The organism is Streptomyces niveiscabiei (assembly GCF_033794345.1).
Lineage (GTDB): Bacteria > Actinomycetota > Actinomycetes > Streptomycetales > Streptomycetaceae > Streptomyces > Streptomyces niveiscabiei.
Genome location: NZ_JARAYJ010000022.1, coordinates 1 through 54,430 on the forward strand (window position 1 = coordinate 1; position 54,430 = coordinate 54,430).

General features: G+C 70.2%; 59 protein-coding genes and 1 riboswitch (1 of these 60 cut by a window edge). Of the genes, 26 read left to right on the forward strand and 33 right to left on the reverse strand.

From position 1 onward, the window contains the following. Positions 1-94 precede the first annotated feature (94 nt). Together PV682_RS26845 and PV682_RS26850 are read right to left on the reverse strand one after the other, a co-directional pair. Entirely contained in the window at positions 95-499 is a 405-nt protein-coding gene (locus PV682_RS26845; RefSeq protein ID WP_319734229.1) for a hypothetical protein, read from the reverse strand. A 210-nt stretch (positions 500-709) separates the two neighbouring features. Beyond that, positions 710-2,095 (reverse strand): LCP family protein, encoded by a 1,386-nt coding sequence (locus tag PV682_RS26850; RefSeq protein ID WP_456154977.1) that lies wholly within the window; start codon positions 2,093-2,095, stop codon positions 710-712. Positions 2,096-2,285: 190 nt separating this feature from the next. Here PV682_RS26850 and PV682_RS26855 point away from each other — a divergent pair, with 190 nt between their 5' ends. Further along, a complete protein-coding gene (locus tag PV682_RS26855) occupies positions 2,286-3,566 on the forward strand; it encodes a COG1361 family protein (RefSeq protein ID WP_319734233.1) in 1,281 nt (426 codons plus the stop codon). Positions 3,567-3,633: 67 nt separating this feature from the next. On the opposite strand, the gene PV682_RS26860 is transcribed toward PV682_RS26855, so the two are convergent. Together PV682_RS26860 and PV682_RS26865 are read right to left on the reverse strand one after the other, a co-directional pair. Continuing rightward, positions 3,634-5,301 (reverse strand): lysyl oxidase family protein, encoded by a 1,668-nt coding sequence (locus tag PV682_RS26860; protein ID WP_319734235.1) that lies wholly within the window; start codon positions 5,299-5,301, stop codon positions 3,634-3,636. Positions 5,302-5,563: 262 nt separating this feature from the next. Beyond that, positions 5,564-5,785, reverse strand: coding sequence for a DUF6221 family protein (locus PV682_RS26865; protein WP_319734237.1), 222 nt, complete (start codon positions 5,783-5,785; stop codon positions 5,564-5,566). 75 nt (positions 5,786-5,860) lie between these two features. Here PV682_RS26865 and PV682_RS26870 point away from each other — a divergent pair, with 75 nt between their 5' ends. Continuing rightward, entirely contained in the window at positions 5,861-6,328 is a 468-nt protein-coding gene (locus PV682_RS26870) for an NUDIX hydrolase (protein ID WP_319734239.1), read from the forward strand. Positions 6,329-6,355: 27 nt separating this feature from the next. Here PV682_RS26870 and PV682_RS26875 read toward each other — a convergent pair whose 3' ends face one another. Continuing rightward, positions 6,356-6,706 (reverse strand): hypothetical protein, encoded by a 351-nt coding sequence (locus PV682_RS26875; RefSeq protein ID WP_319734241.1) that lies wholly within the window; start codon positions 6,704-6,706, stop codon positions 6,356-6,358. 186 nt (positions 6,707-6,892) lie between these two features. Between PV682_RS26875 and PV682_RS26880 the strand changes: the two genes are divergently transcribed. Beyond that, positions 6,893-7,864: an aminoglycoside phosphotransferase family protein gene (locus PV682_RS26880; protein WP_319734242.1), complete on the forward strand. Its 972-nt coding sequence runs from the start codon at positions 6,893-6,895 to the stop codon at positions 7,862-7,864. A 140-nt stretch (positions 7,865-8,004) separates the two neighbouring features. On the opposite strand, the gene PV682_RS26885 is transcribed toward PV682_RS26880, so the two are convergent. Then, a complete protein-coding gene (locus tag PV682_RS26885) occupies positions 8,005-8,580 on the reverse strand; it encodes a TerD family protein (protein WP_109363815.1) in 576 nt (191 codons plus the stop codon). 245 nt (positions 8,581-8,825) lie between these two features. Here PV682_RS26885 and arfB point away from each other — a divergent pair, with 245 nt between their 5' ends. Next, on the forward strand, positions 8,826-9,251 hold the full coding sequence (gene arfB / locus PV682_RS26890; protein WP_109363814.1) for an alternative ribosome rescue aminoacyl-tRNA hydrolase ArfB: 426 nt from the start codon (positions 8,826-8,828) through the stop codon (positions 9,249-9,251). Positions 9,252-9,360: 109 nt separating this feature from the next. Here arfB and PV682_RS26895 read toward each other — a convergent pair whose 3' ends face one another. Together PV682_RS26895 and PV682_RS26900 are read right to left on the reverse strand one after the other, a co-directional pair. Continuing rightward, the gene (locus tag PV682_RS26895) at positions 9,361-9,837 is read right to left on the reverse strand and encodes a GNAT family N-acetyltransferase (RefSeq protein ID WP_319734247.1); all 477 of its coding nucleotides are present in this window, start codon (positions 9,835-9,837) and stop codon (positions 9,361-9,363) included. Between the two features lie 62 nt (positions 9,838-9,899). Beyond that, positions 9,900-10,391 (reverse strand): flavin reductase family protein, encoded by a 492-nt coding sequence (locus tag PV682_RS26900; RefSeq protein ID WP_319734490.1) that lies wholly within the window; start codon positions 10,389-10,391, stop codon positions 9,900-9,902. A gap of 421 nt (positions 10,392-10,812) precedes the next feature. On the opposite strand from PV682_RS26900, the gene cdgB reads away from it, so the two are divergent. Continuing rightward, positions 10,813-12,474: a diguanylate cyclase CdgB gene (gene cdgB / locus PV682_RS26905; protein ID WP_319734249.1), complete on the forward strand. Its 1,662-nt coding sequence runs from the start codon at positions 10,813-10,815 to the stop codon at positions 12,472-12,474. A gap of 118 nt (positions 12,475-12,592) precedes the next feature. Next, entirely contained in the window at positions 12,593-13,561 is a 969-nt protein-coding gene (locus PV682_RS26910; RefSeq protein WP_319734251.1) for a carbohydrate-binding protein, read from the forward strand. A gap of 1 nt (position 13,562) precedes the next feature. Here the strand turns inward: PV682_RS26910 and PV682_RS26915 are convergent, their stop codons facing one another. The 3 genes from PV682_RS26915 to PV682_RS26925 all read right to left on the reverse strand — a co-directional run bounded on the left by PV682_RS26915 (position 13,563) and on the right by PV682_RS26925 (position 16,664). Further along, the gene (locus PV682_RS26915) at positions 13,563-14,492 is read right to left on the reverse strand and encodes a 1-phosphofructokinase family hexose kinase (protein WP_319734253.1); all 930 of its coding nucleotides are present in this window, start codon (positions 14,490-14,492) and stop codon (positions 13,563-13,565) included. An 88-nt stretch (positions 14,493-14,580) separates the two neighbouring features. Next, complete coding sequence (nagA, locus tag PV682_RS26920; RefSeq protein WP_319734255.1) at positions 14,581-15,726, reverse strand: N-acetylglucosamine-6-phosphate deacetylase; 1,146 nt, start codon at positions 15,724-15,726, stop codon at positions 14,581-14,583. Further along, a complete protein-coding gene (locus PV682_RS26925) occupies positions 15,723-16,664 on the reverse strand; it encodes an ROK family protein (RefSeq protein ID WP_319734257.1) in 942 nt (313 codons plus the stop codon). Before PV682_RS26925 ends, nagA begins: the two co-directional genes overlap by 4 nt. A gap of 141 nt (positions 16,665-16,805) precedes the next feature. On the opposite strand from PV682_RS26925, the gene PV682_RS26930 reads away from it, so the two are divergent. From PV682_RS26930 to otsB, 3 genes are all read left to right on the forward strand, one after another. Further along, positions 16,806-18,032, forward strand: a complete 1,227-nt coding sequence (locus PV682_RS26930) for an extracellular solute-binding protein (protein ID WP_319734259.1) — start codon at positions 16,806-16,808, stop codon at positions 18,030-18,032. A 20-nt stretch (positions 18,033-18,052) separates the two neighbouring features. Then, a complete protein-coding gene (locus PV682_RS26935; protein ID WP_319734260.1) occupies positions 18,053-18,295 on the forward strand; it encodes a DUF3263 domain-containing protein in 243 nt (80 codons plus the stop codon). 96 nt (positions 18,296-18,391) lie between these two features. Then, entirely contained in the window at positions 18,392-19,219 is an 828-nt protein-coding gene (gene otsB / locus PV682_RS26940; protein ID WP_319734262.1) for a trehalose-phosphatase, read from the forward strand. Here the strand turns inward: otsB and PV682_RS26945 are convergent. Both PV682_RS26945 and PV682_RS26950 read right to left on the reverse strand, forming a co-directional pair. Next, positions 19,195-20,568: an alpha,alpha-trehalose-phosphate synthase (UDP-forming) gene (locus PV682_RS26945; RefSeq protein ID WP_319734264.1), complete on the reverse strand. Its 1,374-nt coding sequence runs from the start codon at positions 20,566-20,568 to the stop codon at positions 19,195-19,197. The two genes, otsB and PV682_RS26945, sit on opposite strands and share 25 nt — an antisense overlap. Positions 20,569-20,635: 67 nt before the next feature. Next, positions 20,636-21,580: a glucosyl-3-phosphoglycerate synthase gene (locus PV682_RS26950; RefSeq protein WP_319734267.1), complete on the reverse strand. Its 945-nt coding sequence runs from the start codon at positions 21,578-21,580 to the stop codon at positions 20,636-20,638. A gap of 165 nt (positions 21,581-21,745) precedes the next feature. Beyond that, positions 21,746-21,893: riboswitch (SAM riboswitch) on the forward strand. A gap of 17 nt (positions 21,894-21,910) precedes the next feature. On the opposite strand from PV682_RS26950, the gene thrC reads away from it, so the two are divergent. The 4 genes from thrC (at position 21,911) to groL (ending at position 26,107) form a co-directional block, all read left to right on the forward strand. Continuing rightward, on the forward strand, positions 21,911-23,215 hold the full coding sequence (gene thrC / locus PV682_RS26955) for a threonine synthase (RefSeq protein WP_319734269.1): 1,305 nt from the start codon (positions 21,911-21,913) through the stop codon (positions 23,213-23,215). Then, positions 23,212-23,487: a MoaD/ThiS family protein gene (locus tag PV682_RS26960; RefSeq protein ID WP_010351196.1), complete on the forward strand. Its 276-nt coding sequence runs from the start codon at positions 23,212-23,214 to the stop codon at positions 23,485-23,487. Before thrC ends, PV682_RS26960 begins: the two co-directional genes overlap by 4 nt. A 511-nt stretch (positions 23,488-23,998) precedes the next feature. Further along, positions 23,999-24,202, forward strand: coding sequence for a cold-shock protein (locus PV682_RS26965; RefSeq protein WP_004986573.1), 204 nt, complete (start codon positions 23,999-24,001; stop codon positions 24,200-24,202). Positions 24,203-24,484: 282 nt separating this feature from the next. Continuing rightward, on the forward strand, positions 24,485-26,107 hold the full coding sequence (gene groL, locus PV682_RS26970) for a chaperonin GroEL (protein ID WP_055722845.1): 1,623 nt from the start codon (positions 24,485-24,487) through the stop codon (positions 26,105-26,107). 96 nt (positions 26,108-26,203) lie between these two features. On the opposite strand, the gene PV682_RS26975 is transcribed toward groL, so the two are convergent. From PV682_RS26975 to PV682_RS27000, 6 genes are all read right to left on the reverse strand, one after another. Further along, positions 26,204-26,872, reverse strand: coding sequence for a Uma2 family endonuclease (locus tag PV682_RS26975; RefSeq protein WP_319734293.1), 669 nt, complete (start codon positions 26,870-26,872; stop codon positions 26,204-26,206). 93 nt (positions 26,873-26,965) lie between these two features. Next, positions 26,966-27,637, reverse strand: a complete 672-nt coding sequence (locus PV682_RS26980; RefSeq protein ID WP_319734295.1) for a Uma2 family endonuclease — start codon at positions 27,635-27,637, stop codon at positions 26,966-26,968. Then, positions 27,634-28,473 carry a hypothetical protein gene (locus PV682_RS26985; protein WP_319734297.1) on the reverse strand — a complete coding sequence of 280 codons (840 nt, stop codon included), beginning with the start codon at positions 28,471-28,473 and terminating at the stop codon, positions 27,634-27,636. The genes PV682_RS26980 and PV682_RS26985 overlap by 4 nt, the downstream gene beginning before the upstream one ends. Before the next feature lie 355 nt (positions 28,474-28,828). After that, positions 28,829-29,104, reverse strand: coding sequence for an MIP/aquaporin family protein (locus tag PV682_RS26990; protein WP_319734299.1), 276 nt, complete (start codon positions 29,102-29,104; stop codon positions 28,829-28,831). Positions 29,105-29,140: 36 nt separating this feature from the next. Continuing rightward, entirely contained in the window at positions 29,141-29,479 is a 339-nt protein-coding gene (locus PV682_RS26995) for a hypothetical protein (protein ID WP_319734301.1), read from the reverse strand. A 24-nt stretch (positions 29,480-29,503) separates the two neighbouring features. Beyond that, positions 29,504-30,043 carry a hypothetical protein gene (locus tag PV682_RS27000; RefSeq protein ID WP_319734303.1) on the reverse strand — a complete coding sequence of 180 codons (540 nt, stop codon included), beginning with the start codon at positions 30,041-30,043 and terminating at the stop codon, positions 29,504-29,506. 228 nt (positions 30,044-30,271) lie between these two features. Between PV682_RS27000 and PV682_RS27005 the strand changes: the two genes are divergently transcribed. Then, the gene (locus PV682_RS27005) at positions 30,272-30,916 is read left to right on the forward strand and encodes a hypothetical protein (RefSeq protein WP_319734305.1); all 645 of its coding nucleotides are present in this window, start codon (positions 30,272-30,274) and stop codon (positions 30,914-30,916) included. 43 nt (positions 30,917-30,959) lie between these two features. On the opposite strand, the gene PV682_RS27010 is transcribed toward PV682_RS27005, so the two are convergent. Both PV682_RS27010 and PV682_RS27015 read right to left on the reverse strand, forming a co-directional pair. Beyond that, the gene (locus PV682_RS27010) at positions 30,960-31,223 is read right to left on the reverse strand and encodes a DUF397 domain-containing protein (RefSeq protein WP_319734307.1); all 264 of its coding nucleotides are present in this window, start codon (positions 31,221-31,223) and stop codon (positions 30,960-30,962) included. Further along, entirely contained in the window at positions 31,207-32,046 is an 840-nt protein-coding gene (locus PV682_RS27015) for a helix-turn-helix domain-containing protein (RefSeq protein ID WP_319734309.1), read from the reverse strand. Before PV682_RS27015 ends, PV682_RS27010 begins: the two co-directional genes overlap by 17 nt. Before the next feature lie 117 nt (positions 32,047-32,163). Between PV682_RS27015 and PV682_RS27020 the strand changes: the two genes are divergently transcribed. Beyond that, positions 32,164-32,397, forward strand: coding sequence for a hypothetical protein (locus tag PV682_RS27020; RefSeq protein ID WP_319734311.1), 234 nt, complete (start codon positions 32,164-32,166; stop codon positions 32,395-32,397). Beyond that, positions 32,394-32,615: a hypothetical protein gene (locus PV682_RS27025; protein WP_319734313.1), complete on the forward strand. Its 222-nt coding sequence runs from the start codon at positions 32,394-32,396 to the stop codon at positions 32,613-32,615. The genes PV682_RS27020 and PV682_RS27025 overlap by 4 nt, the downstream gene beginning before the upstream one ends. A 79-nt stretch (positions 32,616-32,694) precedes the next feature. Here PV682_RS27025 and PV682_RS27030 read toward each other — a convergent pair whose 3' ends face one another. Next, positions 32,695-33,300, reverse strand: a complete 606-nt coding sequence (locus PV682_RS27030; RefSeq protein WP_319734315.1) for an ALF repeat-containing protein — start codon at positions 33,298-33,300, stop codon at positions 32,695-32,697. Between the two features lie 146 nt (positions 33,301-33,446). Then, on the reverse strand, positions 33,447-34,100 hold the full coding sequence (locus tag PV682_RS27035; protein WP_319734316.1) for a class I SAM-dependent methyltransferase: 654 nt from the start codon (positions 34,098-34,100) through the stop codon (positions 33,447-33,449). A 180-nt stretch (positions 34,101-34,280) separates the two neighbouring features. Between PV682_RS27035 and PV682_RS27040 the strand changes: the two genes are divergently transcribed. The 3 genes from PV682_RS27040 to PV682_RS27050 all read left to right on the forward strand — a co-directional run bounded on the left by PV682_RS27040 (position 34,281) and on the right by PV682_RS27050 (position 37,746). Further along, entirely contained in the window at positions 34,281-35,396 is a 1,116-nt protein-coding gene (locus PV682_RS27040) for an NADH:flavin oxidoreductase (protein ID WP_319734318.1), read from the forward strand. Positions 35,397-35,711: 315 nt separating this feature from the next. Further along, complete coding sequence (locus tag PV682_RS27045; protein WP_319734320.1) at positions 35,712-36,071, forward strand: hypothetical protein; 360 nt, start codon at positions 35,712-35,714, stop codon at positions 36,069-36,071. Between the two features lie 166 nt (positions 36,072-36,237). Further along, positions 36,238-37,746 (forward strand): carboxylesterase/lipase family protein, encoded by a 1,509-nt coding sequence (locus PV682_RS27050; RefSeq protein WP_319734322.1) that lies wholly within the window; start codon positions 36,238-36,240, stop codon positions 37,744-37,746. Positions 37,747-37,911: 165 nt separating this feature from the next. Here PV682_RS27050 and cpt read toward each other — a convergent pair whose 3' ends face one another. Further along, entirely contained in the window at positions 37,912-38,448 is a 537-nt protein-coding gene (cpt, locus tag PV682_RS27055) for a chloramphenicol phosphotransferase CPT (protein ID WP_112473412.1), read from the reverse strand. A 121-nt stretch (positions 38,449-38,569) separates the two neighbouring features. Here cpt and PV682_RS27060 point away from each other — a divergent pair, with 121 nt between their 5' ends. Continuing rightward, the gene (locus PV682_RS27060) at positions 38,570-39,139 is read left to right on the forward strand and encodes a hypothetical protein (protein ID WP_319734326.1); all 570 of its coding nucleotides are present in this window, start codon (positions 38,570-38,572) and stop codon (positions 39,137-39,139) included. Between the two features lie 40 nt (positions 39,140-39,179). On the opposite strand, the gene murQ is transcribed toward PV682_RS27060, so the two are convergent. Further along, positions 39,180-40,106, reverse strand: coding sequence for an N-acetylmuramic acid 6-phosphate etherase (gene murQ / locus PV682_RS27065; protein WP_319734328.1), 927 nt, complete (start codon positions 40,104-40,106; stop codon positions 39,180-39,182). Positions 40,107-40,220: 114 nt separating this feature from the next. After that, entirely contained in the window at positions 40,221-41,105 is an 885-nt protein-coding gene (locus PV682_RS27070) for a MurR/RpiR family transcriptional regulator (protein WP_319734330.1), read from the reverse strand. Between the two features lie 56 nt (positions 41,106-41,161). Between PV682_RS27070 and PV682_RS27075 the strand changes: the two genes are divergently transcribed. Next, a complete protein-coding gene (locus PV682_RS27075) occupies positions 41,162-41,560 on the forward strand; it encodes a hypothetical protein (RefSeq protein ID WP_319734332.1) in 399 nt (132 codons plus the stop codon). Beyond that, positions 41,557-41,847, forward strand: coding sequence for a DUF4031 domain-containing protein (locus tag PV682_RS27080; protein WP_319734334.1), 291 nt, complete (start codon positions 41,557-41,559; stop codon positions 41,845-41,847). The genes PV682_RS27075 and PV682_RS27080 overlap by 4 nt, the downstream gene beginning before the upstream one ends. An 18-nt stretch (positions 41,848-41,865) precedes the next feature. Here PV682_RS27080 and PV682_RS27085 read toward each other — a convergent pair whose 3' ends face one another. After that, a complete protein-coding gene (locus PV682_RS27085) occupies positions 41,866-42,954 on the reverse strand; it encodes a GNAT family N-acetyltransferase (protein ID WP_319734336.1) in 1,089 nt (362 codons plus the stop codon). Positions 42,955-42,971: 17 nt separating this feature from the next. After that, the gene (locus tag PV682_RS27090; protein WP_319734338.1) at positions 42,972-43,619 is read right to left on the reverse strand and encodes an HD domain-containing protein; all 648 of its coding nucleotides are present in this window, start codon (positions 43,617-43,619) and stop codon (positions 42,972-42,974) included. A 51-nt stretch (positions 43,620-43,670) separates the two neighbouring features. Between PV682_RS27090 and PV682_RS27095 the strand changes: the two genes are divergently transcribed. Then, positions 43,671-44,342 (forward strand): maleylpyruvate isomerase family mycothiol-dependent enzyme, encoded by a 672-nt coding sequence (locus PV682_RS27095; RefSeq protein ID WP_319734340.1) that lies wholly within the window; start codon positions 43,671-43,673, stop codon positions 44,340-44,342. A gap of 103 nt (positions 44,343-44,445) precedes the next feature. Beyond that, positions 44,446-45,123, forward strand: coding sequence for a copper homeostasis protein CutC (locus tag PV682_RS27100; RefSeq protein ID WP_319734342.1), 678 nt, complete (start codon positions 44,446-44,448; stop codon positions 45,121-45,123). Between the two features lie 13 nt (positions 45,124-45,136). Here the strand turns inward: PV682_RS27100 and PV682_RS27105 are convergent, their stop codons facing one another. The 3 genes from PV682_RS27105 to PV682_RS27115 form a co-directional block, all read right to left on the reverse strand. Beyond that, complete coding sequence (locus PV682_RS27105; RefSeq protein WP_319734344.1) at positions 45,137-47,200, reverse strand: HelD family protein; 2,064 nt, start codon at positions 47,198-47,200, stop codon at positions 45,137-45,139. Between the two features lie 206 nt (positions 47,201-47,406). Then, a complete protein-coding gene (locus tag PV682_RS27110) occupies positions 47,407-48,303 on the reverse strand; it encodes a DUF1648 domain-containing protein (RefSeq protein ID WP_319734346.1) in 897 nt (298 codons plus the stop codon). A gap of 89 nt (positions 48,304-48,392) precedes the next feature. Further along, positions 48,393-48,740 (reverse strand): GntR family transcriptional regulator, encoded by a 348-nt coding sequence (locus PV682_RS27115; RefSeq protein WP_112473403.1) that lies wholly within the window; start codon positions 48,738-48,740, stop codon positions 48,393-48,395. 162 nt (positions 48,741-48,902) lie between these two features. Between PV682_RS27115 and PV682_RS27120 the strand changes: the two genes are divergently transcribed. Further along, complete coding sequence (locus tag PV682_RS27120) at positions 48,903-49,091, forward strand: hypothetical protein (RefSeq protein ID WP_079057087.1); 189 nt, start codon at positions 48,903-48,905, stop codon at positions 49,089-49,091. A 19-nt stretch (positions 49,092-49,110) separates the two neighbouring features. Here PV682_RS27120 and PV682_RS27125 read toward each other — a convergent pair whose 3' ends face one another. Then, positions 49,111-50,775, reverse strand: coding sequence for a DNA repair helicase XPB (locus PV682_RS27125; RefSeq protein WP_319734350.1), 1,665 nt, complete (start codon positions 50,773-50,775; stop codon positions 49,111-49,113). Positions 50,776-50,852: 77 nt separating this feature from the next. After that, positions 50,853-53,531 carry a helicase C-terminal domain-containing protein gene (locus PV682_RS27130; RefSeq protein WP_319734352.1) on the reverse strand — a complete coding sequence of 893 codons (2,679 nt, stop codon included), beginning with the start codon at positions 53,529-53,531 and terminating at the stop codon, positions 50,853-50,855. Positions 53,532-53,654: 123 nt separating this feature from the next. Between PV682_RS27130 and PV682_RS27135 the strand changes: the two genes are divergently transcribed. Beyond that, on the forward strand, positions 53,655-54,430 hold the 5' portion of the coding sequence (locus tag PV682_RS27135; RefSeq protein WP_319734353.1) for a hypothetical protein. 268 nt of this gene lie beyond the right edge of the window; 776 of the gene's 1,044 nt are visible here — the first part of the coding sequence; its start codon is at positions 53,655-53,657; the stop codon falls past the right edge of the window.

Here is a 54,430-nt window from a genome sequence, read left to right on the forward strand (position 1 = left end):
AGCACCAGCTCGGCCTTCGGCCGTCCCGTCCTCGCCATCCGGCCATCATGCCGAACCAGCACTGACTTACGCAGCGAATTCCCGACTCAGGACACTAGCCGGCGGTGGCCTTGAGCAGGACGCGCACGTCGTGGCCCTTGTGCCAGCCCGTGTCGATCAGCGGGCTGTGCTTGCTCTCGTCGCCCCAGCCGTAGTAGCGCTCCCAGCTCTGGCGCCACGAGCCGTTCACGTTGGAACCCGTCGCCGTGTACGCCTGGGCGATCTTGCCGTCGTGCTTGTTGTCCCACAGGTACAGCTGCGCCTTCGTCTGCGTGTTGGAGCCGCTGTAACGGTCGCACTCGCGGTACTTGAGCCCCACGGCGTTGTGCGACACCTGGATGCTCCGCCACTCGGTGCAGGCCCCCTCGGCGGAGGCCGACGGTGCGAGCGCGAGCCCGAGGCCACCGACACTCAGGAGGGCTGCCAGGCCTGCCGTGGTGAGCCGCGTACGTGTGTTCATGATCCGGGTGTTCCCTTCGGTGTGCGTCGAGGGGGCGGCGCGAGGTCGATCGCTCCGCCCGGCGTGCACCACCGAGATTGCTGGCCGTCCCGGACCCGGTCCAGCGAACTCCGTCCACCTGGGACGCCATGGGACGTCCAGGGCTTTGAGCTGCGGGAACATCCGGCAGAACGAGGCACGGCTGGGACGTCCTCGCGGGCCCCCGCCGGGTCAGTACATGTCCTCGACCTTGAGGTCGGGCCCGACGACGAGGTTCACCACCCCGGCCGACGCCTCAGCGGACGCCGTCGCCGTCACCTTCCCGCCGAGCCGCGTGGCGACGGCGCGCGCGCCGGTGTCGTCCGCGCCCTGGGCGTACTGGACGGCCGACGTGGTGACGTTCGAGGGCGCGTTGCCGGTGGAGACGACCGTGAAACCGTTCGCCCGGAGCTTCTCCGCGACGGCGGCGGCCCGCCCGGACACGCCGGTGCCGTTGAGGACGCGGACCTTCACCGACGACGCGTACACGAGGTTCTTCGTCTTCGCGGCCAGCGCGTCCTTCGTCGTCTCCTGGTCCTTGGCCAGCGCGGTGAACAGGTCGGCGGCCTGCGGGTATTGCCAGGCCACGTTGGCCTTGTCGGTCGGAACGTCCGCCTCGCGCGGGTAGTTGGGGACCGTGAGGAAGGCGAGCCGGTCGCTGGGGATGCCCTTCAGCTCGGACGCGAGCGAGTACAGCTGCTTGATGCCGGCCATCCCCGGGTCCGCGGTCAGGGATTTCGTCGCCGAGTTGAGGAAGCCGTACATCGAATCCGGGCTCGTCAGCTTGGACTTGGCCTTCTTCGCGAGCGCGTCCATGAACTCCTGCTGGCGGCCGATGCGTCCGATGTCGGAGTTGTTGCCGATGCCGTAGCGCGCGCGGACGTAGCCGAGGGACGTCTCGCCGTCGATGGTCTGGCAGCCCGCCGGAAGCTTCAACCTGGCCTTGGGGGAGTCGATCGCGGTCTTCGGGCACACCTCGATGCCGTCCAGCGCGTCGACCATGCCCTTGAAGCCGGAGAAGTCGATGGACATGAAGTGGTCGATGCGCAGACCGGTGTTCTCCTCGACGGTCTTTATCGAGCAGGCCGCCGCACTCGCGACCTCACCGCTCGTGCCGCCGAGCGCGAACGCCTCGTTGATCTTGAAGTGGTGTTCCTTCGACTTCGTCCCATCTCCCTTGTCGCAGACGGGAATCCGCACCCACGAGTCGCGCGGGAACGACAGGACCGACGCCCACTTGCGGTCGGCGGGGATGTGCAGGACGAGCAGCGTGTCCGACTGCATCGTCGTCAGGTCCTTGCCGTACCCGGCGTTGGCGCCGTCGCGGCTGTCCGAACCGACGATCATGATGTTCTTCGAACCCGGGCTGAGGTTCTCGGGCCGGTCGCCGCCGAGCTTGTCGTCGACGTCCGCGGAGGTGATGTTGCCGTTCAACTGCTGGTAGATCCAGGTCCCCGCCCCCGCGACCCCCAGCACGCCGACGCACAGGACACCGGCGCTCCAGGCCAGCACCCGCCCGCGCCGGGTCAGGCGGACATCCGCCTTGCGCTTTCCCACGCCGTTCCTCCGCTCCCCCATGCTCGTATCGAGGCTCCGCCTCCACCTGGCACGGACACCCCACACACAACAGACGACCCAGCCATCAGGTTCCGTTGCCCATCGGATGACCAATTCTTTTCCAGTACGTCCGAAACGGCCCGTCCCGTTCATCTCACCGGACTCTTACGATGATCGACTGTCGGCCAACAGTGATCAACAGGGGGACCAGATGAACTCAGAACGTTTCAGACGATTCGGTACGTACGGCGCCGTCGCCGCGTCGCTCGTGCTCGCCGCGTCGGCGGTCGCACCGGCTCAAGCGGACGAGCAGACCGACCAGTTGTGGATCAACGCGCCGACGGACCGGCCGGTGACCGTCGCACCCGCCTCGGGAGAGGCGCAGACCCAGACGATCCCGGTGGGGCTGTACCACGACAACGACAACTTCACCGTGAGCGACGGCAAGTTGACCGTGGACGTCTCCGGACTCGCCGGTGTGGCCGAGGTGTTGTGGCCGTCGAACTGCGTGCCGAGCGGCACGACCGCGGTGTGCGACGCGGGGGACGTACCGATCCTGCGCGCCGGATTCGTACCCCAAGTGACCTTGCGCGTGAGGGCGTTGGCGGGCACCGCGGCCGGTGCCGCCGGGCGGATCACGTACGCCGCCGAGGCGACCGGAGGGCCCGACGGGAAGCTCGTCGCGCCCCTCGACTCCTTCGAGACGAACGTCACCGTCGGCACCGGGCCCGACCTGGTCGCCTCAAACCCCGTCGAACTGGACGGAGTTCAGCCCGGGACGACGCTCGACGTGCCGTTCACCGTCACCAACAACGGCGACCAGGCCGCCGACGGGTTCACCGTCCAGATGTGGACGTCGTACGGGCTCGACCTCGCGACGGCCTACCCGCAGTGCGCCTCCGAGGACATCGACGGCTTCCTCGTCCACTACACCTGCGCGTTCGACACCGTCGTACGGCCCGGGGAGACCGTCGGGCTGCCGCAGCCGCTGAAGGCCACGGTCGCGGCGCACGCCCTGAAGGAGCGGTTCGACTTCTCGGTGGACACGACGGGCGGCCAGACCGATCTCCAGCCCGCCGACAACGGCACGTCGTGGCGGGTCGACGCGGTCAACACGGCCGACTTCTCGGTGTCCGGCAGCTACCCGGGCGGTTCCGTCGGCGAGACGGTCGCGCTGACCGCCGGGCTCACCGACAACGGTCCGGCCTGGGTCGCGAACATCTCCTCCGGCGACCCGGTCGCCGTCCTCGACGTCACGCTGCCCGCCGGGACCAGCGCGGTGAGCGTGCCCGACAACTGCCGTCCCCGAGGCGCCGGTTACGCCTGCGAGCTGGGGATGCTCATCAAGCCGGGGCAGAGCGCCGGGTTCCCGTTCACGGTCCGCGTCGACAGTGTCGTACCAGACGCGAAGGGGAAGGTGTCGGCGCGGCCGTCCTTCGGTACCGGGTTCTCGTTCGACCCCGACTCCTCGAACAACTCGGCCGAGTTCTAAGGCAGTTGGGGCTATAAAAACAGTTAGGGCACCCTGGGGGGTTCAGGGTGCCCCAACCGGTCTGCTGTTACGGCGCGTTGATCAGGTCGACCGGCGGGACGCTGACCGTGCGGGCGCCCTCCTTGCCGCCGAGCGTCACCTTGCGCAGCGAGACGTTGTTCTTGAGGTTCGTCTCCTGGAGGCGGTGGGCCGGGTTCGCCATGACCTCGATGTAGTACGTGCCGTTCGGCAGGCCCGTGATATCGAAGGACTGGCCCGGACGGTACTGGGTGTACGTGTCACCGGAGCCGACGTCCAGCACCTCGCGCACGGAGATGGAGTTGCGCTGTCCACAGGCCGTGGACAAGTCCGTGTTGTACGGGTGCCAGTTGGCGTTCTTCACCGTGTAGTCGATGGCGTCCGTGTTGGCGAGGCAGAACGCCTCCTTGCCGCTGCGGACCTCCTTCGTGCGGTCCTCGCTCAGCAGCCGGTAGCTTGCGAAGTCCGTGAAGTGCCAGTGCTCGTGGCCGATGCGCGGGTCCCACTCCATCGTGCCGGCCGGGGTGTAGCCGACCTGCTTGCCGTTCGCGTCGTAGAAGTACTGGTAGGAGTCCATGAGTTCGGCGCCCGGCTTGCGGAAGCCGTCCACGACGAGCGGGGCCGGACCGGCGTTCCACACGTTCGCGCTGAACGCGAGGTAGTCCTTGCCGGGTACGTCGCCGTCCTCGCCGTCCGTGATGGAGATGTCCCACGCCGGGAGTGAACGCAGGTCAGGCTTGGGGACGTTGGCGGCGACGCCCGCCTTGCCGGTCGGCTTGGCCGCGTTCGCCTTCAGCGCGGGGGCGATGCGGGAGCCGTCCGTGTGGCCCTTGCCGTCGCCCAAGTGGTGGGCCTGGCCCCGGGCTTCGAGCGCGTGGGACAGCGCGGGCGGGGTCGGGGCGTCGGCGCCGCGCGGGCCGTAGTGGTGGTTCGCGCCCTGTGTCGTACCGGTCGCCGTGTGGCCGGTGTGCTGGGAGCGCAGGCCCTCGCCGCCGCCCTCGTCCTTGATCTCACGGACCGTCACCTTCACGGTCGCCGTGTCGTTGGGGATGCCGAACAGGTCGCGGTACTTCTTCGCGACGGTCGCCTTCGCCGTGTACTCGCCCGCCGGAAGGTCGACCGGCCGGTCGTAGTCCACGGCCGAGGTGTTGGCCGCCCAGCCCTTCTCGACGCCCCAAATGGAGCCCAGGGTAAAGGGGTTGCCGGGGCAGCTCTGCGGGTAGTGCGAGGTCGCCGGGGCGTCCGGGCGGAGCCGTCCCGACGCGTTGTTCGGGCAGAACGTCCCCTTGCTGCTGGTGACTTCCTTGCCCGCGGCGTCCTTCACGGACACCTCGATGAAGCCCGGCAGGCCCGTGAAGTCCTTGACGAGGCCCGCCGGAAGCGTCTTCGTCGTCACCTTCTTGCCGTCCCGCAGCACCTGCTGCGCGACGATCTGGTCCTTGTACGACTTGCGGGTCACCTTGAACTCGAGGGGCGCGTTGTCGACGGTGAGGTACGTCCCGAGGTCGAGGTAGACCCCCCGTTCCCCCTCGTACTTGTCGAGCACGACGGACGTCGACGCGGCGACGAGCTTGAGCTGAGGCCGGCCCGGCTTCGCGGCGGGCGCGGCCCCTGCCCCCGGCGCGGTGGCTGCCACCCCGGCCACCACGGCGAGCGCGGCCCCCGCGGCCAACGCCGCGCGCTTCTTCACTTGCTTGCGATCTTGTTGACTGGTCATCGGTTCCTCGTCTGTTCCTAGCCTGCGAGCGCCTGGTCATGGACGCCCGGACCGAACAGCCCCCATCCCGAACCCCACCCCAACTGCCACTGCGACGCGTCCCCACGCGCCCCTGGGATCGGCCCCGGTCTGTGAGCACCCTGTGAGACAGGGTTTTCCCGACCCCGGTTGCCTCGCCCCCCAAGAAGGTCAAAAACTCAACTGGGCGATCACCAAAGGAGGTTGTCCGAACAGTCAAGGTTCATCCGCAACACGGGAACGATCACCACCCCACCCGCCACTCCTCCCGATACCCGGGATGCTGGTGATACGCCTGCGCCAGCACCCGCAGCGCGAACCCCACCCCCGCCCGCCGTACATCCCCCGTACTCATCCCCTCATACTCCAGAGCCAGCGCGTCGCCCCCGAAGCGCTGGGCGACATAGGCGTAGGCGTGGTTGTCCTCTGCATTGCGCGCACGAAGAAACGCGACGATCTCATCCACCGCCCGATCCTCTCCCGGCCCCGCCGCCGCTACGCTCGGCACCCCGTCGCCACCCACTCCGAAGGGCCGCCGCGCATGGGCCGGACCGAGTACTACAACGACCCCACCGCACCCGAGGCCAACACCCTCATCCCCGCCAGTAACTTCCTCGTCGCCGACGACACCGGCGCGATTCTCCTTCAGCGCCGCCGGGACACCGGCCAATGGGCGCTCCCCGGCGGCGCCCAGGACATCGGCGAGACGGCGGCCGAGTGCGCCGTACGGGAATGCCTGGAGGAGACCGGCATCGTCGCCGAGATCACCGGTTTCCTCGGCGTCTACACCAACCCCCGCCACATCGTCGCGTACACCGACGGGGAGATCCGCCAGCAGTACGAGACCACGTACATCGGCCGCCCTGTCGGAGGCGAACCCACGGTCAACGACGAGGCCGACGGCGTGAGTTTCGTCCTGCCGGTCGACCTCGACGCGTACGACATCCACCCCAGCATGCGGCAGCAGATCGGGGACTATCTCGCGGGTACGTACCCCTACCTTGGCTGAGCCCTGGGATTCACCGCCCCGCGAGCGTCAGGCGGTCGTCCTGAACGAGGCGCTGTCGAAGGGGGCGCCTTCGTACGTGTACGGATAGTCGACCCCCTCCGCCGCGAGCGCGGCAGCGCGTCGGCGTTCCCACTGGAGCCGCAGCTCCCACGCGGACTCGGCATGGGCGTGGCGTTCCGCCTGGAGGCGGAAGATCTCCGCGGCGTCTTCCTTGGAGGGGGAGGTCCAGGGGCGGGACCAGGGGCTTACGGGTACTACGGGCTCGGGCGCCGGTACGGGGGTCGTACACGGCTTGCGGCGCTTGCCCCGACCGGGGAGGGCGAGGGCGAGCAGGGTACGCAGGTATGCCGAAATGGCATGCGCGATAGAGTGGCGCATGGCGACAGGTTCTCCTAAGCCTTTGTCGTCACGGCCTCGTCAGCAGAGTGCTCTAACACTCTGAGTCCTGACGGGGCCACTTTTTGTTGTTGTGATCGGCACCGTAGCACCGTGATCGAATCCGTGGTGCGCGGATTCTGTGAAGGTGTTCAGCCGGTCGAACGCCGGGGGTGTTCTCATGTCCGCATGGACATGGCTGGAAAGGTAGACCGCGGGGACTACGGCATCGGCGTAACTCCCTGGGACGACGAGGTGTGGCGTGCCGAGGTCGTGGAGTGGGTGCGGGGGGTACTGGGGAGGGACACGGCCGTAGGAGACGTACGGCTGCGCCCCTGGTCCGTGCTCGTGCGGTTCGGGGACCTGTGGTTCAAGGCGAACCCCGGAGGGAGCCGGTTCGAGGCGGGGTTGGGGGAGGGGCTGGCGCGGTGGGTGCCGGGGCGGGTGCTGGAGCCGGTCGCGGTGCGGGCGGAGCAGGGGTGGGCGCTGTGGCCCGACGGGGGAGTGGTGATGCGGGAAGGGGCGGATGTGGGGCTGGCCGCGTGGGAGGAGATGGTTCGCCAATATGCCGTCCTGCAACGGGAGTTGACCCGGCATGTCCCGGAGATCGAGAAGCTGGGTGTACCTTCTGCCCGCCCCGGGGACATCCCGGCGCTCTTCGAGAGGCTGGTCGAGGAGAACACCGCCCTGGACCACGCCGGACGCCGCGAACTCCTCGCCCTGCGCCCCCGGTTGAACGACTGGTGCGAGGAACTGGCCGCCACCGGCATCCCCACCACCCTCGACCACTCCGACCTCCAGGACTCCCAGGTCCTCGCCCACCCCCCGTACCGCCACTTCACCTACTTCGACTGGGGCGACGCCACCCTCGCCCACCCCTTCACCAGCCTCCTGGTCCCCACCCGAGTGGCCACCCGCCGCTACGGCCCCACAGCCGCACCCCGCCTCCGCGCCGCCTACCTCGAACCCTGGACCGGCACCGGCCTCACCACTCCCGAACTCCACCGGGCCGTCGCCCTCGCCCGCCGGCTGGGCGCCGTAGGGAGAGCCGCCGCCTGGGGGCGGGTGTTTGCCACAGGGAACGGCGTGCCTCAGCAGAACGCGGAAGCATCGGCCGCCTGGCTGCGCGAACCGTTCACGGAGCAAGCCGAACCGCTCTAGGCGCCACGCGCTCGCCGGGACCCGGAACGGGGCCGAGCACCAGGCATCACCGGGCGCCAGCGCCCCGACCACGCGAACGGGCCCCGGCCGCATGCAGCAGCCAGGGCCCCTCCGATCACCTACCTACATCCGAGCGAACCTCAGACGTTCACCCCGAAGTCCTGCGCGATGCCCGCGAGGCCCGACGCGTAGCCCTGGCCGACCGCGCGGAACTTCCACTCCGCGCCGTTGCGGTAGAGCTCGCCGAAGACCATGGCGGTCTCGGTGGCCGCGTCCTCGGAGAGGTCGTAGCGGGCGATCTCCGCGCCGCCGGCCTGGTTGAGGATGCGGATGTACGCGTTGCGGACCTGGCCGAAGTTCTGCGAGCGGTTCTCGGCGTCGTAGATCGAGACCGGGAAGACGATCTTGTCGACGTCGGCCGGGAGGCCCGCGAGGTTGACGTTGATCTGCTCGTCGTCGCCCTCGCCCTCGCCCGTGCGGTTGTCGCCGGTGTGGACGATCGTGCTGTCCGGGGTCTGCTTGTTGTTGAAGAAGACGAAGTGGGCGTCGGAGTACACCTTGCCCGCCGGGTTGACCGCGATCGCGGAGGCGTCGAGGTCGAAGTCCGTGCCGGTGGTCGTACGGACGTCCCAGCCCAGGCCCACGGTGACGGCGGTCAGGCCCGGAGCCTCCTTGGTGAGCGAGACGTTGCCACCCTTGGACAGGCTTACAGCCATGGTTGGGAGTCCTTCCCTTGTTGTCGTACGTCGGTGCCGCATCCGGCTTGCTGTACGGCGTGAACCTACAGCTACCACGAAGAACGCCCCAGGGCGCCGCAAAGGTTCCCGGCCCCTTTACTTTCTTTACCCTCCCCCTGGAGGACACCTTCCGGACACCCGTCACGGGCGGCGACACGCGCCCGCGCGCGAGAACCCCCGTAATTCACGTGACTCCCGCCCGCGCCGCCCCCACCATGGAACGCATGTCCGGTCCACACATCGTCCGCGGCTCCGTCTCCCTCCCGGAGGCCGAGCTGATCTGGCGTTTCTCGCGGTCGTCGGGACCGGGCGGCCAGCACGTCAACACGAGCGACACGCAAGTGGAACTCCGCTTCGACCTGGCCCGTACGGAATCCCTCCCGCCCGTCTGGAAAGAACGCGCGCTGGAGCGCCTCGCCGCCCGCCTGGTCGACGGCGTCATCGTCGTACGCGCCTCCGAGCACCGTTCGCAGTGGCGCAATCGCGAAGCGGCGGCCGTCCGCCTCGCGTCGCTCCTCGCGGAGGCCACCGCGCCGCCGCCGAAGCCCCGCCGCCCGACCCGCATCCCCCGTGGCATCAACGAACGCCGCCTGAGGGAGAAGAAGGCCCGCGCGGAAACGAAGAAGGGCCGCTCGGGCCGGGACTGGTGAGGCACGGGTACGGGGTACCGGAGGGGTACGGGTACGGGGTACCTGAGCGTTACGCCGCTCCCCCCTACCTCGGTAGTCCCCTACCCCGGTAGTCCCCCGAAAGTCCCCCTCACCCCAGCTCCAGCACCCCCACCACCTCTTCCTCCCCGGCATCCCCCACCGTCTCCCCGTTCTTCCGGAACCCCAGCCCCAGATAGAACTCCTCGGGACCGTGCTCCCCGGCATGCCAGGTGACGTACATCTCCCGTACCCCCCGCCCCCGCAACTCCTCCGCGACGGCCTGGACGGCGTACCTCCCGTACCCCTTGCCCTGCTCCCCGGCGGCGATGTTGAGCCGCCACAGCCCGGACCGCCGCAGGGACCCCCCGTCCTCGTGCCAGTCGACGTCGAGGAACGCCATCAGGAAACCGACGGCCCGCTCCCCGTCGACGATGAGCCGGGGCCAGGCCACCCCGGGATGCACATACGCCTCCGCCAGCGACTTCACGACCGGCGCGACGGCGAACTCCTGCTCCGGCCGGACGGCGACGCCGATCGCCTTCTCGAAATTGGCCGGCGTGATCTCTTCAAGTCGGGGTACGGGCATGGCGGCACCCTAGGCAGACCCGTCGAACGAACGCGACGAGTTTTCCGCACGCCGCCGACCCCCTACCCCAGGTGTCGGTACCTACCCCGGAAGTACAACAACGGCCCGCCCTCCGCACTCGGCACGGAAGCCGAAAGGACTCGTCCGATCGCCAACGTATGGTCCCCGGCGACCACCCGCTCCTCGGTCCGGCACTCCAGATTCGCGAGCGCCCCGCTCACCATCGGCGCGCCGGTGAGCGTACCCCGCAGGTATGGGATGTCCTCGAAGAGGAGCCGGTCACTGAGCCGTCCCTTCATCGCGAAGCGCCCGGCGATGTGCCGCTGGCTCTCGGACAGGACGGAGACCGCCCACAGGGGCTGTTCGTCGAGGAGGTCGTCCATGCGGGACCCGGTACGGAGGCTGATCATGACGAGGGGCGGGTCGAGGGAGACGGACATGAACGCGGTCGCGGTCATGCCGACGTCCTCGGCGGGCGGCGCGGCCGGATCGCCGGCGTCCAGGGACGGCTCCTGCGCGGTGACCAGCACCACACCACCGGCCAGCCGGGCCATCGCGGCCCGGAACTCGTCGTTGCTCACCCCCTCAGCATGCCCGGTGAGGGTGGGTACGGGGGGCGGAGAAATGTTCGGCACGTTCCAGGACGCTAGTGTCCGCCGGCCCCGGACACATCGGGCTGCGGCCCGAGAGCGGTCGTACGACCGGGTCCTACGACCGACCGAAACCCGACGGTCCCGGTGGAACCATCGACGTACAGTAAGCGTTCTCTGAACACTCGGTAACACGTCCCGGTCACTCTGAAAATTGCAGAAACGCCGACCAATTGTTCATGTTTTGCTGTGACTTGAGTCACAAGAGATAAGAATTGTTGACCCTGTGTACCGAGTTGGCGGCGCGCTGTGATTCAGTGGCGGTGAAAAGGTACGCCGATGAACAACCCTTGATTCGCTGCGAAGTCTCGGGGGGAGGGCGAGCATGGAGACCGAGTCGGAACCTTATGTCCGCCTCGCGTCCCTGCGGCAACTGCACCAGGCGATGGCCGACATGAACACGGCCCGCAGCCTGGCGGACACCTTGCAGACGGTCGCGGACGGAGTCGTGAACGCCCTCGGCTACGAGCTGGCGTGCGTCAACCTCGTACGGAACGACGGCCATCTCGTCGTCGCCGCCTTCGCCGGGAACCCGGCCGCGGAGGCGCTCATCACCGGCCGCGTGGGCTCGCGCGAGTCCTGGGACCGCCGGCTCGCCATGGGCGAGAGGTGGGGGGACCTGGTCTTCATCCCGCACACGGAGGGATGGGTACTGGATGACGACGACGTACCCCAGTGGTACACCGACGGCCCCCCGCCCCGCTTCGAGGACGAGTGGCACCCCTCGGACCGCCTGTTCGCCCCCATGTACACCCCACCCTCCCAGGGGGGTACGTGCGGCGAGCTGATCGGAGTCCTCTCGGTGGACCGCCCGCGCAACGGCCGGCTGCCGGGCGCCTGGGGCCGCGAGGCACTCCAGATGTACGCCTTCCAGGCGGCCATAGCGATCAGCAACGCCCGCCTGAGGTCCAACATCCAGCGTGCCCTGGTCCGCCTGGAGCGCGAGCAGCAGGCGCTGCGGTCCAGCGAGGAATCGTTCCGCGCGGCCTTCGAGTACGCCCCCTCCGGCATGGCGATCGCCGAAATGGGCGGCGAGCAGCACGGCCGCATCCTGCGGACCAACGACGCCCTGTGCCGCCTCCTGGGCCGCCCCGCCTCCGCGATGCGCCGGTACGCCTTCTCCGACCTCGTCCACCCGGAGGACATCGGCACGCTCCTGCGTACCTCCGCGGAGGGAGGCCGCGCGGAGCTGCGACTGGGCCGCCGCGACGGTACGTACATATGGGTGTCACTCCGTAACTCCGTGGTGGCAGACGCCGCCGACGGACCGCGCTTCCTCCTCACCCACATCGAGGACATAGAGGACCGCAAGCGCCGCGAGCTCCAGCTCGCCCACCGCGCCTCCCACGACTCCCTGACGGGCCTGCCGAACTCCGCCGAGCTGCGCGCCCGCCTCTCCGCCCGGATCTGCACCCGCCCGCAGTCCACCCACCCCGCCGCGCTCGACGCCATGGACCGCACGTACGGCCCCGGCGCGCACGACGCCAACGGCCACGGCTTCGACTACCACCCCACCCCCACCCCTGGGTATGACGGGTACGACCACGTCCACGTCGTCGCCCCCGACGAGAGCGCCCGCGACGACGGCACGAAGGGGCTCGCCGTCCTCTTCTGCGACCTCGACGGCTTCAAGTCGATCAACGACCGCTTCGGGCACAACGCGGGCGACGCCGTCCTCATCGAGGTCGCCCGGCGCCTCGGCCGCGCGGTCCGCGACGGCGACACGGTCGCGCGGCTCGGCGGCGACGAGTTCGTGATCCTCGCCGACGGCCTCGGCCGCGCCGACGCCACCGACCTCGCCGTACGCCTCAGGAACGAGATCATCCAGCCGATCCGCGCCGAGGGGCGGGCCGTGCGGGTGGGGGCCAGCTTCGGGATCGGGTGGGCACAGTGCGGTATGACGGCCGACGAGGTCCTGAAGTCCGCTGACGAGCGGATGTACGTCGAGAAACGATCTCGTCCCAAACAGCATCGCCGGGCCGGATAAACCGCAGGTCAGAGGGTTTGAGGAAGCGGACTCACCCGTTCGGCCCCAGCGGAGCGGGTAGGCTCGCTCTTCTCACCACCTTTGTGGACGGCCCCGCACCTGTTGAGGAGTTCGAGGGATGACGCCCGGCAACAACGGCGCGAGCACGCCGGAGGACGACGACCCGTTCGGCTACCTCTACGAGGACGGACAGGCCCGGGGAGCCCAGCCGCCGTCCGGGGGGTACGGCTACCCGAACTCCGTCAACCGGGTCCGCGCGGTCGGCGACCGCCGCCCCGCCGCGGGCCCGCAGCAGCAGACCGCCGCGTACGGCCAGGTACCCCAGCAGTACGGGGTACCCCCCCAACCCCAGCAGTACGGCGCCCCCCAGCAGCAGGGCGCGTACGGCCCTCCCCAGCAGGGCCAGGGCCTCCACCAGGGCCCGCCCCCGCAGCAGCCGCCCCGCGCCGCCAACCGGGGCGGCGGCCGGGGCCCCAACACCAAGGGCCTCCTGATCGGCGCCGTCGCCGTCGTCATGGCCGTCGTCGTCGGCATCGTCATCGCCGTCTCCCTCGGCGACAAGGACAAGGAAGCCGACAAGGGCACGACCCCGACGCCGGAGGCGTCGACGTCGGCGAGCGCTTCGGCGAGCGACCCGGGCAGCAGCCCGTCGGCCGAGGGCGAGCTGCCGCCGACGACCGATGCGAAGGCGATGAAGTTGGAGGGTGGCGCGACCACCGCCTCTGACATAAAGGGATCGAAGTCCGGCACGTACGTCACCGGCCTCAACGCCGAGGGCGCCTCGGTCACCTGGACCGTCAACGGCATCCCGGAGGACGGGGCCTACACCGTCTTCGCCCTCTTCAACGTCGTCGGCGAGAAACAGGAGATGACCCTCTCGGTCAATGGGAAGGCGGAGAGCCGCCCGGTGAACTTCAGCAACTTCACTGGCGCCACGGACCCCACCCAGGCGTGGAGCAGGACCTACTCCTGGACGAACCTGACCAAGGGCACCAACACCATCTCCATCTCCTGCCAGCCGGGCAACAAGTGCAACGTCCTGCTGGACCAGTTGGCGCTGCGGAAGGGGCAGGTCACCAAGATGTGACCTAGGCCGCGCTGACCTCCCCCCGCACCGCCACCCGCCCCACCCACTCCTCGTACGCCCCCCGGTCGAACTCCCCCGCCCCCGGCGCCAGTACGGTCGCCATCGACAGGGCCAGGGCCCGGGAAAGGCGCTCCGGCCAGGGGAGTTGGTCGAGGAGGCCGGAGAGGAGGCCGGCGGTGGCCGAGTCGCCGGCGCCGGTGGGGTTGCCGCGCAGGCGGGTCGGCGGGGTGGCGCGCCAGCGGCCCTCCGGGGTCATCGCGAGGAGGCCCTCGGGGCCCAGGGACGCGATGATCGAGCGGGCACCCCGGCGGCGCGCGTCCTGCGCCGCGCGCAACGGATCGTGGGAGCCGGTGAGTTCGGCGAGTTCGTCGGCGTTCGGGGTGATGATGTCGGGCCGGGCCGCGACCCCGCGCCGCAGCGGCTCGCCGCTCGTGTCCAGCAGCACCGGCACCCCCGCCGTCCGCGCCACCCGCACCAACCCCGCGTACGCGCCCACCGGTACGCCCTGCGGGAGGCTCCCGCACAGGGCAACTACCGAGGCGGAACGGAGGAGTTGGTCGTACACCTCCAGGAACGCACCCCACTCGGCGGACGTGACGACCGGGCCCGGTTCGTTCAGCTGAGTCGTGTCACCGGTGTGCGTGTCCACCACCGCGACGGTCCTGCGGGTGTGCCCGGAGATCGGCACGAGCGCGTCGACCACCCTGGGAATCAAGGTGAGTTGGTCCTGTACGACCTTGCCGGTCGCGCCGCCCACGAAGCCCGTCGCCGTCACCTCGTGGCCGAGGGCGGCGAGGACGCGGGCCACGTTCAGGCCCTTGCCGCCCGGCCGTTCGGTGACGTCCGTGACGCGGTGGGTCGTATGAGGGCGCAGTCCCCTCACGCGATAGGTGATGTCGAGCGCGGTGTTGAGCGTGACCGTGAGGATCACCAGCCTCGACCTCCCCTTCGTCGGCGCTTACGGCATGCTTCCAAAGGTCAGATCATGCCAAAGGGTCAGCGCCCTGGGGCCGCCGATTTCACGCCAGTTCAGGTGTTGTTACCCAACCGCCTTGCCTCATCACGCCCTTGAGGTCGAAGTTCTCGTCCAGGACGAGGAGATCGGCGAGCTTGCCGGGCTCCAGGGAGCCGATCTCGTCCAGGCGGCCCAGCAGGCGGGCCGGGTTGACGCACAGTGCCTGGACGGCGTCCTCGATCCGGATGCCGTCGATCGTCACCGCCCGCTTGAACGCGCGGTCCAGCGTCAGCGTGGAGCCCGCGATCGAGCCGCCCTCCACCAACCTCGCAACGCCGTCGGCGACTTCGACCTCCAGGGGGCCCAGCAGGTACCTGCCGTCGCCACTGCCGGCCGCGTCCATCGCGTCCGTGATGAACGCGACGCGCTCCGCGCCGGCCAGCCGGAACGCCAACTCCAGGGCCGCCGGGTGCAGATGGGTGCCGTCGTTGATCAACTCGACCGTCACGCGCGGGTCTTCGAGCAGCGCCGCGACCGGGCCGGGCGCCCGGTGGCCGAGCGGGGGCATCGCGTTGAACAGGTGCGTCGCCACCGTCGCGCCCGCCTCGATCGCCTCCCTCGTCTGCTCGTACGTCGCGTCCGTGTGGCCGATCGCCGCGATCACCCCGTGGTCGGTGAGGAGCCTCACGGAGTCGATTCCGCCGGGGAGTTCGGTGGCCAGCGTCAGCATGCTGGCGTGGCCTCGCGCCGCGTCGATCAGCTTGCGTACGTCCGCCGGGTGCGGGTGCCGCAGCAGGGCCTCCGCGTGGGCGCCCTTCCTGCACGGGGAGATGAACGGGCCCTCGAAGTGGATGCCGGCGATCTCGCCGTCCTCGGCGAACTCGCTGAGGAGACCGGCCTGTTGGGTGAGGACGTCCAGGTCGTCCGTCACCGTCGAGGCGACGAGGGTGGTGGTGCCGTGGGTCCGGTGGGTGTGCAGGGCGGTCCGTACGTCGTCGGCCGTGCCGGAGAAGGAGGCGCCGCCTCCGCCGTGGTTGTGGAGGTCCACGAACCCGGGGATCAGGTAGTGGCCGGTGAGGTCGATCCGGTGGGCGGTCTCGGGGGCCTCGGAGGTGATGCGCTTGCCGTGAACGGCGATGTCCTGGACGGCGGTTCCGGAGGGGAGGACTGCTGTCGCGCCGGTGAGGAGCGTGGTCGGGTGCGGGTTCACGGCGTTTTCTCCAAACCGTTCGTTTTCCTGAGAAGATCCCACGCCATCAAGCCCGCTCCCAAGCAGCCCGCCGTGTCACCCAGCGCCGCCGGGACGATCTCCGGGGTGTGCTGGAAGGTCACCCGGGCCCCGATCGCTTCCCGCAGCGGTGTGAACAGGGTGTCTCCCGATTCCGCCAGCCCCCCTCCGATCACGATCCTCGCCGGGTCCAGCAGGGTCAGCGCCGTCAGCAGGCCGTCCGCGAGTGCCGTCACCGCCTGCTGCCACACCTCCACAGCCCTCGGGTCGCCCGCCTCCACCGCCTTCGCGCAGTGCGCCGCGTCCGCCGTCGGGTCGCCGGAGGCCCTCGCCCACGCCTCCGTCACCGCCGCCGCCGACGCGTACCGCTCCAGGCAGCCCCGCTGTCCGCAGGGGCAGGGGGTGCCGCCGGGGCGTACGACGATGTGGCCGATCTCGCCGGCGGAGCCGTGGGCGCCGGGGTCGATGCCGGTGGGGGTGCCGATCGCGCCCGCGATGCCGGTGCCGAGGGCGAGGAAGAGGAAGCGGGGGGTTTCGCGGGCCGCGCCCAGACGGCCCTCGGCGAGGCCCCCCGTGCGTACGTCGTGGCCCAGTACCGCAGGGGTACCGGTACGGGTTGCCAAGAGGTCGCGCAGGGGGACGTCGCGCCAGCCGAGGTTCGCGGCGTAGACGGCTACCCCTGAGGTCTCATCGATGATGCCGGGGATCGCGAGGCCCGACGCGAGGGCGGGTTCGCCCAGGTGGCGTACCCCGTACGACCGGAGGTCCGCCGCGAAGCCGAGGATGCCCTCGATCACCGCCTCGGCGCCCCGCTCGCGGGCGGTGGGCCTGCGGTCGCGGTGCAGCAGCGCGCCGTCCGCGCCGATCAGGGCGCCCTTCATCGCGGTGCCGCCCACGTCGAGGGCGATGACATGTCTCACGGTGAACAGTGTGGCCGAGGACCCGGGAGAGGTCTAGTCCACTGGGGTGGTGTAGACCTTGATCCGACTATCGGACAAGCGTTGGTGGAGTGGACAGCAGTGGTGCAGAGGGGTTGGGTCGGGGCCTTGGCCGCGTTGGGCATGACGGTGGCTGTAGGGGGGTGCGGAGTCCTTGGGAGTGACTCCGGCCGGGTGAGCCTCAGACTCGTCGCCGCGGACTACGGGGACAGCGCGGCCAACAGCTCCACCAAGTACTGGGCCAAGCTGACCAAGGCGTACGAGGAGAAGCACCCCGACGTCGACGTCCAGGTCAGCGTGTACTCCTGGAACGACGTCGACAAAAAGGTCAAGGACATGGTCGACGCCGGGGACGCGCCCGACATGGCGCAGATCGGGTCGTACGCCGACTACGCCGACCGCGGCCTCCTCTACAAGGCCGGCGACCTGCTCTCCATCCCCACCCAGGCCGACTTCGTCTCCCAGCTCGCCAGCGCGGGCAAGGTGCGCGGGCAGCAGTACGGGATGCCGTTCGCCTCCTCCACCCGGCTCCTCTTCTACAACAAGGGGCTCTTCGCCAAGGCGGGGATCAGCGAGCCGCCCACCACGTGGGACGAACTCGCCGCCGACGCCGCCAAGTTGAAGGAGGCGGGGGTGTCGTACCCGTACGCCCTTCCGCTCGGGCCCGAGGAGGCGCAGGCCGAGGCCATGCAGTGGATGCTCAGCGGGGGCGGGGGGTACACCTCCACCGCCGGGACCTACAGCCTCGACTCCGCCGAGAACGTCCAGACCTTCGAGTGGCTCCAGGACAAGCTGGTCGACAAGGGGCTGACCGGGCCCGTCGCGCCCGCGAAGCTGAATCGTGCCACCGCGTTCTCCTCCTTCGCCGCCGGTGACGTGGGGATGCTCATCGGGCATCCCTCGCTGATGAAGATGGCCCGGGACAAGGGGGTCCGGTACGGGATGGTGGCCATGCCCGGGAAGTCCGGGGTCCGGCCGCTCACGATGGGGGTCGCCGACTGGATGACCGCGTTCAAGCAGCACGGGCACCGGTCCGAGATCGGCAAGTTCCTCGACTTCGTGTACGAGGAGGACAACGTGCTCGCGTTCTCCCGTGAGTACGACCTGCTGCCGGTGACGTCCTCCGCGTCCGCGGTGATGAGCACGGCCCCCGAGGACCGCGACCTCGAACCCTTCCTGGAGCAACTGCCCCTCTCCGAGCTGTACCCCGTGGGGCGTACGTCCTGGGCCACCGTCGCGGCGTCCGTCAAGAAGGGCATCGGCGGCGCGGTGGCTCCCGGGGTACGTCCCGACGACGTGCTGCGCAGGCTGGAGACCGAGGCGATGGCCGCGGAGAGTGGGGTGTCGTAACCGGGGACTACTGTCGGGGTATGCCCCCCGAAGACCACCCCGGCCTGGCCCGCCGCGAGCGCGACATCCTGGCGCTGGAGCGCCGCTCGTTCCCCAGCCCCGGCACAAAGGAACGCGCGATCCGCGAGGAACTCGGTCTGTCCCCCGTCCACTACTACCAACTCCTCAACGCACTGCTGGACGACTCCAGGGCACTGGCCCTGGACCCGGTGACGGTCAACCGCCTACGACGAGTGCGGGAGGGGCGGCGGGAGGAGCGGTAGAGGGTGGGGGGTTCGGAGGACTTCGGGGTGCGGGTGGGTGGGGAACTGCGCGATCGGCCCCCACCAACCCGCACCCGACCCTCTACTGTCGACCCCATGGGTACCCACCTCACCCCCACCGCCCACCAAGCCCTGACCGCCATCCGCGCCCACCCCTCCCGCGCCCTCCTCGCCTTCGACTTCGACGGCACGCTCGCCCCCATCGTCGAGGACCCGGAGAAGTCCCGCCCCTACCCCGGCGCCCTCGAAGCGCTCGCCGCCCTCGCGGGCAAGGGCGCGCGGATCGCCGTCATCACCGGGCGCCCCGCCGAAGTGGCCGTCCGCTACGGGCAGTTCGACGGCGTCGAAGGGATGATCGTGCTCGGCCACTACGGTGCCGAACGCTGGGAGCAGCGCACCGGACAGGTCACCGCGCCCCCGACTCCCCCCGGCCTGGAGGCTGTACGCGCCGAACTCCCCGGCATCGTGGGCGCCACGGACGCCTGGGTCGAGGAGAAGGGCCGGGCCGTCGCCGTCCACACCCGGCGTGCGAAGGACCCGCAGGGACTGTGGGAGGAACTGCGGGAACCGGTCGCCGAACTCGCCACCCGGCACGGGCTGATCGTCGAGCCGGGACGCCTGGTCCTGGAGATCAGGCCCGCCGGGATGGACAAGGGGGCCGCACTCAGGCGCCTCGTCGAGGAAGCGGAGAGGGAGAAGGAGAAGGAGTCCGGCGTCGCCGCGGTGCTCTACGCCGGCGACGACCTCGGTGACCTCCCCGCCTTCGACGCCGTGGACGCCCTCAGGGAGACCGGCACCCCCGGCATCCTCGTCTGTAGCGGCAGCGACGAGGTCACCGCCCTCAGGGACAGGGCCGACCTGATCGTGGACGGTCCCCCCGGAGTCGTAGAGCTCCTCACTCAGCTCGTCAACGACGTCAGCTGATCCAGGAACCACTGCGTCGGCGGAAGGGCGGTGGCCGCGGCGGCGAGCCGCTTCGTGCGCTCCGCCCTTTCCCCGCGCGGCATGGAGAGCGCCTCGTGGAGAGCCTCGGCGGTCTCCAGGATGTCGTACGGGTTGACGGTGATCGCGTCGTCGCGCAGCTCCCAGTACGCCCCCGCCTCCCGCGAGAGGACCAGCGCGCACCCGTCGTCGGAGACGACCGGCACCTCCTTCGCGACGAGGTTCATGCCGTCGCGGATCGGGTTGACCAGGGCGACGTCCGCGAGGCGGTACGCCGCGAGGGAGCGCGCGAAGTCATCCTTGAGATGGAGGAGTACGGGGGTCCAACTCGCCGTCCCGTAGACGGAGTTGATCTCGTCGGCGACGCGCTGGACCTCGTCCATGTAGTCCCGGTACACCGTGAGGTCCTGCCGGGAGGGATACGCGAAAGCTACGTGGACCACACGGTCACGCCACTCGGGGCGCGTATCGAGCAGGTGCCTGTAGGCCAGTAGTCCCCGCACGATGTTCTTGGACAGTTCGGTCCGGTCGACGCGGACGACGGCGAGCCGCCCCTCGCCGATCTCCGCCCGCAGGGACGCGATCCGGTCCCGTACGTCGGCCTGGTTCGCCCGCTCGCGCAGGAAGTCGGCGTCGGCGCCGAGGGGGTGCACGCCGATGCCGGTCGACCCGGTGCCGTCGGGACAGCAGGCGGCGAACGCGTCGGCCCACCGCCGGGTGAGGAAACCGAGCCGGTCGGCGGAGAGCATGCTGGTCAGGAGCTGCGTACGGATGTCGTCGGGCAGCAGCGCGAAGTAGTCCGGCGGGGCCCAGGGCGTGTGGGAGAAGTGGCCGATGCGCAGGTCGGGCCGCAGTTCACGCAGCATGCCGGGGACGAGGCACAGGTGGTAGTCCTGTACTAGTACCGCCGCCCCCTCGGCCGCCCCCTCCGCCAGCGCCGTGGCGAACGCCCGGTTGTACGACTCGTACGACACCCACTGCCGCCTGAACTCCGCGTCGAACACGGGCTCCAGCGGCGTCTGGTACAGCATGTGGTGGACGAACCACAGCACGGAGTTGGCGATGCCGTTGTACGCGTCGGCGTGCACGTCGGCCGGGATGTCGAGCATCCGCGTCCCCGGCTCGCCCACCCCCCGGCGTACCGCTTCGCGGTCCCCGTCGGACAGCGCGCTGCACACCCACAGCGCACCGGCGTCCGGATCGATCGCGGAGAGCCCGGAGACGACTCCGCCGCCGCCGCGCTTGGCGTGCAGGGTGCCGTCGTCCCCCACGGAGTACGAGACGGGGCCCCGGTTGGAGGCGACGAGCACACGGGAAGCACCGAACGTCATATGCCCAACCTAGCCAGACGCCGCGCTGCTCAAACGTTCGTATACGGCGTACGCCCGATGGCGGGTCCTAGGCGACTTTCCGCCGCGCGTACTCCGCGATCTCCACCATCGGCGGCCTCTCCTCCGTGTCCACCGAGTACGTCCGCGCCTCGAAACCGTCCTCGCCGCGCTCGAACTGGGTCAGCGAGGGCCGGATCAAGTGCCCCCGCGCCAGCCGCAGTTGGGCCGTCCGGTAGATCGCGGCGGACATGCGGCCCAGCGCCTGCCCGTCCTGGTGGCGGTGCTTGCGGACCCCGATGTCGACCTGGGCCAGGGCGTCGAGGCCGACCAGATGCAGGGCGTCGACCAGCATGCCCAGCTCGACCCCGTACCCGACCGGGAACGGGAGTTGTTCGAGGAGGCTCCGCCGGGCCGCGTACTCGCCCCCCAACGGCTGCACGAAACCCGCGAGTTGAGGCCAGTGCAGGTTCAGCAGCGGGCGTGCCATCAGCTCGGTCACCCGCCCGCCCTGCCCCGACGCGCCGGCCAGGGGGCGGTCGTACATGCCCTTCACCAGGTCGACGTCCGGATCGGTCAGCAGCGGGCCCACGATCCCGGAGACGAAGTCGGAGGAGAAGTCGCGCAGGTCCGCGTCGATGAAGCAGACGATGTCGCCGGTGGTGGCGAGGAGGGACCGCCACAGGACCTCACCCTTGCCGGGTAGTGCGGGAATACGCGGGAGGATCGCGTCGCGGTGGACGACGCGGGCGCCCGCCGACGCGGCTACCTCCGCCGTACGGTCGGTGGACCCGGAGTCGACGACCACGAGCTCGTCGACGAGCGGCACCTGGAGCATCAGGTCGTGGCGGATGACCGCGACGATGTCACCGACGGTCGCCTCCTCGTTCAGCGCGGGGAGGACCACGGAGACGGTCAGCCCGGTGGCCCGCTTCGCCGCCATGATCCGGTGCAGGGGGCGATCGGTCACCGACCAGGAGCGGGTGGCCAGCCAGCGCTCGGCTTCTTCCAGCACAGTCAGCGGCTCCTCACTGTCACGGTCACACTGCCGCGTGTGATCCATCTCGCGCCTCGGACGACTATCTCAACTGTCGTGGCCTTCGGTTACAGTCTTGAACAACGCTGGTGACCATCGCATGTCGGGGGCGCCTGGCGGACAGCTCCACTCATAACTTCATACCGCTCATCCAGAGGGGCAGAGGGATACGGCCCGATGAAGCCCCGGCAACCCTCCAGCCGGTCTCGTGCGTGATCACGCCGCGAGGCTCCCGGCTAGGGAAGGTGCCAAATCCGTCTCACGGCGAGATGCGTCGTGAGGAAGATGAGGAGAAAGGGCCTCGCCTCCATGGCTGTGCAAACCGTCGCGACCACCACGCCGACCGCCGACAACGCCGCTCCCGCCGTCGACCTCGGTCCCGCAGCGGCGCTGAGCTGCCGCGAGTGCGGCCACCGCGTCCCCCTCGGCCCCTCCTTCGCCTGCGAGGAGTGTTTCGGGCCGCTGGAGATCGCGTACGACTTCGATGGGTATGACACCGAAGAGCTGCGAGCCCGCATCGCCGCGGGCCCCGCGAACATCTGGCGCTACGCCCCCCTACTCCCCGTACCGGCGGACGTAGCCGACAAGCCGAACATCAACCCCGGCTGGACCAAGCTCGTCCAGGCCGACCGCCTCGCCGCCGAACTCGGCGTCGAGCAGGGCAAGTTGTTCGTCAAGGACGACTCCGGCAACCCGACCCACTCCTTCAAGGACCGCGTCGTCGCCCAGGCGCTCGAAGCGGCGCGCGCCTTCGGCTTCACCACCCTCAGCTGCTCCTCGACCGGCAACCTGGCCGGCGCGGTCGGCGCCGCGGCGGCCCGCGCGGGCCTGCGCTCCTGCGTCTTCATCCCGCACGACCTGGAGCAGGGCAAGATCGTGATGGCCGCCGTCTACGGCGGTGAGCTGGTCGGCATCGAGGGCAACTACGACGACGTCAACCGCTTCTGCTCCGAGCTGATCGGCGACTCGGCGGGCGAGGGCTGGGGCTTCGTCAACGTCAACCTGCGGCCGTACTACGCCGAGGGCTCCAAGACGCTGGCGTACGAGATCTGCGAGCAGCTCGGCTGGGAACTTCCGGACCAGCTCGTCGTACCGATCGCCTCCGGGTCGCAGCTCACGAAGATCGACAAGGGGCTCCAGGAGCTGATCAAGCTGGGGCTCGTCGCGGACAAGCCGTACAAGATCTTCGGCGCGCAGGCGGCGGGCTGCTCGCCGGTGTCGGTCGCCTACAAGGCGGGGCACGACGTCGTACGGCCGCAGAAGCCGGACACGATCGCGAAGTCGCTGGCGATCGGGAACCCCGCCGACGGGCCGTACGTGCTGGACATCGCGCGGCGGACCGGGGGTGCCGTCGAGGACGTCACCGACGAGCAGATCGTCGACGCGATCAAGGTGCTGGCGCGGACGGAGGGGATCTTCGCGGAGACCGCCGGGGGCGTGACCGTGGGGGTCACCCGCAAGCTGATCGAGAACGGGTTGCTGGACCCGTCCCTCACGACGGTCGTCCTCAATACGGGTGACGGCCTCAAGACCCTTGACGCGGTCGCCGGTACGGGGCTCACCGCCACCATCCGCCCGACCCTGGACTCCTTCCGAGAGGCTGGCCTCGCATGAGCGTGACCGTTCGTATCCCGACCATCCTGCGTACGTACACCGGTGGACAGGCCGAGGTGGCCGCCGAGGGCGGGACCCTCGGGGAGGTCATCGCGGACCTGGAGAAGAACCACACGGGCATCTCCGCGCGCGTCCTGGACGACCAGGGGAAGCTGCGGCGGTTCGTCAATGTGTACGTCAATGATGACGATGTCCGTTTCGAGCAGGGGCTGGAGACGGCGACTCCCGACGGCGCCGGCGTCTCGATCATTCCGGCGGTCGCCGGGGGCTGAGCGGGGTTTATCCGAGCGGCTTGACCTAATGTCATTACCGCCGGGTAGTAACCGTCAGTAACTCTCATTACCGGCTGTTCATCCCCGCGGCGGAGCCGCTAATAGACGGAGTGCCCCTTCCGCGCAGAAGCGGAGGGGGCAATTCTGTGTGGTTGAACGAGGTAAGGTTGGGGAACCCGCTTCCGCTTGCCGCTTGCACTCCCCGGCGGGAGCCCTTGATTTCTGCCTTACACCCGACAAGAAGTAGCCAAAGTGTGCGCCTCTTGCGTGGCATTTGCGGCATATGTCGGGCCCGACTTGCCCCGAACTCTGGTGAATTCTCACCACATTCCGGATCGTGCGCGTCCAGAATTCTCGTCCGATTGACCTGTTGCAGACGGCAGTTGGACAGATACATTCAGCCGCGGTCGACGCGTTCCGGCGCACGCCCCCAATACGGCAGGGGGGTGAGGTCTGACCCGGACCCACGAAGTGTGGGTCCGCGCAAGGGCCAGTAATAGGGGAGTTAGGCATGGCTCAGGGCACCGTCAAGTGGTTCAACGCGGAGAAGGGGTACGGCTTCATCGCGGTCGACGGTGGTGCGGACGTCTTCGTCCACTACAGCGCCATTCAGATGGACGGCTACCGCACCCTCGAAGAGGGCCAGCGAGTCGAGTTCGAGATCTCGCAGGGTCAGAAAGGCCCGCAGGCCGACATGGTTCGCGTCACCGCCTGAACATTCAGCAAGAGGCCCGCACCTGTCCAGGGTGCGGGCCTCTTGTCGTACCCCCTACCCCCCGTACCCCCGCCCTCCACCCGTACGGCCTTGCACTCTCGGGGGTCGAGTGCTAATCATTGGCGTTAGCACTCTCCCCGTGAGAGTGACAACGAAGGACCGAGTCGGTGAGGTCCACGGTGCGGGCGGGGCAAGGAACCGTCAGACCGCGGGGCCGTCCGTCGCGGGCGCGGGCGCGGTCCACTGCGGTACTCACCCCCAGTCCTGGAGGGACCACTTCACATGGCCAAGATCATCGCGTTCGACGAGGAGGCGCGGCGCGGCCTTGAGCGCGGTATGAACCAGCTCGCCGACGCCGTCAAGGTCACCCTCGGCCCCAAGGGCCGCAACGTCGTCCTTGAGAAGAAGTGGGGCGCCCCCACGATCACCAACGATGGTGTGTCCATCGCCAAGGAGATCGAGCTGGAGGACCCGTACGAGAAGATCGGCGCCGAGCTGGTCAAGGAAGTCGCGAAGAAGACGGACGACGTCGCCGGTGACGGCACGACGACCGCGACGGTCCTGGCCCAGGCACTGGTCCGCGAGGGCCTCCGCAACGTCGCCGCCGGCGCCAACCCGATGGCTCTGAAGCGCGGCATCGAGAAGGCCGTCGAGGCCGTCTCCGGCGCCCTGCTGGAGCAGGCGAAGGATGTCGAGACCAAGGAGCAGATCGCTTCCACGGCCTCCATCTCCGCCGCCGACACCCAGATCGGCGAGCTCATCGCCGAGGCGATGGACAAGGTCGGCAAGGAAGGCGTCATCACGGTCGAGGAGTCGCAGACCTTCGGCCTGGAGCTCGAGCTCACCGAGGGTATGCGCTTCGACAAGGGCTACATCTCGGCGTACTTCGCGACCGACATGGAGCGTATGGAGGCGTCCCTGGACGACCCGTACATCCTGATCGCGAACTCCAAGATCGGCTCCGTCAAGGACCTGCTCCCGCTCCTGGAGAAGGTCATGCAGTCGGGCAAGCCGCTGCTGATCATCGCCGAGGACGTCGAGGGCGAGGCCCTGTCGACCCTGGTCGTCAACAAGATCCGCGGCACGTTCAAGTCCGTCGCCGTCAAGGCGCCCGGCTTCGGCGACCGCCGCAAGGCGATGCTGAACGACATCGCGATCCTCACCGGCGGCGAGGTGATCTCCGAGGAGGTCGGCCTCAAGCTGGAGAACACGACGCTGGACCTCCTGGGCCGCGCCCGCAAGGTCGTCATCACCAAGGACGAGACGACGATCGTCGACGGCGCCGGGTCCTCGGACCAGGTCGCCGGCCGGGTCAACCAGATCCGCGCCGAGATCGAGAACTCCGACTCGGACTACGACCGCGAGAAGCTCCAGGAGCGCCTGGCGAAGCTCGCGGGCGGCGTGGCGGTCATCAAGGCCGGTGCCGCGACCGAGGTCGAGCTCAAGGAGCGCAAGCACCGCATCGAGGACGCCGTGCGCAACGCGAAGGCGGCCGTCGAGGAGGGCATCGTCGCCGGTGGTGGCGTGGCCCTGCTCCAGGCCTCCCAGGTCTTCGAGAAGCTGGAGCTGGAGGGTGACGAGGCGACCGGTGCCGCCGCCGTCAAGCTCGCGCTTGAGGCTCCGCTGAAGCAGATCGCCGTCAACGCCGGCCTCGAAGGCGGCGTCGTGGTGGAGAAGGTCCGCAACCTCACCCCGGGTCACGGCCTCAACGCCGCGACCGGTGAGTACGTCGACCTCGTCGCCGAGGGCATCATCGACCCGGCGAAGGTCACGCGCTCCGCGCTCCAGAACGCGGCCTCCATCGCCGCGCTCTTCCTCACCACCGAGGCCGTCATCGCCGACAAGCCGGAGAAGGCCGCCGCGCCTGCCGGTGGCGGTATGCCGGGCGGTGACATGGACTTCTGATCCGTTGCCCGCGAGGGCTGGATCGGCAGTACTACTGAGGGCGGTACTCCCCAGGTACGGGGGGGTACCGCCCTCGGGCGTTTTCTGGGGGCAGGGTCAGTCGGCGTAGTCCTTGAGTCTGTCGGTATCGAGAGTGACGCCAACTGGGGGAGGGAGCGGGACGGTAGTACCCCAGGGGTAGGAGAGGGAGTGCCGGTAGAGCCCGCTCTCGGGGTTGCTGTACACGACGAGGGTGTTGTCGTCCCGGTCGATCAGCAGATAGACGGGGATACCGGCGGCGGCGTACCCACGAACCTTGTCGACGCGATCACGCTGATGGGTGTCGCGATCGTGGGACGTGACCTCGACGACCAGCAGCACACCGTCGGGGTCGGCCCAGTCGCCGTCGTACGCGATGAAGTGGTCGTGCGGAGCCAGCGCGGCGTCCGCGTAGGCGTGTCCCTTGCGGTAGGCGTCGACCCTCAGGCCCTGCTCCGGATAGAGGAGCAGGTCGGGTCGCATCTTCAGGAACAGTTGGAGGAGCCACAGCACGATGGCCCTGTGCCGCTGGTCCGGCAACGGCTTGACCTTCAGCTTTCCGTCGATGAGTTCGAGCCTGACACCCTCGGGGGACTTACGGGCCAGTTCCTCGAAGTCCTCGACGCTGAGTGGCCCCTCCGCGTGCATCCGGCCGTCCACGAGCACGAGCCGGATGTGCTCCGGCGCGGCGGCGACGAGCTTCGCGAAGTCCTCGGGGGACAGCTGGGGGCTTTCGGTGGGGGTCATGGTCGTGCCTCCTCCCCTCCATCCTGCCCCGGGGTGGTGTCGGCGGACCGTGGGAGCGGTCATGCGGGTTGTCCTTCCGCAGTACTACGGGGGTCAGCCGGAGTAGATCTTGAGGCCCTGGGTGTCGAGGGTGAGGCCGACCGGTGGGGGGAGAGGTACGGGGGTACCCCAGGGGTATGACACGGAGTGGTGGTAGCGGCCGTTCCGGGGGGAGCTGTGGACGGTGAAGGCCGCCGCGTTGCGGTCGATCAGCAGGTAGACGGGGATGCCGGCTTCGGCGTAGTCGACGGGTCGTTCGAGGCGTGCGCGCTGGTTGGTGCGGAGGTCGCGGGAGGTGATCTCGACGACCATCGGGATTCCGGCGGGGTCGGACCAGTTGCCGTGCCCCACGAAGTGGCCGATGGGCGCGAAGGCCCCGTCGGCGACGGCACGCCCCGTGAGCTGAGCCTCCGTCTTGATGCCGACCGCGGAGTACAGACCGTGGCCGGGGCGCAGGGCGAAGAGTTGGCGCAGCAGCGCCATCGACATGCAGGAGTGGTTGCCGTCGCGCGGGGCCTTGAGCTCCAGCTTTCCCCGGCTGTACTCGATCCAGAAGTTCTTCGGTGCCCGGCGCGCCAGTTCCTCGAACTCCTCGACGCCGAGCGGCGTTTCGGTGCGGACCTGGCCGTCGGCGTACACGAGCCGGACGTTCTGCGGGGCGGCTTCGGCCAGTTCCTCGAAGTCCTCCACGGGAGTGTCCGGACGTTCGGCAGGCCCGGAGGTCATCGTGTCCCCACGCGCGGTCGCATCCGGATCGAGGCCCGGAACGTGTCCGCCTGAGAGCGGACATCAAGGGCGTCCAGGTACCCCACAGGTCGTACGGAACTCCCCGTACACCCCTTGCACAATCCCCCCGGCAACGCCTCAGGCTTCCCCGGCACCCCGCACTCGGAGCACTCCAGAAGTCGTACGGGTCTCACGGCCTGCCCCTCAGGTACTACGGGTACTACGGGCCGTACGGGTACCGGCGGCGGCATCTTGTCGACGAGGCGGCGGCGCAGGAGCGCGGCGGGGGAGTGGACGACATGGGGGAGCCCGGCGGTGAGGGCGGTACGGACGGTCTCCGAACCGGCGCCGCGCGCGAACCACTCCTCGACGAGCGGGGCGAGCTGGGCGCACTCGGCGGCGGACAGGAACAGCGAGGGCGCGGTACGGCTGAGCGCGGCGAGGAGGATGACGGCGCGTGAACGGCTGGGCGGCGGCTCGGAGTTGTCCGGCGGTACGTCACCCCGCGTGAACGCGGCCCACCACTCGTCCGCGCGAGCGGTCCGGCTGAAGAACGTCCGGGTGACCCAGAGTTCGGTCCCGGAGGAGGACGTCACCTTCTCCTGCCCCCGCCGCAAGTGTCCGGCCGCCTGAATCCGGTTGAGGGAGGTCCGCAGCGCGCACTGCCCGTAGGTCGTCGTCTTGGCCAGCGTCTTCACGGAGATGTCGGCGCCGTCGGGAAGCCGGTCGAGGTATCCGGCGATGGCGGCGTCGCGGGGGAGGAGGTGATCGAAGTCTGCTTTGCCGCGCGGCTGTTGGCCGGGGGCGGTGCGTTTCCCGTACCCGGGCTTGGCCATCGGGTGCGCGGGCAGGTCGGCAGTACTAAAGTTGGCGTCAGCCATTGGGGCAGCCCTTTGTTTGGGAGGGCGGCTCCTTCGGTCAAACCCCCACAGGTGCTGACAACACCTGTCGGGGGTTGATTTACGTCGGGAGCCTTTGTGTTGTGTTGGCAGCACCGTAGAGCCAACTGACACTCCGTTGCAACCCGAACCCGCAAAGTCAACTGGCGGGGTGGGAGGGTGGGTTGAGACCCACACCCATTCAAAAAAGCAACGGCTCGAAGCTCAGGACTTGAGCCCCGGGGACGCCGGAAGACCCGCAGGCCCACGCACCGGGAACGAGGTGCGTGGGCCTGCGAAGTGGCGTGGTCCGTCAGTGGTGTTGCGTGTTCCGGCGAGCCATGAACTCGGCGGCTGCACCGACCAGAACTGCCAGACTCAGGCCCAGCACACCGGCGTTGACGACCGAGGGCCCCTGCGACCAGGCCCATCCGCAGCCGACCACGAAGGCGACGGCCACCGCGATCCGGCCGGGTACCCCGCTGACGGGAAGCAGCGAACGCTGCCCTGCCGCGCGGCGCCGGTACTTGAGGATGAGGATCACGGCGGCGGCCATCGTCAGGATGACCGGCCCTCCATAGGCGTCCATCGCCCTACCTTTCTGTACGTCCGTGGCGTGCCGGACCTACTTGCAGTATCCGCCCTTGTACTCGTACGGCAGGAAGGTGGGCACCTTCACCTCGACGCATTCGCCGTCGGAGTCGGCGTTCCAGGCCACCCGGGAGATGTTGGCCGCGTTGACGACGCCGTACACGTCGAACGGCGGCGGCGCGGCGGCGAAGAGGACACCCACGAAACCGGCGTTGGCGGCGAGGTGGGAGGTCTCCTTCTTGTTGAAGTAGACGGTGCCGCTGATGATCCCCCAGGTCCACTTGGGGTCGGCGACGACAGGGAACGCGGTGCCGGGTCCCGGGGCGACGGTCTGCGTGACGGTGTCACCGACGACCTCGTACGACGTCGGCACGGCAACGCCGTTCGCGTCCTTCGCCTACGGCGTCTCCAGTCCGCCGAGCACCTTGCCGGTGGCGTCGAAGACCACGAGCCCGCCTTCGGCGGTCGTCCGTACGGTCGCTCCGTCCGGCAGCGTCAGCCGGAACGACTGCTGCCGGGGTGCGTCCGCGTTCTCCAGCGTGAACAGGGCGCGGAAACCGCCGTCGGTGGTGGCCTGCGCGGCTGTGGACACGGCGGCCTCGCGGCCCGCGAAGACGGTCGTACCGCTCGTGCTGGAGGCGCTCTTCGCGTCGGCCGCCGGGAGTGTGAGCGCTATGGTGTCGCCGCTCTTCGTTGCGGTGATCGGCTGGTCGGCGCTGGCCGGGAGGGTGACTTGAGCGCCGTTCGCGCTCAACGTGCCTGTTCCCGTGAGGAGTTCCTGTGTCCCCGTGGCCTTCTCGATCGTCGTCGCCGTCGTCGTGCCGGTGTTCGCCACCGGGTCGGCCATCGCGCCCGGTGCCACGAGCATGGTCAGTGCTGCGGTGCCGGTGGCTATGACGACGTTGCGGATCGTCGATCTGTTTCTTGACCTGCGCAATGCGGTTCCCCCTGCGATGTGTCTGATCTGGTGCCGAGCTGGTCGGCCCGGGGATCTTCACATTGCTGAACGCACGTTCACAAGATCGATCGGCTGCGGTGCGTGGTCGGCGCATCGATATCTTGAGAGGGTCTCGTTGGTGCCCCATTGCCATTAAATGAACGATATCTGGTGAACCTGGCTGTTATGCCACGATTTAAAATGCCCGTGACCAGGGAGAAGTCCAAGATGGCGCCATGGGAAGTGGCTGTCGCGCAGGCCGAGATGTCCGGCCATCTGATCCGCTACACGCAAGCGCCGATCGCGAAGAAGACGCGGGTGCGAGGCGTCCTTCCGGGGGCGGACGGTACGCCGGTTGTCCGGATCGCGGTCGGTCGGCGTAAGGCGGTCGCCGGCGAGTTCCATGCGATGTACGAGATCCCCCTCTTCCGCCAGGACGAGATGCTGAGTCCCTGGGCGGCGGTCGACCTCGTACGGCATGAGGTGGGCGAGGTGAGGTTCCGTTCCAGCGGCCAGGTGGACGACGTGCTGGGTACCCCGCTGGTACGACTCTCGGGTGTCGTACCTGGGAAGGAGCGGTTGGAGGACCGTGCGTACACGCTGCTGACCACCTTGAGCTGCCCGCCCCCGAGCTTCGAGGAACGGGAGAGCGCCGAGTCGTTGTTGGTGGGGTTCGTGTACCAACGTGGGGGCGGGATGCGCCTGTACGTACGCCACCAGGACAACCCGGGTGTCATCGGCTGCGACGTACGCCTTGCGGAGGCGGGACCGGCGGTGATGGCGGAGGTGTTCTCGCGGTCGGGGGAGCGGGAGTTGTGGGGGGAGCCGGAGGGGGATCCGCACTGTGTCGCGGTGCTGGACTTGAGGCATTGAGGAGGGCCGCGCCGTCGGGGGACGGGCGGCCCAACAGGTCGGGCTAGCCCTGCTTGAGGTCTTCGACGAAGGCGGCCCAGGACTGCGCACGGAAGACGAGCGCCGGGCCGGAGGGGTTCTTGGAGTCGCGGACGGGGGTCAAGAGGGGGTAACCGTCGGCGACTTCGAGGCAGTCACCTCCGCTGCCCCCGCTGTACGTCGACTTACGCCAACTGGCGACTTCGAGGCAGTTGCCGCCGCTGCCCCCGCTGTAGCTGGACTTGTACCAGGTAGCGCTGTCCAGCTCGTACTCAGTGCTGTTCCTCATGGGCGTAATCCTCTGCCACCGACTCGATCAGAGCCAACGAATCTTGCGGAGGGAGTGCGCTGGCCACGAGGAGGTTGAACATCAGGGTGTGTCGGGTGACGGTGGCCGGGTCGTCGATCAGGTGGCCCATGCCTGTGGCTTCGATGAAGGAGAGCGGGGGAGCATCCTCGAACTCCATGAGTTTCAGCGGGCCTTCCATCGCTACATGTGCACCGGTGGCGAACGGCAGCACCTGCACGATGATCCTGTGTTTCCGGATCAACTCCGCGATGTGGCGCAGGTTTTGTGCCATGACAGCTGGACTGCCGACCGGCCGTCGAAGCGCGGCCTCGTCCAAGATGGTCCACAACAACGGCGTTGTTGGGTCGTCGAGAATCCGGGCTCGCTCCAATCGCAGGGCCACGTCCTCCTCGATCTCGGCGTCGGACGCGAACGGCTTGAATGCGCGGAACACAGCCGTGGCGTACTCCTTCGTCTGCAACAGGCCAGGGATCAGCGTGGACGCGTACTGCCGGATCTCCGTCGCCTCCGCTTCAGCCTCCACCGCCTCCGCGAAGTGGTCCGGATACTTGGACTTGGCCATCGTCTTGGAGTGCCGCGTGAAGAAGTTCCCCGTCCCCAACTCCTTGTCCAGTAGGGGACCCATCTCGGGGCGGATGCGCCGGATTCCCGCCTCCATCTGACCGACGTACGACCCGCTCACGAACAGAAGCGCACCCAAAGCGGTCTGGCTGTACCCCGCCTGCTCACGCGCGTGCTTCAACTCCTCACCCACCAGCGCCCGGGACGAAGTCGCAGGGTCGAGATCCTTACGTCGGGCCATAGCTTGACTCCCATTCCCACAAGCGGAGTTGTCCTCGCGGCGTCCCTAGCCAGGCTAGAAGAGGCGCCGCCACGCTGTGTGGTGAACCGAAACACTCAGCGTGGAGGAAGTGCGCACATGAAGGAGCTGACCGGGGCCGAAGAGCCCACCCCCACCATCGACGAAGCCTGCACCAGACTGCGGAACGCCCTCGAGGGCGTCGGTATCACCCTGCCCTCCCTCGCCGTCGACCAGGTCTCGGCGACCCACCGCGACCCGGCGTACCACCTGCTGGACCTCGGCCGCTGCAACGTGGACACGGCCACCCGCCTCACCGCGGCCCTGACCCGCGCGGGGGCCCCGACGCGATGACGAAGATCGGCACTTACGTCGTAGACACCCGCTCGAACCGCATCGGCGAGGTCATGGACCACCTGAACGGCCACCTCCAACTCCGCCCGATCGGCGGCGGAGTCGAGTGGGACTGTCACCCGACGGACACGGAACTCCCCACGAGGGAAGCCCTGTTGAGCGAACGCCTCCGCACGCGCAACAAGAACACGCACACCCGGGGCAAGCTGAACCCCTGAACACGGGAAGCCTCAACCAGCCCCGCCCGCAAGCCGGTTCACGGCACAAGGCGGGGCCACCCCTCTGCTCGCCGGCGCCTCAGACCTCGTACTGCCCGACCTCGATGAAGTACCGCAACTCCTCCGGCGTCCCGTCCATCGCCCGCTGCGCCGCCGCGTGGAGCGCGGGGCTGATACCCGGCTTCGCGAGGATGCGCGCGACGGCGACCCGATCGTCCTCGGCCTGCGCGAGGCGATACCCGGTAGCCAGGAAGGCGCGTAGTACTTCCGGCGTATTCACGTCGAGGGCCTTGCCCGCTGCGCGGACGACCGCCTTGCCGGGGTTGTGCCCGAGGATGGTGGAGATCTGGACCCGGTCGTCCTCGGCCTGCGCGAGGCGGTACCCGGTCTTGAGGAAGTTCCGCAGGTCGTCGGCGGTGCCGTCGAGCGCTTTGTTGGCCTCGCGGGCGACGGCCTTGCCACTGATGGGGCTCGCCATGAGACGCAGGACGGCGATGCGGAGTTCGTCCAACGACATGTCGTCCACGGGGACTTCGGTGGACACGGCTGCCGAAGCCGAAGCCGAAGCCGAAGTCGATGCCGATGCCGCCGTCGGCGTCGTCGCGAACGCCGGGGACGCGAAGAGGAGCGTCGGAGTCAGGGCGGCGGTCGTGAGCAGAAGGGTGGCGCGGGTCAGGCGTCTCATGTTGCTGTCTCCCCGTGTAGGCATGTCGCGGGGAGAGCTTCGCACGAGGGACGGGGTTGGTGCATTTCCGATAACGGGCAGTGTCGCGGGGGGAGTTGTTGCCGGTGTGCTTCAGAACGGCGTACCGGGAACACCCCCGTACCCCCCTACCCCTCGTAGTACGACCCCACCGCCGCCTGCCCCGTGTAATTCGCCCCCGCCCCCGGATCCGCCCCCACATACCGGAACGGCAGCTCGACCCCCCGCCCACCCCGCAACGTCAGCCGATGCGCCGAGTACACGAACCCCGCCGCCCGCAACGCCCGCAGCACCGGACGGGACGCCGATGCCCCATCGGGACGCCGTACCGACGCCGGGTCGAAGTGCGCGGCGAACAACCCGCCCGGCGTGAGCCAGGAGGCCGCCCGGACCAGCAGGCCGAGCTGGTCGCCGACGTAGTGGAGACCGTGGACGCAGGTGATGAGGTCGTACCGCAGGGTGGGGGTCCAGGTGGAGACGGACGCGGTCACCTCCTCCATCTGAGGGGGGAGGGTACGACGTACCAGAGGACCGACGAGGTCGACGGCCGTCAGCCGCGCCGCACCCGGCAACCGCGGCGCAGCCGCCCGCATCGCCAGCCCCTCCCCACTGCACAGGTCGAGCCACGCGGGCGCCTCCCCGCACAGCTCGCTCACCGGATCGAAGCCCAGCTCACGGGCGTAGCTGTTCACCCCGGTGAGCCCGCGTTCGCGGTTCATCGTGTTGTTGGCGACGACGGAGGTCGCTTCGAGCGCGGCGGCGGTCGTGAGCAGCTCGGGCATGGGTCAGTACTACGCGATCCCTACCCCTCCGGTACTACGGGGTGTCCGGGATCACAGAACTCTGCCCCGCCGTCCGGAAATGGCGTGGACCACGGCCCGGTTGACGTAGACGTACAAGACGTATGCGTATGCACATACCCACCGGTCAGCCGACCGCTTCGCGAGCGAGGAGCCCTTCCCGTGGCAGCCACCCCCACCCGTGCCTCCGAGATCCTGTCCCGCCCAGTCACCATCAACGGCGTCACCCTCGCGAACCGCATCGCGATGGCCCCGATGACCCGCATGCAGTCCCCCGAGGGCATACCCGGGGAGGACGTGGCCTCGTACTACGCACGTCGTGCTACCGCAGGGGTAGGCCTGATCATCACCGAGGGGACGTACGTCGGTCACGACTCAGCGGGCGAGAGCGACCGCGTACCCCGCTTCCACGGCGAGGAGCAGCTCGCGGGCTGGGCGAAGGTCGCGGACGCCGTCCACGCGGCCGGCGGCCGGATCGTCCCGCAGCTCTGGCACATCGGCATGGTCCGCAAGGCCGGCCAGCCGCCGATCGCGGACGCCCCGCCGGTCGGCCCCTCCGGCCTGCGCGTCGACGGCACCGCCGACGGCCACACCATGACCCAGCGCGACCTGGACGACGTCATCGGCGCGTTCGCGCAGAGCGCCGCCGCCGCCGAACGCCTCGGCTTCGACGGCGTCGAACTCCACGGCGCCCACGGCTACTTGATCGACCAGTTCCTGTGGGGCACGACCAACCGCCGCACCGACGCGTACGGGGGCGACCCGGTCGCCCGTACCAAGTTCGCGGCCGAGATCGTCGCCGCCGTACGCGAGACCGTGTCCCCGGAGTTCCCCGTCATCTTCCGCTTCTCGCAGTGGAAGTACGACAACTACGACGCGCGGCTCGCCGAGACGCCGGAGGAGCTGGAGGCGATCCTCACGCCGCTCGCCGCGGCCGGGGTCGACGCCTTCCACGCGTCGACGCGCCGCTACTGGGAGCCGGAGTTCGACGGCGCCGACCTCAACCTCGCGGGCTGGGCCAAGAAGCTCACCGGCAAGCCGACGATCACCGTCGGTTCCGTCGGCCTCGACAACGAGTTCAGCACGGCGTTCGCCGGCAAGACCTCCGAGGCGAAGGGCATCGACGACCTGCTGGAGCGCTTCGAACGGGACGAGTTCGACGCCGTGGCCGTCGGCCGCGCACTGCTCCAGGACCCGGAGTGGGCGGCGAAGGTCCTCGACGGCCGGTTCGAGGAACTGCGGGCGTTCGACCCGGCTGCGCTCCAGACGCTGAGCTAGCGGTAGGGGGGTAGCACAGGGCCCGTACACCTTCGGGGTGACGGGCCCTTGTCGTACCTGAGACGTCGTACCTGAGGCGTCATACCCGGGGGGTAGTACCTGAGGCGTCGTACCTGAGACCTAATACCGTCGCTCGCACGTCCCCGGACGCTGTCCGGGACATGACGCTGACCTGCCCGGACGCCCACCCCCTGTCCGGGACAGCCGCGAACCGTTGCCTCCCCCCGGCCGGGGCCCGCACGCTCGGTGCCGCAAGGTGTCCGGCCGGGACGGAACCGGCGGACACGTCCAGACCCATGCCAACAGGGGGAACAGATGCGTGTTCGACATGCCTTCGCGGTCGCCGTCGCGGGTTCGGCGATGGCCCTGAGCGGCCTGGCGGTACCCGCCGCGCACGCCGCCCCGTTCACCACCAGAGTCGCCCAGGGAGACGACTACGCCAGATGGGATCTGGGCGACAAGGTGACCGTGTGCGACCGGGAGCGGGACGGCAACGGTGTGTACGTCAGCGTGTGGCTGGTCAACGGCTACGACGAGTTCGGCGACAGCAACGGCTCGGCCGCGCCGTGCAGTTCGCGGACGTACGACTACGGACAGGTGGAGGCCATCCAGGTGTGCGAGGACATCATCGGCCCGATCAACGCGTGCTCGGCGGCCCAGCCCGTCGACGACTGACGGCGGGTTGTGGGCTGTGGGAGAGGGGGAGGGGCACGGGGGTGTCCTCCCCCTCTTTCACCCACACGAGTGAACTCCGGCGGATCGGCCGCTCGCTGGAACTCCCGTTCGAGGCGGACCGTTGGGCGGGGCAGAGGCGGACGGTGGGAGACGAGAGGAGCGAGGGATGGCGGCGGAAGAGGTTCGTACGACGGCCGGTGCGGTCCGGGGCAGGCGCGAGGACGGTCTGACGGTGTTCCGGGGGATCCCCTTCGCCGCGCCACCGGTGGGCCCCGCCCGTTTCCAGGCGCCCACTCCTCCGGAGCCCTGGACGGGCGTGCGGGAGGCGTACGAGTTCGGCGCCCCGCCCCCGCAGGAGGCCGTGCTCCCCGGCGCCCCCACGGCAGAGGGCGACGACGACTGGCTGACGGCGAACGTCTGGACGCCGGACCCGGCCCCGCAGGCCCCGCGCCCGGTCATGGTCTGGATCCACGGCGGCGCCTACAAGACGGGCTTCTCCGGCAGCCCCGGCTACGACGCCCAGCACATCTCCCGCAAGGGTGACGTCGTGGTCGTCACCTTCAACTACCGCCTCGGCATCGAGGGCTTCGTCCACATGGAGGGCGCCCCCGCCAACCGGGGCCTCCTCGACCAGGTCGCCGCCCTGGAGTGGGTCCGCGACAACATCGCGGAGTTCGGCGGCGACCCCGGGGACGTCACGGTGTTCGGCCAGTCCGCGGGCGCCAGCTCGATCGCCGCGCTCCTCGCGATGCCGTCGGCCCGCGGCCTCTTCCACCGCGCCATCGCCCAGAGCATCTCGGGCGTGTACTTCTCCGCGCCCCTGGCCAGGGACATCGCGGCGGCAATCGCGGCGGAAGCGGGCGTACGGCCGACGGCGGCCGACCTCGCGGCGATCCCGCCGAGGAAACTCACCGGGGCGGGCGAGGCCCTGGCGGCCAAGATGGCGACGTACGCGCGCTGGGGGCAGGTCGCGCCGACGGCCCTGCCGTACGCGCCGGTGGTGGACGGCGAGATCCTGCCGAAGACCCCGTGGCAGGCGGTGACCGCGGGCGAGGCGCGGGACATCGACCTCCTGGTCGGCCACAACTCCCAGGAGTTCCGCCTCTTCACGGTGATGGGAAACCTCCTGGGCCGCATCACGGAGGACCAGGCGACGGCGGCACTGCGCATGTACGCCCCCGGCGCGGGCGAGGCCGGCGAGCGCGCGTACCGCGAAGCCTTCCCGGACGCCACGGCGCAGGACCTCTTCGAACGCGTCCAGTCGGACTGGCTGTTCGCGATGCCGTCCCTGCGCCTCGCCGAGGCCCAGCTGACGGCAGGCGGCTCGGCCCACCTCTACGAACTGACCTGGACACCCCCGGCCCACGGCGGCATCCTGCGCGGCTGCCACGCCCTGGACGTCCCCCTCCTCTTCGGTACGTACGCGGCGGACATGGGCGCCATCGCCTTCCCCGACGGCGAGGTCCCCCCGGACGCGGCCGACCTCACCGCCCGCTTCCAGACGTCCTGGACGTCCTTCGCCCGCACAGGCGACCCCGGCTGGGAGACGTACGACCCGGAGCGCCGGCTCACACAGATCCTGGACACCCCGTCGCAGGTCAGCCGCTACCCGGAGGAGACGGCGAGGGAGCTGTGGGAGGGGTACGAGTGGGAGGCGCTGCCGCTGGTGGAGTGACGGAGACGGGCTGACGGGACTGGCGAGGGCCGGAGGGCTGGAGCGACGGAGGGCTGGATCGCCGGAGTCGGCGCTCGGGCGCCGCGCTGACGGGGCCGGAGCGGTGAGGCGCCGCGTTGACGGGGCCGGGCCGGCGGAGGCGCCGCGCTGACGAGGCCTGCGGCCTCAGCCCCGTACCCTCTCCGCGATCACCCGCGCGCACGCCAGGGATTCGGTACGGCTCGTGTCCACCACGACGTCGTACCGGACCCCCGCGTGGGCGGCCTCCGCCTGCGACACGGCCATCCCCGGTACCCGGTCCCCCCGCGCGATCTCCCGCCCGGCGGCGACCTGAGCATCACACCGCACCCCCACCCACAACACGTCCACCCCGTCGAACACCTTCTCCCACCCCCGCTGCCCGTCAGCCCCACCGAGCAGCACATCGTCGACGATCACCCGCCCCCCGGCCCGGGCCACCGCGGCGACCCCCTCCCGCCAAGCGGCCTCGGCGGCCTTGAACTCCGCCCCCACCCGGATGCTCCCGTCCGCCTCGAAGAGAATCCCCTCCTCGGAGTTCTGCATCCTCCGAGGCAGCGCCTCCACGAACGAATCCACCCCGAAAGCCATCCAGGCCCCCGGCAGAATCTCCTGAAGACACCGCACGATCCCGGACTTCCCGGAACTGGACCCACCGTTGAGGAAAACGACCCGAGTACCCATACGCCCACACTAGGAGCCCCTCACACCCCCCGGACAACGGATTTCCACCGCTCCCCACCGGCCGCTTCCACCCCCACCCCCCCTACCCTGGACACACCACCCCCGGCCGGAAACCCACACCATGAACCACGCCCAGCTCACCGCCCTAGGCCGAGCCCTCCGCCTCCTGGGCGAACACGGCGACGCGCTGACCGCCGACACCCCGGACGCCAAGCTCCACGAGATGAAGGCGGACATCCAGCGAGCCCTGGACCTGCTGGACGACAGCGTGGAGGGCGCGGCCCCGGTGACCCGCTGCGCCGAGCACCCCTACGGCCCCGTCGACTCGGAAGCTCCCGACGGCTGCCTCCTGTGCGAGACCCGCCGCAGATCGGCCCGCCGCTCGGAACTGCACGGCGAGACCCCGCCCCCGCAGATCCCGACGACCCCCAGCAGGTACGGCGTACGGGAGGACCGCCCGCAACCCCAGCAACGCTGGCTCCCGGAACTGTGGAACGGCCAGGAGTGGCAACTGTGCGGCACCCCCCGCCGGGACCGCCGAGAAGCGGAAGCCTTCCTCGCGGCGCTGCGCCGGGGCCCGCGCCCGGCGATGGCGTACCGCCTGGTCCACGAGTTCACGGACTACGAGGTACTACGGGTATGGGGTACCCCCCTGAAGGTGGACATCGAGCCCCTGGGCAACAACCTCTGACGCCCACACCCCCAGGTACTACACGTTTACCCCGCAGGTACTACGCCCCCCGATGCGCGGCGAGCGCCCCCCGCAGCTGCCCCCCGGCCTCCGCCAGCAACCGCCGGGCGGTCCCCGCGTCCACCCCCGCGAGCAGCATGAGCACCGCGTCCTTCACCTCGCCCCCGGTGGCGGAGAGCGCGGCCTCGATCTCGTCGTCCTCGGCCCCGGTCGCGACGGCGACGATCCGCCGGGACCGGGCCCGCAGCTTCTCGTTGGACGCGCGTACGTCGACCATGAGGTTCCCGTACGTCTTCCCGAGCCGGATCATGGTGATCGTGGAGATCATGTTGAGGACGAGCTTCTGAGCGGTCCCGGCCTTGAGCCGAGTGGACCCGGCGAGCACCTCACCCCCCACGACGACCTCGATCCCGTACTCGGCGGCGCTCCCCAGAGCACTGCCGGGATTACAGGCGATCCCCACGGTCAGGGCCCCTCTACCCCGTGCGTACTCCACCCCGCCTACCGCGTAAGGGGTACGCCCTGAGGCGGACACCCCCACCACGCTGTCGTCCCCCGTGAGAGCCACCCCCCGAAGATCCCGCACAGCCAGCTCCCGGGAATCCTCGGCCCCCTCGACAGAATCGACGAGCGCCCCCACCCCACCGGCGATAAGCCCCACGACTTGCCCGGGAGAGGTATTGAAAGTAGGCGGACACTCGGAAGCGTCCAGAACCCCCAACCGCCCAGCGGTCCCGGCCCCCATATAAATCAACCGCCCCCCACGCCTCATTCGCAGAGCAATGGCATCAATAGCAGCAGAAATAACAGGAAGCTGAGTGGCAACAGCAGCAGGAACGCCGGCATCTTCACGATTCATGAGCCGAGCGATATCAAGCGTAGGAAGCTCATCAATCCGAGCAAAGTCGGCCCGAAACGACTCGGTGGGAAGAGTGGAAAGCTGAGAAAGAAGGTCAGAGGAGGACATAAAGCAGACGGCTCTTTCAATCCAAGGGTTTCCTACACCTACCTAAGGGGCGCGGGGAACTGCGCGATCAACCACATACAACCCGCAGCCCGAACGAAAGATCACCCCTACGGTCTACCGATGCCGATGGGCCAACGCCTCGTACGACGCAGCCAACGCAGGAGCCGCAGCCTCGTAAGTCCGCTGAGCAACCCCCACGAACAGGCAGTCCACCACCAGTAACTGCCCGGTCCGCGACGCCATGGCCGCAGGCCGCAACTCACTCTCCCGAGCAGAGGACGTGGTCAGCACATGATCCGCGTACTGGGTGACGGCCCCGTCCGCCCGCCCCGTAATGGCGATGGTGGTGGCCCCCCGCTCAAAAGCGACCCGCAGAGGCTCGATCACATCCCCCGTGGATCCGGAATGCGTAATGGCGACGGCGACATCCCCACCCCGCAACTGCACCGCATTGGTCACCGCGAGATGAGGATCACTGTGCGCATGGGCGACGATCCCGATACGCAGAAACTTCTGCACCAGATCCTGAGCGACGAGCCCGGAAGCCCCGACCCCGTAAACATCGACGCGTCGAGCAGCGGCGGCGGCGGAAACGGCGGCCCCGAGCTGAACGGTATCGAGCCCGGCGGCGGTATCGGCAAGGGTCTGCCGCTCGGCATGCGCGAGCTTGCTGACGACATCGCCGAGAGAATCGTCGACGGAGATGTCCGTGGTCAGTACGGGCGCCCGCCCGGACTGCTGATGCGCGGCGAGCCCGGCGAGCGCGAGCCGCAGATCGCGGTACCCGGGATACCCCAGTACCCGAGCGGTACGCACGACGGTCGCCTCGCTCGTCCCCGTCCGCTCCGCGAGCCCCGTGACGGTGAGCGCCGCGCACCCCGCGGGGTCCCCCGCGACGGCCTCGGCGACCCGCTGCATGGACCGGGTCATGGACGGAGCGAGCGTGCGCACCTTGGCCGCGAGCGCGCCGCCGAAAATTTCTTTCACGTCACGGGTCACATTCTGAAAGATATTTTCGCTTCGGTGACCGGGTCAAGAGTGCGCACAATGAAGACATGAGCACCGACCCCGTACACCCCGTAAGCCCCCTGGAGCAGGCCCTGCACAGGGCCCGCGCCCTGGTCCTCGCCGACCTGGTCGCGGGCGAGGTCGCCGAGGCGGACGTGGTGTCGCTGGTCGAGGAGTCGGTCGTACAGCGCCGCTGGTGGGTGGAGCAGTGGCCGGACGGCGCGCAGTACGTCGCGGGCCTGGTCGCGCAGGACGTACAGGACGCCCTACTGGAGAGGTACGGCCGCTGGCCCCTGTGCCCGGTCTGCGGCTCGGGCGACCCGCACGCGCTGGACGTCGAACCGGAGCTCGGCCCCGACCCGCACTGGGTGTGCCACAAGGCCGGCGTGAAGGTCGCGGCGGTCGGCTGCCTCGGCACCGGCCGGAGCGGGCCGCCGTCCTCATGACCGTCTACATCGACCCGCCCACCTGGCCCGGCCACGGCCGCCTCTGGTCCCACCTGGTCAGCGACGTCTCCTACGACGAACTCCACGCGTTCGCCGAGCAGTTGGGCGTCCCGGCGCGCGCCTTCGAGCGGGACCACTACGACATCCCCGCGCACCGCTACGCCGATGTGGTGGCCGCCGGGGCCGTCGAGGTCAGCAGCCGCGAGGTCGTCCGGCTCCTGCACGGCGCGGGCCTGCGGCGGCGCAAGGCGAGCGTCCGCCGGGACACCCCTCGGAGCATCCCCTAGAACGCTCCCGGGGACCCCTCAGAGCCGGTACCGCCGCAGCTCGTAGGCGTCCCCCTCCGGATCGGTCCCGACCTCGACGAACCCGGCCCGCTCCAACACCCCTTTGGACGCGAGGTTCTTGGGCTCGACGACGGCGAACACGCTGTCCACGTCCCCCTGTTCACGCCCGAGCGCCCACTCCCCGACCGCTCGCACCGCCTCCGTCGCGAACCCGTTCCCGCGCGCCTCGGGGACGACGTCGTACCCGATCTCCGTACGGCCCTCCCCGTCCGGCGCCGCGTGGAAACCGAGGCTCCCGATCGCCAGCCCGTCCGCCCGCCGCACGAGCACGAACAGCCCGAACTCCGCCCGCAGGACGCCCTTTTCGTACGAGGAGAACACCAGCCCGGCGGCCTCGCGCGTCCCGTCCAGAGGCCCGTCACCGAGCCAGTCGAACCCGCCGTCGCCGCCCACCCACAGCTCGGCGAGCACGGCCGGGGTGGCGGACTCCAGGGAGAGCCGATCGGTGGGCAGGACAAGGCTGTTGTGCCAGCGCCAGCGCAACACCCTTGTGCGGCCCGGCAGTTCACCGCGCCCGGTCGCCCACAGCAGCGTCTCCCAGGGGTCGAGCGCCGGACGCACCTCGGGAAAGATCCGCTGGAGCACGAACTCGGCGAGTTCCGGGGTGGGTTGATAATCGACGTCCAGGCCGCGCGCGATGTCGTGGGTGTGCAGCAGGACTTCGGCGACCCCCATCGCCGCGAACCCCTGCCGGTTCGCGCTCCGGAACGGCGCCGGGTGGTACGCCCGCACGCGCGGCGGCGTGGACCGCACGGCCGCCGCGAGCACCGCCCCGGCCGCCCCGATCACGTCCACCACCCGGGAGTCGGCCGTCACGTCCTCGAACCGGAGCCCGAAGGGCAGGTACCCGCCCTGCACCCGGCCCGCCAACTGCGCGGCGTATCCGAAGAGTTCGTACGCGATGTGCTCGGCGGTCGCCCGGCAGCTCCACTCCAGGCCCGAGGCCGGGGTGCCCGCCCAGTCCCGGTCCGCGAGCGACCGCAGCAGCGTGACGCTCTCCTCGACGGCCGCGTCCAGTTGATCTCCGCCCGAAAGACTTCTCCGCATGACGTGAGCGTAGGGCCTCAGCCGGTGAGCGCCTCCAGTTCGGCGGCGACGTTGCGCCGCGCGTCCGCCTCCCAGTGCTCCTGGCCGTACGGCGTCCTGAACAGCCTTGCCATACCGAGGAGTTGACGCAGAATGTCCGCCCGCCCGGCCCGGAACACCTCCTCGGGGACGAAGCCGTACTCCTCCCGGACGGCGGCCGTGTACGCCGCGTACGCGTCCGGCGCCGAGGCCAGGATCGCGAGGTCCGCGTCGCACAGCACCTCACCGTTGCGGTCCCCGTCGGCCGGCGCGTGATCCTGGGTGAGCCGCACCAGCCGCGCGACCTCCGCCACGCCCCGCTCCGGCACGCCCGCCTCGGTCAGCGCCCGCTCCGCCAGCCGCGCCGACCGCTCCTCGTTCGTCGACCGCTCCGGCAGGTAGACGGCGTCGTGGAACCAGGCCGCGAGCCGCACCAGGTCGGCGTCGTCGGCGTAGCTCTCCAGGAGGTCGACGCGGTCCAGTACCGCCGTGAGGTGCAGCAGCGTGTGATACCTGCGCTGGGGCTCCTGCCAGCGCTCGATCAGGTTGTCGGCGTACCGGTGGGGCGCGATGGCGCAGGAGTCGTCGGCCCGCGCGGCGAGCAGAGCGGGGAGCCAGCGGGAGCGCAGAGCGTCGAGATCGACCATGACCCCTATTCTCCCGCCGCACGAGTACCCCCGACGCCCTACGTTGGACGGATGACCCCTACTTCGGAGCTACCCCGCGACCCCGAACTCCCCGGCCGTATCCTCGCCGCCGAACGCGACCTCCTCGTCCCCCTCCTGCGCGCCCGTCCCGACGCCGACTTCGCGCTCCCGACCGCGGGTTGTCCGGGCTGGTCCGTGCGGGACGTCCTCGCGCACTGCTCCGCCGCCCTGATCCGCGTGGTGGAGAACCGGCTGGAGAAGGGCGTGTTCTCCCCCGAGTCCAACGACCGCGACATCGCCGACCGCGCCGACTGGCCCACCGGGCGGATCGTCGACGAGATGGAACGCGGCATGACCGAGGTCGGCCCGCTGCTCGCCGCCTCGACCGGCCGCCTCGACGCCATCGCGCTCGGCGAGTGGATCCACGCGGGCGACGTCCGCGACGCCTGGAACGAGCCCGGCGCCTACGCCGGACCGGTCCTCCCCGATGCCCTGGCCTTCCTCGCGTACCTCACCCAGCGGCGCGACCATGTCCCCCTCCAGGCCGACCTCGACGACATGGATGCCCCGCTCACCCTCGGCCACTCCGACGGCACCCACCCTCCGGCCCGCTACCTCGGCCCGGCGGCCACGCTGATGCGGCTGTACTCGGGGAGGCCCGTGGAGGGGGCGTCGTACGAATTGGTGGGGGTACGGGAGGCGGAGCTGAACCTGTTCGGCTGACCCGGCGGGGTAATACCCGGGAGCTACCTCTCCTGACGTACCCTGATTGGACTAGACCTATAGGGGTACCTTGCTGGAGGTACCCCTCGACGAAAGGCCCCGCATGAGCACGCGTCCGCTCCTGGAGGTGATCGCCCTCACCCCCGAGGACGCGGTCGCGGCGCAGTCGGGCGGCGCGGACCGGGTCGAACTGGTCTCCGAGATGGCGGCGGACGGGCTGACCCCGGCGCTCTCGGTGTTCGGCGCGGTCCGCGCGGCCGTGGACATCGAGGTCCGCGTGATGCTCAGGGGGTCGGCGGGGTTCGCGGCGGGCGACCTCGGCCAACTCGTGCGCGCGGCAGGGGAGTTCAGGCGGGCTGGCGCGGACCAGTTCGTGCTGGGGTTCCTGGACGCCGAAGGCGCCGTGGACGTGGGCGCGGTGGAGCGGCTCGCCGCCGAACTCGACGGCTGCCGCTGGACGTTCCACCGCGCGCTCGACCACGCCGCCGACCGCGACGCGGTCCGCAAGGCCCTGGCGGGCATGCCGGGCCTGGACACCTACCTCACAGCGGGCTCGCCGGACGGCGTCGAACAGGGCATGGAGACGCTGCTGGGCGAGGCGGGCCGGTACGAGCAACGCCTCCTGGTCGGCGGCGGGTTGACCCTGGCGCACGTACCGGCCCTGCGCGCGGCCGGGATCGACGCCTTCCACGTCGGCGGGGCGGTACGGCCGTACGGCTGGGCCGAGCCGGTGGCGTCGGAAGCGGTCCGGGTCTGGCGCCGGGCGATCGACCCCGCCTGATGTCTCACACCAACTAGCGCAGTTGCTCCGGCAGTTCACGCCCGTGCACGACAATCAGCCCCGAAACAGCACGAGTCAGCGCGACGTACAGGCGCCGCAACCCGGTCCGTTCGTCCGGCTCGCCGTCCACCACGGCCCGCGGCTCGTCCAGCACGACGTAGTCGTACTCGAGGCCCTTCGCCAACGAGGCCGGAACCAGGGTGAGTCGGGCCTCGGCCGTGGTCTCCTGGCCGGGGTCGAGGTACGCCACCCCGGCCGCGCCCAGCGCCTCGGCGAGCACGGGAATCCGGGCGTCGGCGGCGATCAGCCCGATCGACCCCTCCCGCAGCAGCAACTCCCCGCACGCAGCGACGACTTGCTCCACCTCGGAGACCTCGCGCAGCTCGAAGAACCCGGGGTTCTCCCGCACCGACGCGACGGGCGCGAGGCCGGGCGCGATGTGCGGCAGCAGCCGGGACGCGTAGGTGATGACGTCCGTCGGCACACGGAACCCGGCGGTCAACTCCTCGACCACCGCCTCGGATTTGCCGAGGTGACCCAGTGCCTCCTCCCAACTCCGCGTCGCCCAGGGGGTGGTGCCCTGCGCGAGGTCGCCGAGGACGGTCGCGGAACCGGTCGTGCAGCGCCGGCCCACCGCCCGGTACTGCATGGGGGAGAGGTCCTGCGCCTCGTCGAGGACGACGTGCCCGAGCGAGTGCGTGCGCTCGACGACGTCGGTGGCCTCGTCGATCAACACCGCGTCCGCGGCAGACCACTTGGCCGACTTCACGGACCGCGCGGGCTTGGTCCACAGGATCGTCTTCTGCTCCTCGTCGGTGAGGATCCCGGCCGCGTGCTCGGCGAGGAACTCCGGTTCGCCGAGCAGCCGCAGGACCAGTTTCGCCGGATCGACGGGCGGCCAGATCGCCTTGACGGCCGCCTTCACCGCGCTGTTGCGGGCCACCGAGTCCTGGACCCGGTCGTCCGGCGCCTCCCCGGCCCGCTCCATCTGGACCAGCACCGCGTGCGCGATCCGCTGCGGCAGGGCCTCGCGCGCAGCGCCGTACCGGATGTCGCGGTCGAGCAACTCCCGCACGATGTCTTCGAGTTCGTACGCGGGCACCCGCCACCGGCGCGACCCGCGCACCACGACCACGGACTCGGCGGGCGGGGTGACATGCGCGTACACGGCCCGCCGCAGCACCTCGGCCATCCGGGCGTCGCCCTTGACGACGGCGGCGGCAGCCTCGTCGGTGCCGCGCACCTCGACGTGCGCGACGAGGTCGTCCACCGTTGCCTGACGGACCGACAACTCGCCCAGAGCAGGCAGGACTTGCTCGATGTAGTGGAGGAAGGACCTGTTCGGCCCGATGACCAGCGTCCCGGTCCGCGCGAGCCGCTCGCGGTGCGCGTACAGCAGATACGCGACCCGATGCAGACCGACCGCGGTCTTCCCGGTCCCCGGACCCCCCTGCACGCAGACGCTGCCCGCGAGGCCGCTGCGCACGATCTCGTCCTGCTCGGGCTGGATCGTCGCGACGATGTCCCGCATCGGGCCGACACGCGGCCGTTCGATCTCCTGCTGGAGCAGCTTGCTGGTGCGCGCCGCCTCCGCCGGGTCGGAGAGGTGCTCGTCCTCGTACGCGGTGAGGTCACCGCCGGTGTACCCGAAGCGGCGGCGCAGCCCGACGTCCATCGGGTCCTTCTTCGACGCCCGGTAGAAGGGCTGCGAGACCGGTGCGCGCCAGTCGATGACCATCGGGTCGCCGTCACCGTCGTGCACATGCCGACGCCCAATGTAGAAGCGCTCACCGTCCGCCCCCTCGGCCTGCTCGACACCGGGCGCGTGCAGGTAGTCCAGCCGCCCGAAGAACAACGGGGTGTCGCTGAGGTCGGCCAGCGCCTTGATGCGCTCCTCGATCTGGCGGCCCAGTACTTCCGCGTTGACCCAGTTGGCGGTCACGTCCTTGATGTCCAGGGCCTGTACGTCCTCCCGCATCGCCCGCAGCGCGGTACGGGACGCGGCCAGATGCGAGCGCTCACGGAACAAGGGGTCGTCGGCGGACACGGGCGTGGACAAGGAAGTGCCTCCGGGCATGCGTGAGCTGCGAATGGGGTGCGACTGGGGGCCGACCGGTTTCCGACCGGACGACGGCACTCCACGAGGGAGGCGGCAAGAGCGGAGATTGTAGGCGAGCACCCGCCACGAGAGCCAACGGATTTTCGCCGGACGACCGCCCCGGCCGGACCCCCGCAGGGCCGCGTACCGCGACGGTCGTACCCGGCTGGCCCTGTCGTACCCGGCTAGCTCTGGAGAGCTCGCAGCGAGTTCAGCAGTGCCGCGCCCCGCTCCGCGTCGTCCACGCTCACCGCGAAGTCACGTCCCCTGGCGCGCACGACCAGGCACTCGCCGCCGCGCAGCATCACGGTCGTACCGAGCCCGTTGATCCGGTACCCCCAGCCGTGGACCTGCGCGGGCGCGCGGTGTTCCACGCGGGCCGACTCGATGTCTGCGACGGACCAGTGGCGGGCAGGCCAGCCGAGCGGGCCGAAGGAGACCCGGAGCCCCTGCTCGCCCACACGGACCTGCACCGACGCGAAGGTGAAGAAGAGCAGGGAGGCGACGCCGAGGGCGATGGTCAGGGAGATGCCCGGCAGTGGGTCTGTCATACCTCCGAGGGACGCGGCGGCGACCGCGAGGGCCGCGAACCCGAGGACCGCCGCGACCGCCTGGAACGCCGGGCTGGAGAGCCGCGAGAACCACGCCACCCGCTGGCCCCGGGGGAGATCCATGACAGGCCGGTTGCCCTCTGGCTCCGGAGTACTACGACGTGAGAGCCACGCGAGAGCGCCCACCGTGAGAGCCACGACGACCACGCCCGCGATCCAGCCGTACGTGGACCCGGCGTCGTGCCAGTCGCGGACGTCCAGATTCGCCCGTACGACGGCCGCCTGCCCACCGACCAGCCCGAGCCCCAGCACCGGCAGCCCGACACCGGCCCACCCCGCCGTACTACCGCGGGACGCCTTCAGAGCCACGTACAGCGAGGCGGTGCAGCCCACCGCCCAGATCAGCGCCGGAAAGACGACGGCGCCCCAGAACGGCATGGACCCGTCGGCCCTCCCGTCGGCGTCCCAATGCGTGGCCACCCGGTCCGGCAGCCGCCCGCGCGCGATCAGCGGCAGAGCGACGAGCAGCACGAACACGGCACCGCACCCGACGATCGCCCCCCACCTGCGCGCTCCGCCCGGCCCGCCGGCAGTGCTCCGCCCGTTCCCCGCCCGCCCGTTCATGGAATCTCCCTGATCATCTCGATGAGGTCGTCCCTGCCGTACCCGAGCCGCGCCGCCTCCGCGACCAGCTCCCGTACCCGCCCGGCCACCACGGCCCGCTGATCGGCCCCCGAGGCGACGGTCACCCCGCGCCCGCGCCGGAACTCCAGGACCCCGTCGTCCCGTAGCCCTCGCAATCCTCTGAGCACCGTGTTCACGTTCACCCCCAGCGCGTCCGAGATCTCGCGCGCGGGCGGCAGCCGGTCCCCCGGCCCGCACTCACCCTCGGCGATGGCCCGCCGTACGGCCCCCGCGACCTGCTCGTGCAGCGGCCGACTGTCTGTGACGTCCAGTTTCAGCAGCATGGTGCTAATGAAAGTAGCACCATTATCGTCTTATGGGGAACCCTGAGGCCGACCCCTAATACCCCTGGGGCAGCCCGTCCCTCTTGAGTAGTACGAAACGTGCGGGAAAGTTGGCTCTGTGGACCGATGCCGTCCTTATGTCCGGGATCGCACCATGGATGCATGAGCGCAGCGACCTTCACTCCCGTCCCGGCCGCCGGTCGCCCGTCAGGTGCGACCCCGATGAGCAGTCCGCACAGGCACCGCCTGGGCGACGCCGTTCACGCGATACGCGTGTTCGCCGGCGCCGCCTTCGACGTCATGATCCTCGGAGAGTACGGCGAGGAGGCAGGTGTCCGGCGCCGCGCGTGAGGAGCTCCGTGAGGAGCGCTCAGGCGTCCCCGGCGTTCCCGGTGTCCCCGGCCAGCAGCTCGTCCGCGTCGACGATCCGGTAGGCGTACCCCTGCTCCGCCAGGAACCGCTGCCGGTGCGCGGCGAAGTCCTGGTCGATGGTGTCGCGGGCGACGACGGAGTAGAAGTGGGCCTGATGCCCGTCCGCCTTGGGCCGCAGCACCCGCCCCAGCCGCTGCGCCTCCTCCTGCCGCGAGCCGAACGTGCCGGAGACCTGGATCGCGACGGTCGCCTCGGGCAGGTCGATGGAGAAGTTCGCGACCTTGGAGACGACGAGCACGCTGATCTCGCTCTCGCGGAACGCGTCGAAGAGCTTCTCGCGCTGCGCGTTGGAGGTCTCCCCCTTGATCACGGGCGCGCCGAGATGCTCCCCCAGCTCGTCGAGCTGGTCGATGTACTGCCCGATGACGAGGATCTGCTGCCCGGCGAACCGGCGCACGATCGCCTCGGTCACCTTCCGCTTCGTCGCGGTCGTCGCACAGAACCGGTACTTCTCCTCCGCCTCGGCGGTCGCGTACGCCAGCCGCTCGGAGTCGGTGAGATTGACCCGCACCTCGACACAGTCCGCGGGCGCGATGTACCCCTGCGCCTCGATCTCCTTCCACGGCGCGTCGAACCGCTTGGGCCCGATCAGGGAGAACACGTCGGACTCCCGCCCGTCCTCCCGCACCAGCGTCGCCGTCAGCCCGAGCCGCCGCCGCGCCTGAAGATCCGCCGTGAACTTGAAGACCGGCGCGGGCAGCAGGTGCACCTCGTCGTAGACGATCAGCCCCCAGTCCCGCGAGTCGAACAGCTCCAGGTGCGGATACACCCCCTTCCGCTTCGTCGTCAGCACCTGGTACGTCGCGATGGTGACCGGCCGGATCTCCTTGCGCGTCCCGCTGTACTCCCCGATCTCGTCCTCGGTCAGCGAGGTCCGCTTCACCAGCTCGTGCTTCCACTGCCGCGCGGAGACGGTGTTGGTGACGAGGATCAGCGTCGTCGACTTCGCCTCGGCCATCGCCCCCGCCCCGACCAGCGTCTTCCCGGCGCCGCAGGGCAGGACGACGACGCCGCTGCCCCCGTGCCAGAAGTTCTCGACGGCCTGCTTCTGGTACGGCCGCAGCGCCCACCCGTCCTCGGCGAGCCCGATCGGATGCGCCTCACCGTCGACGTACCCGGCGAGGTCCTCCGCCGGCCACCCCAGCTTCAGCAGCGTCTGCTTGATCTGCCCCCGCTCCGAGGGGTGCACGACGACGGTGTCCGGATCGATCCGCGCCCCCACCAGCGGCGCGATCCGCTTCGACCGCAGCACCTCCTCCAGCACCGGCCGGTCCGTGCTGGTCAGCACCAGCCCGTGCGCCGGATGCTTGCTGAGCGTGAGGCGCCCGTACCGGTCCATGGTCTCGGCGATGTCGACGAGCAGCGCGTGCGGCACCGGATACCGGCTGAACTGCACGAGCGCGTCCACGACCTGCTCGGCGTCGTGCCCCGCCGCGCGCGCGTTCCACAGCCCCAGCGGTGTCACCCGGTACGTATGGATGTGCTCCGGCGCCCGCTCCAGCTCGGCGAACGGCGCGATCACCCGACGACACGCGTCGGCCTGCTCGTGATCGACTTCGAGCAGCAACGTCTTGTCGGACTGGACGATGAGAGGACCGTTCACGTACGTGGATCCCTTCCGCACGGGGCAAACGTCCAGTGTGCCTCATCCGGACGTGATCTTGCCGGGTGAGCGGCGGGCTACTCCTGCGCCAGCTCCGCCACCCCCGTGATCCGGTGCAGGGGGTACGTCCGGACCTCGTCCGCCGTGTGGTCGTACGCCGTGACGAAGCCGCCCTCGACGCGCAGAGGGGCGATGACGCGCTGGGAGGCGGCGCCCTCGGCGTTGACGTAGCCGATCCAGAGGGGCTCGTTCGTGAGGACAGCGGCCTGGACGGTGGCGAGGGTATCGGCGGGGGAGGTGCGCGGTAGCTCTCCAGGGGTAGTGCGGGACGACTCCGGGGTGGGTTTGCGCGGGGTGGTCGAGGCCACGTCACCTGCGCGGATGGCGCGGACCGCCGCCGCCAGCAGCGTGTCGTCCGGGACCGGGGGGCCGTCGGGGACCGGCTCCGGAGGGGTACGGGGCGGGGTCCGGTGCGCGTCGGCGCGGTGGATCAGTACGTCGCCGTCGGCGGACTCGGCGGCGGGGGCGTAGCCCATCGTGCGCAGGACGTCGAGCAGCGTCGTCGGGTCGGCCTGGGCCGCGAGGACCGTGGGCGCCAGACGCCGCAGGCGCAGACCGGCCGAGCGCTTGTCCGCGAGGATCTCGTTCAGCAGCGCGTCGTCGTCGCAGCGGACGTACGCCGACGCCGCGCCGACCCTCAAGTGGCCGTGTCTGCGGGCCACATCGTCGATCAGGTACGCCAGCGGCTGCGGCACCGGCGTCCGCGAGTGCGCCGTCAGGAACGCCTGGAGGTCGGAGGCCGTACGACCGGCGTCCAGCGCCCGGCGCACCGAGGCCGGCGTGAACCGGTACACCGTCGCGCCGCCCTTCGACTCGACGTCCGCGAGCACGCCGAGCGTGTCCGCGAGCGGCCGTTGCAGCGGGCCGGGGGCTACGGCCGTCAGGTCCGCCTGAAGCAGTACGTGGTCGAGGGGCTCGGGCAGGAGGGGCGCGAGCAGCCGGGCGGCAGCGGCGGTCGCGACGGCCTGCTCCGAGGGGGACAGGGGTAGTACCACGGGGTGATGCGGGGGTCGGTGGTGCACGGGGAGCTTGTCACCGGCATCGGCGGGGTCCGCGCCGGCACCCTGAGCCGGGTCCTCGCCACCACCGACGCCACCGGCACCAGGAGCCGCGCCCCTGCCGGCGCCGGAACCCGGCGTCGTGCCACCGCCGCTGCCGGAACCCGGCACCGCGCCGATGCCGTCGCCCGATACGACCGTTCGCTCACCGCCGCCCACCGGCCGCTCGCCCGTGGTCCCCAGCAACGCCCGCCCATGCCCCGAGAGCGCCCCCCTACCCGTGATACCCAAGGACTCCGCCTCGCCCAGCGTCCACTGCGCGAGCCGCGTCCGCAGATCCCCCTCGCCGCGCCCCGGCCCTCGCAGGGGCCGTTCCCAGCGCAGCCGGGCCAGCAGCGCCTCGGAGTCGGGCGCGGTCCCCTCCGGGAGCTCCCCCAGAAGAGCCAGCACCCGGCGTCGTACTTCAGGGGTAGCCGAACGATCCAGCCCGGGGCCGAGCGCCGAGAGCGTACGGTCCTTGCCGTCCCGCCCCCCGACCAGCCCCGGCGTCCGGGTCGCCGACAGCCACGCCTCCGCGAGCCGCGCCCACCGCTCGGCCGGCGGACGCTCCAGCCACTCGTCGTACTCGGGCGTCGCCGCGTACCGCTCGTCGGCCTCGCCGTCGGATGCCAACAGCCCGGCGGCGTAGGCGAGTTCGACCCAGAACGCGGCGACCGGCTCCGACACGTCGAGCGCGACGGCGGTCCGTTTGAGGTCGCGGACGCTGAGCCCGCCGGCGCGTAGGACAGCGGGACCACCCTCGTCCCAGTCCTTGAGGAGTTCCTCGACGGTCGCGAGCGCCGTGTACGCCTGTCCGGCCGCCGTCGCGTCCACAAGCTGTGGACGGTGAACTCCCGCCGCCTCCACGGCCGGTGGCCACGGCTCGACCTCCCGGTGCGCGCGCCCGGCCCGCAGGTGCAGCGCCACTTCCCGGGGCAGGACGACCGTCCCCGGCGCCGTCGGCAGCAGCAGCCCCCGGTCCAGCAACCACCGCAGCCGCGCCGCCGGTTCGGCCGTGACCTGCCCGTACGGCGGCCCCCACACCAGCCGGTCCAGCACGTCGAGGGACTCCGCCGGAGCCTTCGCGAGCAGCGACTTCAGCTTGCGGCGGCTGGAGAACAACGCCGTCAGCCCCGCGACCGCGCTCACCGAGTCGTGCGTCGACGGCAGCCCCGCCGCCGCGACGATCGTCTGCACCCGCCCCGGCGACATCCCCGCCGTGGCCTCCTGCACGCTCGGGCCGAGACCGGTGGGGGACGGGTGCTGGGGTGAGGGGGCGAGTAGCTCTCTGGCGGTACGCACCAGCCTCAGCCGGTTGTCGTCCCCCCATACCAGCGCCTGCTCCCGCAGCGTCGCCACCGCGCCGGGCAGCGCCGCCACCACCGCCGGGTCCTTCTCGTCCCCGGCCATCAGACCCAGGAGCTCCTGGTACGACGCCGGGTCCGCCGCCACGGCCAGCGCCTCCGCGGTCTGGAGTGCGAACCGGTCGAGCCGCTCCAGGGCCCGTACGACGGAGGCGCGGGTGCCCGCCCGCGTCGCGAGCTGGGTCAGGTCGGTCGGCACCGGCGTGATGAGGTCCGGCCGGCCGCGCAGCAGCGCGGCGAGGGACCGGTCGTCGCGCGAGCGGAGCGCCTCGGCGAGGGAGCGGGGGGTGCTCATCTGACCCACGGTAGCGGGTACGGCCGGGGTAGGGGGCTCCCGCGAGGGTTACACCCTGGGAGCCAGCAGGGTTACGCCTCGGGGACCTACTGGACGAAGTCCCCCGCGCGGTAGCTTTTTCCCGTGGGGATCGAGAGCGACCAAGTCGTCTACGAGTACCTGAGCCGCGTCGGGGACGTGGCTCAGCAACAGCAGTTGGCGTCGGGCGACCGGATGCGGCTCGTGTCGGAGCTGCGCAACGAGATCGACCAGCGCCGGGCCAAGGCGTCGGCGGACAGTCCGGCGGCGGTACGGAAGATCATCGCCCGGCTGGGCAGCCCCGACGACGTCGTCGCGGCGGCGGGCGGCGGCGCCGGTACGCCGGACGCGCCCGCGGTCGCCGTACCCGCCCAGCCGGCGTACCCCGCAGGTACCCCCGGACCTGAGAGCCACCGGGGACCGTCGGCACCGGCCGCCCCCACCGACCGCACCGGCTCCGGCGACCGAACCGGCTCCGGCGACCCCGTCACCCTCCCCACCCCCCGTACCTCCGACGACCCCCTCCCCGACTGGTGGCTCAAGGGCCCCGTAGGTCTGGAGAGTGACCTCGACGACGTCCCGGGTTTCGTCGGCGGCGTCGAGATCCCCGAACTCCTGAAGTCCCCGCGCGCCAGGGCGGCGGAGGAGAAGGCGGCGAAGGAGGCGAAGGCCGAGAAGGAGGCCCCCGCCGCGCCCCCGGCCGGTGAACAGGCCGGGCCCGCCGGAGACCCCGGCAAGGCCGCCCCCCGTCGCCGTCGCCGCCTGATCCCCCTGCCCTCCCGCGACCGCACCTCCCCCGAGCGCTCTTCCCGCACGTGGAGCAACCCCCTCCTGCTGCTCGCCGCCGCCTCCCTCGTCGCGGGCGCGGTCCTCGGCAACCT

Bases quoted from the DNA above. Each gene is read 5' to 3' on its own strand.
- PV682_RS26845 (WP_319734229.1), bottom strand. From the start codon at position 499: ATGAACACACGTACGCGGCTCACCACGGCAGGCCTGGCAGCCCTCCTG.
- PV682_RS26850 (WP_456154977.1), bottom strand. From the start codon at position 2,095: ATGGGGGAGCGGAGGAACGGCGTGGGAAAGCGCAAGGCGGATGTCCGC.
- PV682_RS26855 (WP_319734233.1), top strand. From the start codon at position 2,286: ATGAACTCAGAACGTTTCAGACGATTCGGTACGTACGGCGCCGTCGCC.
- PV682_RS26860 (WP_319734235.1), bottom strand. From the start codon at position 5,301: ATGACCAGTCAACAAGATCGCAAGCAAGTGAAGAAGCGCGCGGCGTTG.
- PV682_RS26870 (WP_319734239.1), top strand. From the start codon at position 5,861: ATGGGCCGGACCGAGTACTACAACGACCCCACCGCACCCGAGGCCAAC.
- PV682_RS26875 (WP_319734241.1), bottom strand. From the start codon at position 6,706: ATGCGCCACTCTATCGCGCATGCCATTTCGGCATACCTGCGTACCCTG.
- PV682_RS26880 (WP_319734242.1), top strand. From the start codon at position 6,893: ATGGACATGGCTGGAAAGGTAGACCGCGGGGACTACGGCATCGGCGTA.
- PV682_RS26885 (WP_109363815.1), bottom strand. From the start codon at position 8,580: ATGGCTGTAAGCCTGTCCAAGGGTGGCAACGTCTCGCTCACCAAGGAG.
- arfB (WP_109363814.1), top strand. From the start codon at position 8,826: ATGTCCGGTCCACACATCGTCCGCGGCTCCGTCTCCCTCCCGGAGGCC.
- PV682_RS26895 (WP_319734247.1), bottom strand. From the start codon at position 9,837: ATGCCCGTACCCCGACTTGAAGAGATCACGCCGGCCAATTTCGAGAAG.
- PV682_RS26900 (WP_319734490.1), bottom strand. From the start codon at position 10,391: ATGGCCCGGCTGGCCGGTGGTGTGGTGCTGGTCACCGCGCAGGAGCCG.
- cdgB (WP_319734249.1), top strand. From the start codon at position 10,813: ATGGAGACCGAGTCGGAACCTTATGTCCGCCTCGCGTCCCTGCGGCAA.
- PV682_RS26910 (WP_319734251.1), top strand. From the start codon at position 12,593: ATGACGCCCGGCAACAACGGCGCGAGCACGCCGGAGGACGACGACCCG.
- PV682_RS26930 (WP_319734259.1), top strand. From the start codon at position 16,806: ATGACGGTGGCTGTAGGGGGGTGCGGAGTCCTTGGGAGTGACTCCGGC.
- PV682_RS26935 (WP_319734260.1), top strand. From the start codon at position 18,053: ATGCCCCCCGAAGACCACCCCGGCCTGGCCCGCCGCGAGCGCGACATC.
- otsB (WP_319734262.1), top strand. From the start codon at position 18,392: ATGGGTACCCACCTCACCCCCACCGCCCACCAAGCCCTGACCGCCATC.
- PV682_RS26945 (WP_319734264.1), bottom strand. From the start codon at position 20,568: ATGACGTTCGGTGCTTCCCGTGTGCTCGTCGCCTCCAACCGGGGCCCC.
- thrC (WP_319734269.1), top strand. From the start codon at position 21,911: ATGGCTGTGCAAACCGTCGCGACCACCACGCCGACCGCCGACAACGCC.
- PV682_RS26960 (WP_010351196.1), top strand. From the start codon at position 23,212: ATGAGCGTGACCGTTCGTATCCCGACCATCCTGCGTACGTACACCGGT.
- PV682_RS26965 (WP_004986573.1), top strand. From the start codon at position 23,999: ATGGCTCAGGGCACCGTCAAGTGGTTCAACGCGGAGAAGGGGTACGGC.
- groL (WP_055722845.1), top strand. From the start codon at position 24,485: ATGGCCAAGATCATCGCGTTCGACGAGGAGGCGCGGCGCGGCCTTGAG.
- PV682_RS26975 (WP_319734293.1), bottom strand. From the start codon at position 26,872: ATGACCCCCACCGAAAGCCCCCAGCTGTCCCCCGAGGACTTCGCGAAG.
- PV682_RS26980 (WP_319734295.1), bottom strand. From the start codon at position 27,637: ATGACCTCCGGGCCTGCCGAACGTCCGGACACTCCCGTGGAGGACTTC.
- PV682_RS26985 (WP_319734297.1), bottom strand. From the start codon at position 28,473: ATGGCCAAGCCCGGGTACGGGAAACGCACCGCCCCCGGCCAACAGCCG.
- PV682_RS26990 (WP_319734299.1), bottom strand. From the start codon at position 29,104: ATGGACGCCTATGGAGGGCCGGTCATCCTGACGATGGCCGCCGCCGTG.
- PV682_RS27005 (WP_319734305.1), top strand. From the start codon at position 30,272: ATGGCGCCATGGGAAGTGGCTGTCGCGCAGGCCGAGATGTCCGGCCAT.
- PV682_RS27010 (WP_319734307.1), bottom strand. From the start codon at position 31,223: ATGAGGAACAGCACTGAGTACGAGCTGGACAGCGCTACCTGGTACAAG.
- PV682_RS27015 (WP_319734309.1), bottom strand. From the start codon at position 32,046: ATGGCCCGACGTAAGGATCTCGACCCTGCGACTTCGTCCCGGGCGCTG.
- PV682_RS27020 (WP_319734311.1), top strand. From the start codon at position 32,164: ATGAAGGAGCTGACCGGGGCCGAAGAGCCCACCCCCACCATCGACGAA.
- PV682_RS27025 (WP_319734313.1), top strand. From the start codon at position 32,394: ATGACGAAGATCGGCACTTACGTCGTAGACACCCGCTCGAACCGCATC.
- PV682_RS27030 (WP_319734315.1), bottom strand. From the start codon at position 33,300: ATGAGACGCCTGACCCGCGCCACCCTTCTGCTCACGACCGCCGCCCTG.
- PV682_RS27035 (WP_319734316.1), bottom strand. From the start codon at position 34,100: ATGCCCGAGCTGCTCACGACCGCCGCCGCGCTCGAAGCGACCTCCGTC.
- PV682_RS27045 (WP_319734320.1), top strand. From the start codon at position 35,712: ATGCGTGTTCGACATGCCTTCGCGGTCGCCGTCGCGGGTTCGGCGATG.
- PV682_RS27050 (WP_319734322.1), top strand. From the start codon at position 36,238: ATGGCGGCGGAAGAGGTTCGTACGACGGCCGGTGCGGTCCGGGGCAGG.
- cpt (WP_112473412.1), bottom strand. From the start codon at position 38,448: ATGGGTACTCGGGTCGTTTTCCTCAACGGTGGGTCCAGTTCCGGGAAG.
- PV682_RS27060 (WP_319734326.1), top strand. From the start codon at position 38,570: ATGAACCACGCCCAGCTCACCGCCCTAGGCCGAGCCCTCCGCCTCCTG.
- murQ (WP_319734328.1), bottom strand. From the start codon at position 40,106: ATGTCCTCCTCTGACCTTCTTTCTCAGCTTTCCACTCTTCCCACCGAG.
- PV682_RS27075 (WP_319734332.1), top strand. From the start codon at position 41,162: ATGAGCACCGACCCCGTACACCCCGTAAGCCCCCTGGAGCAGGCCCTG.
- PV682_RS27080 (WP_319734334.1), top strand. From the start codon at position 41,557: ATGACCGTCTACATCGACCCGCCCACCTGGCCCGGCCACGGCCGCCTC.
- PV682_RS27085 (WP_319734336.1), bottom strand. From the start codon at position 42,954: ATGCGGAGAAGTCTTTCGGGCGGAGATCAACTGGACGCGGCCGTCGAG.
- PV682_RS27090 (WP_319734338.1), bottom strand. From the start codon at position 43,619: ATGGTCGATCTCGACGCTCTGCGCTCCCGCTGGCTCCCCGCTCTGCTC.
- PV682_RS27095 (WP_319734340.1), top strand. From the start codon at position 43,671: ATGACCCCTACTTCGGAGCTACCCCGCGACCCCGAACTCCCCGGCCGT.
- PV682_RS27100 (WP_319734342.1), top strand. From the start codon at position 44,446: ATGAGCACGCGTCCGCTCCTGGAGGTGATCGCCCTCACCCCCGAGGAC.
- PV682_RS27105 (WP_319734344.1), bottom strand. From the start codon at position 47,200: ATGCCCGGAGGCACTTCCTTGTCCACGCCCGTGTCCGCCGACGACCCC.
- PV682_RS27115 (WP_112473403.1), bottom strand. From the start codon at position 48,740: ATGCTGCTGAAACTGGACGTCACAGACAGTCGGCCGCTGCACGAGCAG.
- PV682_RS27120 (WP_079057087.1), top strand. From the start codon at position 48,903: ATGAGCGCAGCGACCTTCACTCCCGTCCCGGCCGCCGGTCGCCCGTCA.
- PV682_RS27130 (WP_319734352.1), bottom strand. From the start codon at position 53,531: ATGAGCACCCCCCGCTCCCTCGCCGAGGCGCTCCGCTCGCGCGACGAC.